Origin of the sequence: Glycomyces algeriensis (assembly GCF_027622855.1) — a bacterium.
Classification (GTDB): domain Bacteria; phylum Actinomycetota; class Actinomycetes; order Mycobacteriales; family Micromonosporaceae; genus Glycomyces; species Glycomyces algeriensis.
The window spans coordinates 132,439-181,610 of record NZ_JAPZVR010000010.1 but is presented as its reverse complement, the minus strand read 5'-3'; the positions used below and the strand labels follow the sequence as shown (position 1 = coordinate 181,610).

At 69.4% G+C, this 49,172-nt stretch carries 40 protein-coding genes, 1 tRNA gene and 1 pseudogene; 11 read left to right on the top strand and 31 right to left on the bottom strand.

Translation table 11 applies throughout. The features are described 5' to 3' along the window. Positions 1–31 precede the first annotated feature (31 nt). The 16 genes and pseudogenes from O2L52_RS18405 to O2L52_RS18330 all read right to left on the bottom strand — a co-directional run bounded on the left by O2L52_RS18405 (position 32) and on the right by O2L52_RS18330 (position 18,880). Complete coding sequence (locus tag O2L52_RS18405) at positions 32–1,912, bottom strand: serine hydrolase domain-containing protein (RefSeq protein WP_270117296.1); 1,881 nt, start codon at positions 1,910–1,912, stop codon at positions 32–34. 185 nt (positions 1,913–2,097) lie between these two features. After that, entirely contained in the window at positions 2,098–3,651 is a 1,554-nt protein-coding gene (gene nuoN / locus O2L52_RS18400) for an NADH-quinone oxidoreductase subunit NuoN (protein ID WP_270117294.1), read from the bottom strand. Continuing rightward, positions 3,644–5,188: an NADH-quinone oxidoreductase subunit M gene (locus tag O2L52_RS18395; protein ID WP_270117293.1), complete on the bottom strand. Its 1,545-nt coding sequence runs from the start codon at positions 5,186–5,188 to the stop codon at positions 3,644–3,646. Before O2L52_RS18395 ends, nuoN begins: the two co-directional genes overlap by 8 nt. Continuing rightward, entirely contained in the window at positions 5,185–7,086 is a 1,902-nt protein-coding gene (nuoL, locus tag O2L52_RS18390; protein WP_270117292.1) for an NADH-quinone oxidoreductase subunit L, read from the bottom strand. Before nuoL ends, O2L52_RS18395 begins: the two co-directional genes overlap by 4 nt. A gap of 10 nt (positions 7,087–7,096) precedes the next feature. Next, on the bottom strand, positions 7,097–7,396 hold the full coding sequence (nuoK, locus tag O2L52_RS18385) for an NADH-quinone oxidoreductase subunit NuoK (protein WP_208496840.1): 300 nt from the start codon (positions 7,394–7,396) through the stop codon (positions 7,097–7,099). Continuing rightward, positions 7,393–8,172, bottom strand: a complete 780-nt coding sequence (locus O2L52_RS18380) for an NADH-quinone oxidoreductase subunit J (RefSeq protein WP_270117291.1) — start codon at positions 8,170–8,172, stop codon at positions 7,393–7,395. Before O2L52_RS18380 ends, nuoK begins: the two co-directional genes overlap by 4 nt. Then, positions 8,169–8,735 carry an NADH-quinone oxidoreductase subunit NuoI gene (nuoI, locus tag O2L52_RS18375; protein ID WP_270117290.1) on the bottom strand — a complete coding sequence of 189 codons (567 nt, stop codon included), beginning with the start codon at positions 8,733–8,735 and terminating at the stop codon, positions 8,169–8,171. The genes O2L52_RS18380 and nuoI overlap by 4 nt, the downstream gene beginning before the upstream one ends. Continuing rightward, a complete protein-coding gene (gene nuoH / locus O2L52_RS18370; RefSeq protein ID WP_270117289.1) occupies positions 8,735–10,048 on the bottom strand; it encodes an NADH-quinone oxidoreductase subunit NuoH in 1,314 nt (437 codons plus the stop codon). Before nuoH ends, nuoI begins: the two co-directional genes overlap by 1 nt. Next, a complete protein-coding gene (locus O2L52_RS18365; RefSeq protein WP_270117287.1) occupies positions 10,048–12,534 on the bottom strand; it encodes an NADH-quinone oxidoreductase subunit G in 2,487 nt (828 codons plus the stop codon). The genes nuoH and O2L52_RS18365 overlap by 1 nt, the downstream gene beginning before the upstream one ends. A 1-nt stretch (position 12,535) precedes the next feature. Further along, complete coding sequence (gene nuoF / locus O2L52_RS18360; RefSeq protein ID WP_344473600.1) at positions 12,536–13,786, bottom strand: NADH-quinone oxidoreductase subunit NuoF; 1,251 nt, start codon at positions 13,784–13,786, stop codon at positions 12,536–12,538. Positions 13,787–13,884: 98 nt separating this feature from the next. Next, positions 13,885–14,562: pseudogene (gene nuoE / locus O2L52_RS18355) on the bottom strand (NADH-quinone oxidoreductase subunit NuoE); the annotation flags it as partial. Next, positions 14,559–15,893: an NADH-quinone oxidoreductase subunit D gene (locus tag O2L52_RS18350; RefSeq protein ID WP_270117283.1), complete on the bottom strand. Its 1,335-nt coding sequence runs from the start codon at positions 15,891–15,893 to the stop codon at positions 14,559–14,561. The pseudogene nuoE and the gene O2L52_RS18350, both read right to left, overlap by 4 nt. Next, positions 15,890–16,588 carry an NADH-quinone oxidoreductase subunit C gene (locus O2L52_RS18345; RefSeq protein WP_270117282.1) on the bottom strand — a complete coding sequence of 233 codons (699 nt, stop codon included), beginning with the start codon at positions 16,586–16,588 and terminating at the stop codon, positions 15,890–15,892. Before O2L52_RS18345 ends, O2L52_RS18350 begins: the two co-directional genes overlap by 4 nt. After that, positions 16,585–17,220: a NuoB/complex I 20 kDa subunit family protein gene (locus O2L52_RS18340; RefSeq protein WP_309299852.1), complete on the bottom strand. Its 636-nt coding sequence runs from the start codon at positions 17,218–17,220 to the stop codon at positions 16,585–16,587. Before O2L52_RS18340 ends, O2L52_RS18345 begins: the two co-directional genes overlap by 4 nt. Positions 17,221–17,229: 9 nt before the next feature. Then, complete coding sequence (locus O2L52_RS18335; RefSeq protein WP_270117280.1) at positions 17,230–17,589, bottom strand: NADH-quinone oxidoreductase subunit A; 360 nt, start codon at positions 17,587–17,589, stop codon at positions 17,230–17,232. A gap of 4 nt (positions 17,590–17,593) precedes the next feature. Then, the gene (locus O2L52_RS18330; RefSeq protein WP_270117279.1) at positions 17,594–18,880 is read right to left on the bottom strand and encodes a geranylgeranyl reductase family protein; all 1,287 of its coding nucleotides are present in this window, start codon (positions 18,878–18,880) and stop codon (positions 17,594–17,596) included. Between the two features lie 450 nt (positions 18,881–19,330). Between O2L52_RS18330 and wrbA the strand changes: the two genes are divergently transcribed. Next, the gene (gene wrbA, locus O2L52_RS18325) at positions 19,331–19,948 is read left to right on the top strand and encodes an NAD(P)H:quinone oxidoreductase (protein WP_270117278.1); all 618 of its coding nucleotides are present in this window, start codon (positions 19,331–19,333) and stop codon (positions 19,946–19,948) included. 751 nt (positions 19,949–20,699) lie between these two features. Here wrbA and O2L52_RS18320 read toward each other — a convergent pair. From O2L52_RS18320 to O2L52_RS18300, 5 genes are all read right to left on the bottom strand, one after another. After that, the gene (locus tag O2L52_RS18320; RefSeq protein ID WP_270117277.1) at positions 20,700–21,233 is read right to left on the bottom strand and encodes a hypothetical protein; all 534 of its coding nucleotides are present in this window, start codon (positions 21,231–21,233) and stop codon (positions 20,700–20,702) included. Between the two features lie 101 nt (positions 21,234–21,334). Continuing rightward, positions 21,335–21,907 (bottom strand): hypothetical protein, encoded by a 573-nt coding sequence (locus tag O2L52_RS18315; protein ID WP_270117276.1) that lies wholly within the window; start codon positions 21,905–21,907, stop codon positions 21,335–21,337. A gap of 81 nt (positions 21,908–21,988) precedes the next feature. Then, positions 21,989–23,776: an alpha/beta hydrolase gene (locus O2L52_RS18310; protein WP_270117275.1), complete on the bottom strand. Its 1,788-nt coding sequence runs from the start codon at positions 23,774–23,776 to the stop codon at positions 21,989–21,991. Positions 23,777–23,779: 3 nt separating this feature from the next. Further along, on the bottom strand, positions 23,780–24,151 hold the full coding sequence (locus tag O2L52_RS18305; RefSeq protein WP_270117274.1) for a hypothetical protein: 372 nt from the start codon (positions 24,149–24,151) through the stop codon (positions 23,780–23,782). A 131-nt stretch (positions 24,152–24,282) separates the two neighbouring features. Next, a complete protein-coding gene (locus O2L52_RS18300) occupies positions 24,283–24,741 on the bottom strand; it encodes a MarR family winged helix-turn-helix transcriptional regulator (RefSeq protein ID WP_270117273.1) in 459 nt (152 codons plus the stop codon). Between the two features lie 83 nt (positions 24,742–24,824). Here O2L52_RS18300 and O2L52_RS18295 point away from each other — a divergent pair, with 83 nt between their 5' ends. After that, complete coding sequence (locus O2L52_RS18295) at positions 24,825–25,685, top strand: dioxygenase family protein (protein ID WP_270117272.1); 861 nt, start codon at positions 24,825–24,827, stop codon at positions 25,683–25,685. Between the two features lie 162 nt (positions 25,686–25,847). Here the strand turns inward: O2L52_RS18295 and O2L52_RS18290 are convergent, their stop codons facing one another. From O2L52_RS18290 to O2L52_RS18275, 4 genes are all read right to left on the bottom strand, one after another. Continuing rightward, positions 25,848–26,486, bottom strand: a complete 639-nt coding sequence (locus tag O2L52_RS18290) for a class I SAM-dependent methyltransferase (RefSeq protein WP_344473594.1) — start codon at positions 26,484–26,486, stop codon at positions 25,848–25,850. 741 nt (positions 26,487–27,227) lie between these two features. Continuing rightward, complete coding sequence (locus O2L52_RS18285) at positions 27,228–28,466, bottom strand: amidohydrolase family protein (protein ID WP_270117269.1); 1,239 nt, start codon at positions 28,464–28,466, stop codon at positions 27,228–27,230. Positions 28,467–28,476: 10 nt separating this feature from the next. Continuing rightward, positions 28,477–29,589 carry an adenosine deaminase gene (locus tag O2L52_RS18280; RefSeq protein ID WP_270117268.1) on the bottom strand — a complete coding sequence of 371 codons (1,113 nt, stop codon included), beginning with the start codon at positions 29,587–29,589 and terminating at the stop codon, positions 28,477–28,479. A gap of 36 nt (positions 29,590–29,625) precedes the next feature. Then, positions 29,626–30,246 (bottom strand): DUF4272 domain-containing protein, encoded by a 621-nt coding sequence (locus O2L52_RS18275; protein WP_270117267.1) that lies wholly within the window; start codon positions 30,244–30,246, stop codon positions 29,626–29,628. Positions 30,247–30,774: 528 nt separating this feature from the next. Between O2L52_RS18275 and O2L52_RS18270 the strand changes: the two genes are divergently transcribed. Together O2L52_RS18270 and O2L52_RS18265 are read left to right on the top strand one after the other, a co-directional pair. Further along, the gene (locus O2L52_RS18270) at positions 30,775–32,214 is read left to right on the top strand and encodes a serine/threonine-protein kinase (RefSeq protein ID WP_270117266.1); all 1,440 of its coding nucleotides are present in this window, start codon (positions 30,775–30,777) and stop codon (positions 32,212–32,214) included. After that, positions 32,211–32,921, top strand: coding sequence for a ComEA family DNA-binding protein (locus tag O2L52_RS18265; RefSeq protein ID WP_270117265.1), 711 nt, complete (start codon positions 32,211–32,213; stop codon positions 32,919–32,921). The genes O2L52_RS18270 and O2L52_RS18265 overlap by 4 nt, the downstream gene beginning before the upstream one ends. Before the next feature lie 109 nt (positions 32,922–33,030). Here O2L52_RS18265 and O2L52_RS18260 read toward each other — a convergent pair whose 3' ends face one another. Beyond that, positions 33,031–33,747 (bottom strand): hypothetical protein, encoded by a 717-nt coding sequence (locus tag O2L52_RS18260; RefSeq protein ID WP_270117264.1) that lies wholly within the window; start codon positions 33,745–33,747, stop codon positions 33,031–33,033. A gap of 301 nt (positions 33,748–34,048) precedes the next feature. Next, entirely contained in the window at positions 34,049–34,657 is a 609-nt protein-coding gene (locus O2L52_RS18255) for a hypothetical protein (RefSeq protein ID WP_270117263.1), read from the bottom strand. 130 nt (positions 34,658–34,787) lie between these two features. Here O2L52_RS18255 and O2L52_RS18250 point away from each other — a divergent pair, with 130 nt between their 5' ends. Both O2L52_RS18250 and O2L52_RS18245 read left to right on the top strand, forming a co-directional pair. Beyond that, positions 34,788–36,515: an N-6 DNA methylase gene (locus O2L52_RS18250; protein ID WP_270117262.1), complete on the top strand. Its 1,728-nt coding sequence runs from the start codon at positions 34,788–34,790 to the stop codon at positions 36,513–36,515. A gap of 635 nt (positions 36,516–37,150) precedes the next feature. Further along, complete coding sequence (locus O2L52_RS18245) at positions 37,151–37,876, top strand: hypothetical protein (protein WP_270117261.1); 726 nt, start codon at positions 37,151–37,153, stop codon at positions 37,874–37,876. A 38-nt stretch (positions 37,877–37,914) separates the two neighbouring features. Here the strand turns inward: O2L52_RS18245 and O2L52_RS18240 are convergent. Next, positions 37,915–37,991, bottom strand: a tRNA-Thr gene (locus O2L52_RS18240). 137 nt (positions 37,992–38,128) lie between these two features. On the opposite strand from O2L52_RS18240, the gene O2L52_RS18235 reads away from it, so the two are divergent. The 3 genes from O2L52_RS18235 (at position 38,129) to O2L52_RS18225 (ending at position 41,236) form a co-directional block, all read left to right on the top strand. Continuing rightward, on the top strand, positions 38,129–39,412 hold the full coding sequence (locus tag O2L52_RS18235; protein WP_270117260.1) for an RNA-guided endonuclease InsQ/TnpB family protein: 1,284 nt from the start codon (positions 38,129–38,131) through the stop codon (positions 39,410–39,412). 267 nt (positions 39,413–39,679) lie between these two features. After that, positions 39,680–40,270, top strand: coding sequence for a hypothetical protein (locus tag O2L52_RS18230; RefSeq protein ID WP_270117259.1), 591 nt, complete (start codon positions 39,680–39,682; stop codon positions 40,268–40,270). 153 nt (positions 40,271–40,423) lie between these two features. Continuing rightward, positions 40,424–41,236 (top strand): hypothetical protein, encoded by an 813-nt coding sequence (locus tag O2L52_RS18225; protein ID WP_270117258.1) that lies wholly within the window; start codon positions 40,424–40,426, stop codon positions 41,234–41,236. Positions 41,237–41,412: 176 nt separating this feature from the next. Here the strand turns inward: O2L52_RS18225 and O2L52_RS18220 are convergent, their stop codons facing one another. The 3 genes from O2L52_RS18220 to cysS form a co-directional block, all read right to left on the bottom strand. Then, positions 41,413–44,016, bottom strand: coding sequence for an Hsp70 family protein (locus O2L52_RS18220; protein ID WP_270117256.1), 2,604 nt, complete (start codon positions 44,014–44,016; stop codon positions 41,413–41,415). Between the two features lie 440 nt (positions 44,017–44,456). After that, positions 44,457–45,467, bottom strand: coding sequence for a 23S rRNA (guanosine(2251)-2'-O)-methyltransferase RlmB (rlmB, locus tag O2L52_RS18215; RefSeq protein WP_270117255.1), 1,011 nt, complete (start codon positions 45,465–45,467; stop codon positions 44,457–44,459). Between the two features lie 195 nt (positions 45,468–45,662). After that, positions 45,663–47,060: a cysteine--tRNA ligase gene (cysS, locus tag O2L52_RS18210; protein WP_270117254.1), complete on the bottom strand. Its 1,398-nt coding sequence runs from the start codon at positions 47,058–47,060 to the stop codon at positions 45,663–45,665. Between the two features lie 255 nt (positions 47,061–47,315). On the opposite strand from cysS, the gene O2L52_RS18205 reads away from it, so the two are divergent. Beyond that, entirely contained in the window at positions 47,316–48,299 is a 984-nt protein-coding gene (locus O2L52_RS18205; protein WP_270117253.1) for an ATP-binding cassette domain-containing protein, read from the top strand. Next, entirely contained in the window at positions 48,280–49,080 is an 801-nt protein-coding gene (locus O2L52_RS18200) for a hypothetical protein (RefSeq protein WP_270117252.1), read from the top strand. Before O2L52_RS18205 ends, O2L52_RS18200 begins: the two co-directional genes overlap by 20 nt. The last annotated feature ends 92 nt before the right edge of the window (positions 49,081–49,172 follow it).

Sequence of the window (49,172 nt, the reverse complement as noted above, 5' to 3'; positions counted from 1 at the left end):
GCTTCGCTCCCCGCGGCTTTTCCCTTGTGCGCTAGGTGAAGAGCAGCAGCGGTGCCGTTGCGAAGTGGTAGAACTCCATGGCCGCAAGGAAGACCACCGCGCCCAGAACCGCAAGCGTGTAGTGGAGGCGGCGGCCGGCCGTCCACCAGCGGCGGGCCCAGGCCATGACGACCGCGACAAGCGCAGCAGCCGTGGCGATCCCGGCGACCAGCAGCGGGATCGCGGCCAGCGGCACAACTGGGGCGCCTTCGAGGACCTTGACGATGAACGCGTCGGTGTCGGCGAGGAACGCGGCCATCGTCGCGATGAACGCTGTGCTCAGGATCCCGGCCGCAGCGGCGAGGACGATCGCGGTGCGGCTGCCGGGGCGCATCGCCGGGCGGCCCCTTCGGCGGCGGATGAGGTTGCCGATCGGCCAGGCGAGGAGGCTCGCGAGGAGCAGCAGGCCCGCAGCAGTAGCGGCGAGGAAGACGTCCGTCCGCTCGTACCAGGCAGTCTGCTCGTAGGCGCCGTCACCGGTGTAGAGCATGGTGTCGGATCCGTTGGCGCCGAAGGCGATAAGTCGTGTGCCGTCGACTTCGCGGTAGAGCCCCTCGCCCTGGGGCTCCCAGTGCTGCTCGTCCACTTCCGGGTCGAACGAGAGGCCGGTGGTGGTGACCGTGCCGTCGTCCTCGACGGCCACGGTGATGTCGGAGCCGATCGCGAGGAACAGGTTCGAGTAGTCGCTCTCGTTCATGCGGGTGGAGCGGTAGGTGCCGGCGGCGGCCTCGGCGGCCGTCTCCGGGGCGGTGGCTCCGGCGGGTCCGTCCGCTTCACTGCTCTCGCCGAGCACGCTGTCGAGGATCGCCCGGGTGGCCTCCTCGGCGTGGAACGCCGCCGCGCCGTCGTCGCCGTCGCCGTTGAAGGCGATGTAGATCCCGAGGTCGTGGTCGGGCACGAGCGTCATGAGGCCGTGCGAGCCGGGGCCGTCGCCGCCGTGGGCGACCATGCGGGTCGAGCCGTGGAACATCTCGTAGAACCCGAGCGCGGAGCCGGGCAGGCGCGGGTCGGCGTGGAACTGCGGGCCGTGGAGTTCGGCGAGGGCGTCGGCGGAGAGGAGCGGCGCACCGTCGCCGAGCTGGTACTCCATGTACGCCCCCATGTCGGCGGCGGTCGCGATGATGCCGCCTGCGGGGTAGTCGCTCTCGGCCTTGCGCTTGTACGCGACCTGCTCGCCGTCCTGGAGCGCGTAGGCGGTCGCGAGGGGCCGGTCGGGGGTGGCGGTGCCGGTGTTGACCTCGGTGTGGTCCAGGCCGAGCGGTTCGAAGACGCGGTCGGCCAGGACCTCGTCGAAGTCGGCGCCGATCGCGTCTGCGGCGGCCAGGCCCGCCAGGGCGAGGCCGGAGTTGGAGTACGCGTACACCTCGCCGGGCGGCCTGACGCGCTCGGGGAGTTCGAGCATGGATTCCTCGAGGCGGTCGCCCGCGCCGGTCTCGGCGAAGAGCCCGATGATCGCCTCTTCGAAGCCGGCGGTGTGGGTCAGCAGGTGCCGCAGGGTGATCGGCTGCCCGGGGTAGGTGTCCTCGACCTCGACGTTGTCGAGGTACTCGTTCACATCGGTGTCGAGGTCGAGCGTGCCGTCGTCCACAAGGGTCATGATCGCGGTGGCGGTGAAGGTCTTCGAGACGGAGTCGATCGGGAAGCGGGTGGTCTCGGGGTCGACCGGGGTCCCGGCGTCGATGTCGGCGAGCCCGAACCCGTACGTGTCGGTGGCGCCTCCCGAGGTGATCGCGACCATCGCACCGGGGATGCCGTGCTCGTCCATGGCCTCGGTGACGATCGCTTCGATGTCGGCGGGTTCCTGGGCGTGCGCCGGGGACGCCAGGGCGCCCGCGGCGACCGCGACCGCCGCCGCGGCAAGGACGGTCCGCATTGGACGAAAGTTGCGCCGTTCGACGTTGCCGCTTGGCTTCTGGTTGATGAGCATGGTTCAACCGTAGGCAAACGAGGGGTGCGGCACTATGCAGGCAGCGGGCGGGTTCCCGGTAAGGCAGGCCCCACCCGGAACGGCGAAAGCCGCGGGGAGCCGTTGGCTCCCCGCGGCTTTTTGTTGGCGCGCTAGGTGTTCAGGAAGGTGCTGGCCTGGTCGACGATGTCGAGAAGGAAGCCGGGCATCACACCCAGGAGGATCGTGGCGACCACGCCGGCCGCGACCACGGTGCCGGCCATGGGGCTCGGCAGGTTGACGGTGGGGGCGTCCGGTGCGGGCTCGTTGAGCCAGAGCAGGACGACCACCTTCAGGTACGGGAACGCGAGGATCGCCGAGGAGACGACGCCGACGATCACCAAGCCCAGTTCGTCGGCCTGGAGGGCCGCCGTGAAGAGGCTGAACTTCGCGGTGAAGCCGCTCGTGAACGGCAGGCCCGCAAGGGCGAGCATCAGGATCGTGACCACCACGGCGGTGCCCGGGGACTGCTTCCCGAGCCCGGCCCAGCGGGCCAGGTGCGTGGCCTCCTCGTCGCCGTCGCGCACGAGCGAGACGACCGCGAAGGCCGCGATCACCGTGAAGCCGTAGGCGGCCAGGTAGAACATGGTCTGGCCGACCGCCTCGCCCAGGGCGATCACGCCGATGAGCAGGTAGCCCGCGTTCGCGATCGAGCTGTAGGCCAGGAGCCGCTTGATGTTCCGCTGGGTCACCGCGAAGATCGCGCCGCCCAGCATCGTCGCCACCGCGATCACCGTCAGGATCAGGTGCCAGTCCCACGCCGAGGACGCCAGGCCCACGTTGAAGACCCGCAGCAGGCCGCCGAAGGCCGCCACTTTCACGCAGGCCGCCATCAGCGCGGTCACCGGCGTCGGCGCTCCCGTGTAGACGTCGGGCGTCCACATGTGGAACGGCACCGCCGCCGCCTTGAACAGCATCGCGACCGCGAGCATCGCGACCCCGATGTACAGGAACATCCGCGGCTGGCCCGAGTCGACGCCCGCCTGGTTGATCCCCGCGAGGTCCACCGTGCCGGCGAAGCCGAAGAGCATCGCCATGCCGTACACGTAGAACGCGGACGCGAAGGCGCCCAAGAGGAAGTACTTGAGCGCGGCCTCCTGGCTGATGAGGCGGCGCCGCTTGGCGAGCCCGCACAGCAGGTACAGCGGCAGGCTCAGCATCTCCAGGGCCACGAACATGGTGAGCAGGTCGCCCGCGACCACGAACATCATCATGCCGCCGACCGCGAAGAGCGTCAGCGGGAAGATCTCCGTCGCGCCGTCCTCGCGCCGCTGGGCCTTGTCCGCGGCCGAGTCGGCGACCACGGCGGCCTCGGCGACGAAGTCGCCGCCGCGCGTGGTGCGGCGCTCGGCGAGGAGCAGGACCGCGATGATCGAGAGCACCGCGAGCGTCCCCTGCAGGAACAGGCCCGGGCCGTCGAGGACGACCGAGCCGATGGCCGCCCCTTCGATCTCGAACGCGGTGCCGTTCTTGCCCTGGTTCAGGATCACGGCCGCGAACGCCGCCGCCAAGGCGATGACGGCGAGGCTCACCTGCACGACCAGCCTGCGGCCCTTGGGGACCGTGGCCTCGACGAGGAGCCCGCCGAAGGCCGCGACGAACACGATGATCATGGGGGCCAGGCCGGCCCAGTCGATCTGGAGCCCCGCTTGCTGGGCCTCATTCATTGGTGACTCCTTCGGCGGCGGGCAGGTCTTCAGGGGAGCCTGAGATGAAGAGCAGCGTGTTGTCGACCGCCGGCTCGACCGCGTCGATCAAGGGCTGCGGGAAGAACCCGAAGCCGAGGATCGCGATCACCAGCGGCGCGACGAGCGCCTTCTCGCGCAGCGTGAGGTCGCGCTTCATCGCGGGCACCTCGTCGAGCGCCGGGTTCCGCTCGCCCTGCATGGTGCGCTGGTACATCCAGATCACGTACGCGGCGGCGAGGATGATGCCCAGGGTCGCGACCACCGCGACCGGCTCGTTGCCGGTGAAGGCGCCGAACAGGACCAGGAACTCGGAGATGAACGGCGCGGTCCCGGGCAGGGACAGCGACGCGAGGCCGGCGAACAGGAAGATCCCGGCGAGCACCGGCAGGGTCTTGGCGGCCCCGCCGTAGTCGGCGATCTGCGCCGAGCCGCGCCGGATCGCGAGGAACCCGACGACGATGAACAAGAGGCCCGTGGCGAGCCCGTGGTTGAACATGTAGAGCACCGCGCCCGTGGCGGACGCCTGCGTGAACGCGAAGATCCCGAGGCCGATGAAGCCGAAGTGGGCGATCGACGTGTAGGCGACCAGCCGCTTCAGGTCCGTCTGCCCGATCGCGACGAACGCCGCGTAGACCACGCCGATGACGCTCATCCCGATGATCCACGGCGCGAACGTCTGCGTCGCCTCCGGGAACAGCGGGATGCAGTAGCGCAGGATCGCGAACGTCCCGATCTTGTCCATCACGCCGACCAGCAGCGCCGCGACCGCGGCCGGGGCCGCACCGCCCGCGTCCGGCAGCCAGGTGTGGAACGGGAAGAACGGGGCCTTGATCGCGAACGCGATGAAGAAGCCCAGGAACAGCCAGTTCTGCAGCGTCCCGTCCGCCATCGGCTCAGAGTCCACAAGGGTCTGCCAGTCGAAGACGCCGCCGTTGTGCACCCATAGGGCGATCACGGCCACGAGCATGAACAGGCCGCCCAGCAGCGAGTACAGGAAGAACTTCACCGCCGCGTACTGCTTCTTCGGGCCGGTGCCGTAGGAGCCGATGAGGAAGTACATCGGCACGAGCATCGCTTCGAAGAAGAAGTAGAACAAGAGAATGTTCGAGGCCAGGAAGGTCGCGATCATCGCCGCTTCCAGCGCGAGGATCAGCGCGAAGAACGCCGGCACCGAGCGCTTCACCGCGTCCAGGTCGCGCCAGGCCGCGAGCATCGCGATCGGCGTCAGCCCCGCGGTGAGCAGGAGCATGAGCAGCGCGATGCCGTCGACCCCCCACGACAGGTTCAGGTCCCAGGCCTCGACCCACGTGTACGACTCCGTGAACTGGAGCCACGGCGCGTCCGCGGAGTAGTCGAAGCCGAGCGCCACGAGCGCGGCGAGCACGGCGACCAGCCCGGCGGCCCCGAGCGCGGTCCAGCGGGCCGCGTCCGCGTTCTCGCGGCGGATCGACGCGACGACCACGGCCCCGATCAGAGGCACGGCGACCAGCGCCGACAGCAACGGGAGTGCGTTCATTGGACGACCACCACCATGAGCGCGGCCACCACGATGACCGCACCGGAAAGAATCGACAGGGCATAGGAGCGCACGAAACCGGTCTGCAGCACGAGCAGGCGGCGCGACGTGCCGCCTACGCCTGCGGCCAGGCCGTTCACGGCGCCGTCGACGACCCGGCCGTCCATGGCGACCGAAGCGCTGGCGGCCAGGCGGCTCGGGCGTTCGAAGAGGCCGCGGTTGACGGCCTCGCCTCCGAGGTCGGCGCGGGCGGCGCGCACCGGCCAGGCGGCCGCGCGCGGCACCTCGTCGGTGCCGTTGCGGAAGAGGAACCAGCCCAGGCCCGCGCCGAGGACCACCACGACGGTGGTGGCGACGGTGACCTGCATGTGGCTCAGGTGGCCGTGGACCTCGTGGGGCTCACCGAAGACGGGGGTGAGCCACTCGGGGACCGAGGTGGCCATGAGGGCGCCGGCGCCGAGCGAGCCGAGGCCGAGCAGCACCAGCGGCACGGTCATGATCGCCGGGGACTCGTGCGGGTGCACGTCGTCCGTCCAGCGCTTGGGGCCGTGGAAGGTGAGCACGAACAGGCGGGTCATGTAGAACGCGGTGAGCGCGGCGCCGAGGAGCGCGGCGCCGCCGACGGCCCAGCCCTGCCAGCCTTCGCGGGCGAAGGCGTCGTGGATGATCGGGTCCTTGGTGAAGAAGCCCGAGAACGGGAACAGGCCGATGATCGCGAGCCACCCGGCCGCGAAGGTCGCGTAGGTGAGCGGCATCTTCCGCCAGAGCCCGCCGAAGCGGCGGATGTCGGTCTGGTCGTTCATGGCGTGCATGACCGAGCCGGAGCCGAGGAACAGGCCGGCCTTGAAGAACCCGTGGGCCAGCAGGTGGATGATGCCGAGCGCGAACGCCCCGCCGCCGAGGCCGACCGCGAGGAACATGTAGCCGATCTGCGAGACCGTGGACCAGGCGAGGACGCGCTTGATGTCGTCCTTCGCGCAGCCCACGACCGCTCCGAAGAGGAGGGTGAGGGCGCCGACGATGACGACGGCGGTCTGCACGTCCGCGTTGAGGCTGAAGATGACGTGCGAGCGGGCGATGAGGTACACGCCCGCGGTCACCATCGTGGCCGCGTGGATGAGCGCCGACACCGGGGTCGGGCCCTCCATCGCGTCCGGGAGCCAGGTCTGGAACGGGAACTGGCCGGACTTGCCGCACGCGGCCGCCAGGAGCAGCAGCCCGATGGCGAGGCTCGTGCCGGTGGAAAGCGACGCGGCGCCGTTGAAGACGCCCGCGAAGTCCACAGTGCCCAGTGCGCCGATCATGGTGAACATCGCCAGGAGGAACCCGACGTCGGCCACGCGGTTGGTGAGGAACGCCTTCTTGCCGGCGGTCGCCGCGGCGGGCTTCATCTGCCAGAACGAGATGAGGAGGTACGAGGCGAGGCCCACGCCCTCCCAGCCGATGAAGGTCATGAAGTAGTTGCCGCCGAGCACCAGGATGAGCATCGCGGCGACGAACAGGTTGAAGTAGGCGAAGAACTTCCGGCGCCCCGCGTCGGGAGCCATGTAGCCGACCGCGTAGACGTGGATGAGGAAGCCGACCCCGGTGATGAGCAGGCAGAAGACCGCGCTCAGCGGGTCGAAGAGCAGGTTCGCCTCGATGTCCAGGTCCCCTACGGAGAGGATCGTGAACAGGTCGAGGTCCGCGCTCTTGTTTTCCAGGCCCGCGAGCGAGGAGAACATCGCGAGGGCGAGCGCGAAGGCGCCGCCGATCGTGGCGACGCCGAGCCAGTGGCCCCACTTGTCCGATCTGCGGCCCGTGAGCAGCAGGACCGCGGCGCCGATCGCGGGCAGGGCGATGAGCAGCCACGCCAGCGAGAGGACCCCTTCGGCCGGTGCGTACGAGATTTCGTCCACTGTGTCCCCTCTAGGCCTTCAGCAGGTTGGCGTCGTCGACGGAGGCGGAGCGCCGGGACCGGTAGATCGCCATGATGATCGCCAGGCCGACGACGACCTCGGCGGCGGCCACGGCCATCACGAAGAACGCCATCACCTGCCCGTCGATGTTGCCGCTCGTACGGGCGAAGGTGACCAGGGTCAGGTTCCCGGCGTTGAGCATCAGCTCCACGCACATGAACACGACGATCGAGTTGCGGCGCACCAAGACGCCGACGGCGCCGATCGTGAACAGCGCGGCGGCCAGGATCAGGTAGTACTCGGGGCTCATGCGTCCCGTCCTTCCGTGTGCTTCGGCGCGGACTCGGCGGCCGTGAGCTGGCGCGGCGGGACGTACGGCGAGAGCGACGCCGGCTCGACCGAGCCGTCCGGCCGCAGCGCGGGCGTCGCGGTCGAGTCCGAGGTCGCGAACACGCCCGGGCCGGGCTTCGGGCCCGGGTAGACGCCGGGGGCGAACCGCTCGCGGCTGTGCTCCTTCTGCCCGCGGTGGCCGCCCTTCTTGGCGACGTGCGCGAACATCAGGGCGCCGACGGCGGCCACGGTGAGCACGCCCGAGACGACCTCGAACGGGAACAGGTAGGTCGAGAACAGCGCCTCGGCGATGGCCTCGACGTTCGACTGCGCGCCGGTGGCCCAGCGCGGGTCGGCGGCGACCGTCATGCCGGAGACCGCGCGGGCGAGCCCGGAGGACAGGAGCGCCGCCAGGCCGATGCCGAGGCAGATCGCGAAGAGGCGCTGCCCGCGCAGCGTCTCGAACATGGAGTCCTTCGAGTCGCGCCCGAACAGCATGAGCACGAACAGGAACAGCATCATGATCGCGCCGGTGTACACCATGATCTGCACGAACCCGAGGAACGGGGCGGCCTGCATGATGTAGAAGACCGCCAGGCACATCATGGTGATCGCGAGCCACAGCGCCGCGTGGATCGCCGAGCGCGCCAGCACGAGGCCCATGGCCCCTCCCAGCGCGATCGGCGCGAGGATCCAGAAGAAGACCGATTCGCCGAAGGAGGCGTTCTGGGCGACGGTCTGCGCGAGGTCGATCACTGCTCACCCCTCTTGGTCTGCGCCAGCATCTCCGTGAGCGAGAACTCCGCGCCCTCGCTCGCGCCCGGGTTGCGGGGGCCCGACTCGTAGTAGGCCTTCTCGCTGTCGCCCAGGCGCATCGGGTGCGGCGGCTGCTCCATGCCCTCCAGGAGCGGAGCGAGCAGCTCCTCCTTGGTGAAGATGAGGTCGCGGCGGTCGTCGCGGGCCAGCTCGTACTCGTTGCTCATGGTGAGCGAGCGGGTCGGGCAGGCCTCGATGCACAGACCGCAGAAGATGCAGCGCGCGTAGTTGATCTGGTAGGTCTTGGCGTACCGCTCACCGGGCGAGAACCGCTCGGCCTCGGTGTTCTCCGCGCCTTCGACGTAGATCGCGTCGGCCGGGCAGGCCCACGCGCACAGCTCGCAGCCGATGCACTTCTCGAGACCGTCCGGGTGACGGTTGAGCACGTGCCGGCCGTGGTAGCGCGGCTGGAGCTTCGAAGGCTCCTCGGGGTAGTCGACCGTGACCTTCGGCTTGAACATGTGCGAGAAGGTGACGCCGAAGCCTTTTGCGAAACCGGACATTACTCCTCCTCTCCCTTTTCAGTCGGGCTCGAGCCGTTGGCGGGCGCGGCGTTCGTAGCGGGTTCGAGTTCCTTGAGGGCCCTCGGGTTCGGGGGCACGGCCAGGTCCATCGGCGGGACGGGGAAGCCGCCCATGCCGGTGTCCGGCTCGGCCGGCGGCTCGTAGGGCTTCCGGTTGGGCCAGAAGAAGATCAGGGCCATCACGACGATCGCCGCACCGCCCGCGAAGGCGATCCGGGTCGCCAGCTCGTTGTCGGTGTCGAGGCCGATGTTCATGGCCGCCAGGACCATGAGCCACACCAGCGAGATCGGCACGAGGACCTTCCAGCCCAGGCGCATGAACTGGTCGTAGCGCAGGCGCGGCAGCGTGCCGCGCAGCCACACGTAGAAGAACAGGAACGCCAGGACCTTCCCGAAGAACCAGACGAGCGGCATGAAGCCCTCGTTCGCGCCCGGCCACCACGAGCTCGGGAACGGCGCGGCCCAGCCGCCCAGGAAGAGCGTCACGCACAGGGCCGACATCGTGACCATGTTGACGTACTCGGCCAGGAAGAACGACGCGTACTTCAGGCTCGAGTACTCGGTCGCGAACCCCGCCACCAGCTCCGACTCCGCTTCCGGAAGGTCGAACGGGGCGCGGTTCGTCTCGCCGACCATCGAGATCACGAAGATCACGAAGCTCGGCGCGAGGATGATGAAGTACCAGCCCGGCAGCGTGATCTCGAAGCCGCCGAAGCGCAGCGGCAGGCCCTGCGCCTGCGCCTCCACGATCGCCCCGGTCGACATCAGCTGCGACTGGAAGAACACCGTGAGGACCGCCAGGCCCAGCGCGATCTCGTACGAGATCACCTGCGCCGCGGCGCGGAGCGCGCCCAGCAGCGAGTACGTGGAACCGGAGGACCAGCCCGCGAGCACGATGCCGTAGACGCCCACCGCCGAGCACGCGAGAATCAGGAGCACGCTCACCTCGAAGTCGGTGAGCTGCAGCTCCGTCTCGATCCCGAAGACGTTCACCTCGGGCCCGAACGGGATCACCGCGAACGCGCAGAACGCGCACGCGACCGCGATGACCGGGGCCGCGATGAACACGACCTTGTCGGCCGTCCGCGGCATCACGTCCTCTTTGAACGCCAGCTTCAGGCCGTCCGCGAGCGACTGCAGCAGGCCGAAGGGCCCGTTGCGGTTCGGCCCCGGCCGCACCTGCATGATCGCCACCACGCGCCGCTCGTACCAGATGGTGAAGAGCACCAGCAGCACGAGCACCACGAAGACGAGCACGCCCTTGACGAGCATGAGCCAGATCGGATCGTTCATCACTTGACCGCCTCCACGGCTTCACCGGAGTCGCCGCTTGGCGAGGCTTGCGAGCCGGCAACGGGCTCGGCAGCGGCTGGGCGAGGGACGTTCGGGTAGGCGCGGATCGTGACGACATCGCCCGAACCGGCACCGAGGTGGCGGAAGATCCCGCGACCCGGCGCGTTCTGCGGCAGCCAGACCACGCCCTCGGGCATGTCGGTGACCCTGAGCGGCAAGGTGACCCCGCCGATCGAGGTCGCCACGGTGACACCGCTGCCCTCGCTCGCGCCGATCGACTTCGCCGTGGCGGCGCTCAACCGCACCACCGGGTCGGGGGCGCAGCCCGCGAGGTGCGGGTTGTTCTCCTGGAGCGAGCCGCCGTCGAGCAGCTGCCGCCATGTCGCCAGCACGGCCTTGCCGTCCTCGATAGCGTGCGCGGGATTGTCCACGGCCCAGTCCGGCGCGGGCTGGCGCGTGATCGGGTCCGGCAGACCGGCCAGCTCGCCGCGCACCGTGCGGGTCTCGGCGAGCCCCAGCTTGAAGCCCATGGCCTCAGCGAGCGTGTCGAGCACCGCGTGGTCCGACATCAGATCCGAGGGGATCACCGTGTCGAACGTCCGCAGGCGCCCCTCCCAGTCGAAGTACGCGCCGGGCTTGCCGGTCACCGGCGCCACCGGCAGGATCACGTCCGCCACGCGGGTCACGGCCGAGTGCCGGATCTCCAGCGAGACTACGAACCGGGCCGCGTACAGCGCCGCCTCGACGGCCGGCCCGTCCGCGAAGTCGTATGGGTCCACGCCGCCGATGAGCAGCGCGTCGATCTCGCCGTCGGCGGCCGCCTGCAGGATGTCCCAGGCGCCGCGGCCGTCGTTGCCGGGCAGGTCCTCGACACCCCAGTACTCCGCCAGCTGCTCGCGGTCCGCCGCATAGGAGGCGAGCCCGCCGCCCGGCAGCAGACCCGGAAGGCAGCCCGCCTCGACCGCGCCGCGGTCGCCCGCGCGCCGCGGGATCCAGGCCAGGCGCGCCCCGGTGGCCTTGGCCAGCCGGACCGCCGCCGAGAACGCGCCCTCCACAGTGGCGAGACGCTCGCCGAGCAGGATGACCGCACCGTCCTCGCCGAGCGCGTCGCGCACGAAGCCGCCGCGGCTCCAGCCGTCGAGCAGCTCGGCCTCCTCACCGGGCAGGGCCTCGATGAGGTTCGCGTCGAGCTTGGCGGTGCCGCGCGTCGCGAACGGCGCGACCACGTGCACGCGCTGGCCGTTCGCGCGGACCGCCTTGCGCAGGCGCAGGAACGCGATCGGGCATTCCTCTTCGACCTCGAGGCCCACGGTGAGGACCACGGGGGCCTTCTCCAGGTCCTCGTAGGTGACCGCGCCGCTGGACGGGTAGACCCCGGCCACGGCGTGCGCCAGGAACTCGGACTCCTCAGTGGAGTGCGGGCGGGAGCGGAAGTCGATGTCGTTGGTGCCGAGGGCGACCCGCGCGAACTTCGCGTACGCGTAGGAGTCCTCGACGGTGAGGCGGCCTCCGGGGAGCACGCCCACCCGGTTCGCGGCCTCGGCGAGTCCGGCGGCCGCGCGGCGCAGGGCCTCGGGCCAGGACGCTTCGCGAAGCGACCCGTCCTCATCGCGGACCAGCGGCTTCGTGATGCGGTCGGCGGCCTCGATGTAGGAGGAGCCCCAGCGGCCCTTGTCGCAGTTCCACTCCTCGTTCACCGCCGGGTCCTCGCCCGCGAGGCGGCGCAGGACCTTGCCGCGGCGGTGGTCCGAGCGCTGCGCGCACCCGGCCGAGCAGTGCTCGCACACGCTGGGCGTCGACACGAGGTCGAACGGCCTTGAGCGGAACCGGTACTGCGTGCCGGTGAGCGCGCCGACCGGGCAGATCTGGACGGTGTTGCCCGAGAAGTAGGACTCGAACGGCTCGTCCTCGTAGACGCCCACCTGCTCCAGGGCGGAGCGCTCCATCAGCTCGATGAACGGGTCGCCCGCGACCTGGTCGGAGAAGCGGGTGCAGCGCGCGCAGAGCACGCAGCGCTCGCGGTCGAGCAGCACCTGCGAGGAGATCGGCAGCGCCTTCTTGTAGCGGCGCTTGTCCTCGGGCTCCATGCGGGTCTCGGTGCGCCCGGTGCTCATGGCCTGGTTCTGGAGGGGGCACTCGCCGCCCTTGTCGCAGACCGGGCAGTCCAGGGGGTGGTTGATCAGGAGGAACTCCATGATCCCCTCCTGGGCCTCCTTGGCGACCTCGCTGGTGTGCTGGGTCTTGACGACCATGCCCTCCATGGCGGTGGTCGTGCAGGAGGCGGCGGGCTTGGGCATGCCGCGGCCGTTGCCCATGTCCGGTACGTCCACGAGGCACTGGCGGCAGGCGCCGGCCGGTTCGAGCAGCGGGTGGTCGCAGAAGCGGGGGATCTCGATGCCGAGCTGCTCGGCGGCCCGGATGATCAAGGTGCCCTTGGGGACCGTGACTTCGACGCCGTCAATGGTGAACGTGACTTGATCGGTCATGTCAGTGTGCTCCGATCGTTGCGGCATCGAGGACGGCGGGTTTGTGCCCCTCGATGTAGTCGAGGTAGTCCTGCCGGAAGAACTTCAGCGACGAGGTGACGCACGAGGTCGCGCCGTCGCCGAGGCCGCAGAAGGACCGCCCGAGGAGGTTCTTGCAGGCGCTCTCGAGGAGCTTGAGGTCGCCCATCTGCCCGCGGCCGGAGAGGAGGCGCTCGTAGACGCGCACCATCCAGTAGTTGCCCTCGCGGCAGGGCGTGCACTTGCCGCAGGACTCGTGGGCGTAGAACTTGATCCAGCGCCAGCAGGAGACCACCGGGCAGTCCTGGTCGGAGAAGATCATGACCGCGGTGGTGCCGAGGATCGAGCCGGCCTTGGCGACGTTGTCGAAGTCGAGCGGGACGTCGATCGAGTCGGCCGCGAGCATCGGGGTCGAGGACCCGCCGGGGGTGAAGAACTTCAGCTCGTGGCCCTCTTCCATGCCGCCGGCGAGCTCGATGAGCTCGCGGAGCGTGGTGCCCAGCGAGCACTCGTACTGGCCGGGGCGCTTGACGCGGCCCGACAGCGAGTAGATCATCGTGCCCGCGGCGTTCTCGGAGCCGAGGTCCTTCCACCACTGCGCGCCGCCGAGCACGATGTGCGGGACGGCGGCGATGGAACCGACGTTGTTGATGCAGGTCGGCTTGTTGTAGAGCCCGTGCGTGGCGGGGAACGGCGGGCGCAGGCGCGGCTGGCCGCGCTTGCCCTCCAGGGAGTCCAGGAGGGCGGTCTCCTCGCCGCAGATGTACGCGCCCGCACCGGAGTGGATCACGACCTCGAGGTCGAACCCGCTGCCGAGGATGTCCTTGCCGAGGTACCCGGCCTCCTTGGCCTCGCGGACCGCGTTGCGCAGGCGGCGGGCCGCGTGGATGGCCTCCCCGCGCACGTACACGAACGCCCGCGAGGCCTTGATCGCGTAGGAGGCGATGATGATGCCCTCGATGAGCGAGTGCGGGTCGTTCATCATGAGCGGCAGGTCCTTGCAGGTGCCCGGCTCGCCTTCGTCGGCGTTGACGACCAGGTAGTGCTCCTGGCCGTCGTCGGGCACGAACTGCCACTTCATGCCGACGGGGAACCCGGCGCCGCCGCGTCCCCGGTGGCCGGACTCCTTCATGAAGCTGATGAGGTCGCCCTCGGAGTACTTGAGGGCCTTGCGGAGCGCCTTGTAGCCGTCGAGCTGCTCGTAGACGTCGAGCTTCCAGGCGCCGGGGGACATCCAGCGCTTGGTGATGACGGGCTTGAGCTTGTTGAGGGCGTCCTCGCGGGGCCGCCGGGGACCGGGCACGGTAACGCTCACTTCGCTTCCTCAGGTTGCTTGGCCAGCAAAGGCGCGGTGGGATCGAACGCGGGTGCGGTGATCCCGGCTTCCGCCGCGAGGCGGGCCCCGGCGAGCGTGGCGTCGCCCTGGGCGTTGCCTTCGAGCCCGGCGGTGCGCTCCTCGTCGAACCCGGCCAGCTGCACCGAGATCTCCCGCAGTGTGCACAGTGGAGCACCGCGGCTGGGGACGGGGCGGCGGCCCTCCTTGAGCTCGCGCACGAGCCCGAGGGACTTCTCCTCGTCCATGTCGTCGTAGAACTCGTAGTTGACGGTGACGACCGGCGCGTAGTCGCACGCGGCGAGGCACTCGGCGTGCTCGAGCGTGATCTTGCCGTCCGCGGTGGTCTCGTCGTGGCCGACGTCGAGTTCGTCGCTGAGCGCGTCGAAGACCTTCTGGCCGCCCTTGGAGCGGCAGAGGGTGTTGGTGCACACCGAGACCAGCCAGTCGCCGGCCGGCTCGCGCTTGTACATGGTGTAGAAGGTCGAGACCGCCTGCACCTGGGCTTTAGTAATGCTCAGGACCTCGGCGCAGAAGGCGATGCCGTCGTCCGAGACGTAGCCGTCGTGCGACTGCACCAGGTGCAGCAGCGGCAGGAGCGCCGAGCGCTCGCGGCCCTCGGGGTAGCGGACGAGGATGGCCTCGGCCTGCTCGCGGATCTTCTCCGGGTAGTTCACCTGTCGCAACCTCCCATGACCGGGTCGAGCGAGGCCCCGCCCGCGATGACGTCCGCGAGCAGGCCGCCTTCGGCGAGCGCGGGGATCGACTGCAGGTTGATGAAGGAGGGCTCTCGCATGTGGACGCGGAACGGCCTCGTGCCGCCGTCGGAGACGGCGTGGATGCCGAGCTCCCCGCGTGGGGCCTCGATGGCGGTGTACACCTGCCCGGCCGGGACCCGGAAGCCCTCGGTGACGAGCTTGAAGTGGTGGATCAGCGCCTCCATCGACTGGCTCATGATGTGCCGGATGTGGTTGAGGCTGTTGCCGGAGCCGTCCGCGCCGAGGGCGAGCTGGGCGGGCCAGGCGATCTTCTTGTCCTCGACCATGACCGGGCCGGGCTCGAGCTTGTCGAGGCCCTGGCTGATGATCTTGAGGCTCTCGCGGATCTCGTCGAGGCGGATGACGTAGCGGGCCCAGGCGTCGGCGCCGTTGTGGACCGGCACCTCGAAGTCGTACTCCTCGTACCCGCAGTACGGCATGGTCTTGCGCAGGTCCCAGGCGAGCCCGGCGGAGCGGAGCACGGGTCCGGTGACGCCGAGGGCGAGGCAGCCGGAGACGTCGAGGTAGCCGACGCCCTGGGTGCGCTCCTGCCAGATGGCGTTCCCGGTGAGCAGGCCCTCGTAGTCGTCGAGGCCCTGCGGCATGTACTCCACGAAGTCGCGGATCATCTTGACGCCGTCGCGCGGGAGGTCCTGGGCGACGCCGCCGGGGCGCACGTACGCCATGTTCATGCGCAGGCCGCAGACGGCCTCGAAGATGTCGAGGATCTTCTCGCGGTCGCGGAAGCCGTAGATCATCATCGAGAGCGCGCCGAGCTCCATGCCGGTGGTCGCGAGGGCCACGAGGTGGGAGCTGATGCGGTTGAGCTCCATCATGATCACACGGATCACGTCGGCGCGCCGGGGCACGGTGACGCCGAGCAGCTTCTCGACCGCGAGGCAGTACGCGGTCTCGTTGAAGATCGGCGCGAGGTAGTCGGCGCGGGTCACGAAGGTCGTGCCCTGGGTCCAGTTGCGGTACTCGAGGTTCTTCTCGATCCCGGTGTGGAGGTAGCCGACGATGGGGCGGACCGAGCGCACGGTCTCGCCTTCGAGCTCGCAGACCAGGCGGAGCACGCCGTGCGTGGACGGGTGCTGCGGGCCGAGGTTGACGATGAGGCGCTCTTCGCTGACCGGGTCGACCGAGGCGACGAGCTCGTCCCAGTCCCCGCCGGTGACGGTGTAGACGCGGCCTTCGGTGGTGTCGCGCTCTGCGGCGTAAGCGTCTTGGGCGTTCTCAGTGGCGGTCACTTGTAAGCCCTCCTCTCGTCGGGCGGCGGGATGTGCGCGCCCTTGTACTCGACTGCGATGCCGCCGAGCGGGTAGTCCTTCCGCTGCGGGAAGCCCTCCCAGTCGTCGGGCATGAGGATGCGGGTGAGGTGCGGGTGGCCCTCGAAGACGACGCCGAACATGTCGTACGCCTCCCGCTCCTGCCAGTCGGCGGTCGGGTACACGGCGGTCACCGACTGCACGGTGGGATTGTCAAGGCCCACAGCGGTTTCGAGGCGCACGCGGCGCCGGTACGTCATCGACGTCAGGTGGTAGGCGACGTGGAGCCGGTTGCGCTGGTCCGGGTAGTCCACACCGGACACCGAGTTGCAGAGCTCGAAGCGCAGGCTCTCGTCGTCGCGCATCGTCTGGCAGACCTCGGCGAGGCGGTCGGGCGCGATGTGGATGGTGAGCTCGCCGCGGTCGACGATCACCGCGCGGGTGATCTCGTCGCCGTGCGCTTCGCGCAGGGCTCCGACGATCTCGTCGAAGTAGCCGCCGAGCGGCGCCGGCGTGGAGACGATCTCCCCCGCGCTCGGCGTGGCCTGCACGAGGCCGCCGAAGCCGGAGGTGTCGCCGGTGTCGGCGACGCCGAAGAGGCCCTTGGACCGCTGCATGCCGACGGGCTGGACGTCGTCCGGGCCCGCGCTGCCCGTTCCCGTGGGATCGGATGTCATCGCTTCGCCACCGCCTTTCGGATGCGGAGCTGCTCTTCCGTACCCGCCTCCACGGCCTCGGTCCACTCCTTCTTGCGCTCCTTGTTGAAGCGGTAGGAGGAGGGCATCGCGCCGGGCTTGACGATCGGCTCGGGGAGGTCGGCGAGGGCCTGGCGGCGCTTCTCGCCGAGGGGCTCGTGCTGGACCTTCTCGTGGAGCTTGAGGATCGCGTCGAGCAGCATCTCCGGGCGCGGGGGGCAGCCGGGGAGGTACATGTCGACCGGTACGACGTGGTCGACGCCCTGCACGATCGCGTAGTTGTTGAACATGCCGCCGGAGGTGGCGCACACGCCCATCGACAGGACCCACTTCGGTTCGGGCATCTGGTCGTAGATCTGGCGCAGGACGGGGGCCATCTTCTGGCTCACGCGCCCGGCCACGATCATCAGGTCGGCCTGGCGCGGGGAGGCGCGGAAGACCTCCATGCCGAAGCGGCCGGTGTCGTAGCGGGCGGCGCCGGTGGCCATCATCTCGATGGCGCAGCAGGCGAGGCCGAACGTGGCGGGCCACATCGAGGCCTTGCGGGTCCAGTTCACCAGGGCCTCAACGGAAGTGAGGATGATGCCCTGCGGGAGTTTCTCTTCTACACCCATGTCGGTTCCTCAGTCCCAGTCCAGTCCGCCGCGGCGCCATTCATAGGCGTAGGCGACGAACAGCGCGGCGATGAACATGAAGACGGCCCAGAACCCGAAGATCCCGAGGACGTCGTGGTGGACCGCCCACGGCACGAGGAAGATGATCTCGATGTCGAAGACGATGAACAGCATCGCGGTGAGGTAGAACTTCACCGGGAACTTCGTGGGCCCCGAGGTCGTGGGGGCCGGTTCGATGCCGCATTCGTAAGGGTCGTACTTGGCGCGGTTCTTGCGGTGCGGGCCGGTGATGCGCGAGGCGACCACCGAGACGATGCCGAACCCGGCGCCGATCGCGAACATGATCACTACGGGCACATAGACTTCCACGTTCTCAGACCCTCCTTCCCAGAGTCGGCGTGACGATGCGCATCCCGTTGACGATCCGGTCGGCGGTGTCGCGCCCGGGTCGGTCGGTGAGGTTCGCCAGCAGTTTCAACACGACGCGCATGAGCGCGGGACGCTTCAGGCCGTGCTCGGTGCACAGCTTCATGACGGCGGGCTTGCCGATGAGGTGCGAGAAGATGCCGCCCATGCGGTAGTACGAGCCCCAGAGGTCGTCCATCTTGTCGGCGTAGGTGCGCAGTACCGCTTCGCGGCGCGGGACCGAGCGGGCCTTGAACGCTTCGGCGACGACGGACGCGGCGACCTCGCCGGCCTCGACGGCGTAGGCGATGCCCTCCCCGTTGAAGGGGTTGACCATGCCGCCGGAGTCGCCGACGAGCATGAGGCCGCGGCTGTAGTGCGGGGTCCGGTTGAAGCCCATGGGGAGCGCGGCGCCGCGGACGGGGCCGTCGGCGTTCGCCTCGTCGGCCAAGCCCCACTCCTCGGGGGTGTTGGCGAGCCAGTCGCGAAGCAGCGCGCGGTAGTCGGTCTTGCCGTAGCCCTCGGAGGAGTTGAGCACCCCGAGGCCGACGTTGACGCGGCCGTCGCCGAGGCCGAAGATCCAGCCGTAGCCGGGCTGCAGCACGTCGGGCTCGGCGGCGGTGCGCAGCGCGAGCCAGGACTCGAGGTAGTCGTCGTCGTGCTTGGCCTCGGACTTGTAGTACTGGCGGACCGCGACGCCCATGGGGCGCTTCTCGTCCCGCTTGAGGCCCAGGGCGAGTGCGAGGCGGCCGGAGACGCCGTCGGCGGCGATGACCAGCGGCGCGCGGTAGGCGACCTGCTCGCCGTCCTTGACCGCGGTGACCCCGCAGACGCGCCCGGCGAGGTCGAAGACCGGCGCGGTGACCTTGACGCCGCACTGGAGATCGGCCCCGGCGGCGACGGCGCGGTCGGCGAGAATCTGGTCGAAGTCGAGGCGGGTGCGGGTGAGGCCGTAGTCCGGGAAGTCCTCGAGGGCGGGCCAGTCGAGCTCGATGGCGATGTCGTCGGCGACGACGCGGAGGCCGCGGTTGCGGATCCAGCCGGCGGACTCGGAGGTGTCGACGCCCATCTTGAGCAGTTGCGCGACGGCGCGGGGGGTGAGGCCGTCGCCGCAGACCTTCTCGCGGGGGAAGACGGTCTTCTCCAGCAGCAGGACGTCGAGTCCCCGGGAGGCCAGGTGGTAGGCCGCGGCCGAACCACCAGGTCCCGCGCCGACGACGACGACGTCGGCCTCCGGGGTTGCGTGAGTGGTCACGGGCGTCCTCTCAGGCGAACGGGGCGGTGATCCTTGTAACGACCATGGGGCTTGTGAAGATCTTCACAAGCGTTTGCCGCAAGTCTAGAACTCCGCTATCTACGCCCTGTCACTTAGGTCCGCCTAAGTTGTCATTATTCGAGGTCACGATGCATACAGGCGTGCGTTGACCAGAGTTGCGGGAGCGAGGCGAGCGCCTGGCGTGACGCGCGACGGACGAGTGATAAAGCCGACAGTCGATCACCCTTGCCACACGCAACACCTTGAAACACTCTCGTAACAAGTGCCGCGCACGCATTCGCCGCCCCGCCAAGGGGATCCGCGCGGCCGAGGCAACGTGGCCAGCGACACATCGTTCAAATTTGAAACTTCCCCGAGGGACCCGTATGGTCGATGGGTACTTCAAATCTGAACTATCTAAAGTTCGTTCTCCCTGGAAGAGGTAGGAACATGTCCGAGCCTGTCAAGGTCACCGTGGCCTTCTACTCCGCCACCGGCAACGTCACCGGTCTGGCCCGCGCCATCGCCGCTGCCGCCGAGAAGGCCGGCGCCGAAGTGCGCCTGCGCCGCGTGGCCGAGCTGGCCCCGCAGGCCGCGATCGACTCGAACCCGGCATGGGCCGAGAACGTCAAGAACACCGCCGACATCGCCGAGGTCACCCCGGACGACGTCGACTGGGCCGACGCGGTCTTCCTCGGCTCCCCCACCCGCTTCGGCAACGTGGCGTCGCAGCTTAAGCAGTTCATCGACACCCTCGGCGGCCTCTGGTTCCAGGGCAAGCTCGCCGGCAAGGTCTACTCCGGCTTCGCCGCGGCCTCCGGCAAGCACGGCGGCAACGAGTCCACGCTGCTCGCGCTGTACAACTCGTTCCACCACTTCGGCGGCATCGTCGTGGCCCCCGGCTACTCGAACGAGACCCTGTTCGCCAACGCCTCGCCTTACGGTGTCTCGCACTGGAACGGCACGGAGATCGACGACACCACGCTGGCCGCTGCCGCAGCCCAGGCCGAGCGCGTCGTCGAGACCGCCGCGGCCCTCAAGGCCGGCCGCGCCGCCCTCGCCAACTAAGCGACACGACAAGAACGCTGAAGCGCCCGCTCGGGTCCTCCTAGGCATCAGGAGGATCCGGCGGGCGTTTTGCTGTGCCCGGTTGGTTATTGGGCGGGGTTCAGGCGGTCGGCGACGAAGCGGTGGGTTGGGGGTGCGGGCCGGTGGCGGGGCTGCGGGTCGTTTCGGGGCGGCGGGCGGCGACGAAGGGGTGTCGCGGGGCAGGGTGAAGTCGCGGGGCTCGGATCGTGTTCGGTTGGGCCGCAACCAGGTCGGTCGAAACATGAATACCTTGTACACCTGTGGGTGATGACGGCCTGGTCTACTTCGGGGATAATTGAGATACGTACAGGGACAGGAAATTCGTACAGGTGTCACCTTCGGTGAAAGCAGACTAAGACAGCCTCTGGCCGCCGACAAACCGACTTATTTCGAGGCACTCAGCCCCCATCGGGGGTTCCAGATCTCATCCCTTGCCATCGCCCGCAGCTGTCCGCGCCCCCGATGGGCCGTGATTGGGTGGACGATGTTCTGTAGGGGCCACCACCCCGATCAGAAGGTAGTGCCTTGCAGTGAGGCACTTGCGATTCGAGCAAGACCCGCCAGCGTGTCACCGGCACCGATCCCGAGCAGGGACCTCCCGACCTCGGCCATGCCGCCGAAGTTCGGTGTTCCCCCTTGAGATCAGCAGCCCGGCGAAGCGACAGGGCGGCGGAACGATCCCCGACACGATCGGAGTCCATGGCGGCTTCGACCGTCGCTCCGGCGTCGTTCATCCGCCGTCGACTTGCGTGCCTTCCGGGATGCTGTCGTGTTCGGGCTGGACGCCGCCGAGTGGCGCGGGGACCGTGAAGTCCTCGTCCGCTTCGACGCATTCGGGTCCGCCGCCGAGGGAGGCGTCGATGACGACCTGACCCAGGACCCGGTAGTAGAGGCCGATGCCGTCGTCGCGCACGGCGCTCACTCTCGAGAGGGCGCCCGTGTCGTCGCGGTCGACCTCGACCTCATGGCCCTCGGCCTTCCAGAACTCGGCCAGCGCCTCCGGGTAGGTCTCCCGCACCAGCGGGTCCTCCCAGCTCGATTCAGGGAACACGTAGGAGAGGTGGACGGTGTCATGTCCGTTGAGCGACTCGTTGCGGTCCACGCCGTGCAGGCACTCTTCGAGGTCGACGAGTCGCGACTGGAAGCCCGGGAAGTTCTCGAGCTCCGCGATCGACTCGGCGATGAAGCTCTCCATGGCGGCCAGTGCTTCGGTGTCGTTGAACTCCTCGTTCACTTGCGGCCCGGTGCATGCGGTGGCTGCCATTCCGAGCGCGAGTGCCGTGGCGGCGAGCCCGGCGCTCCTGGTGCGGGTCGCAGCAGGGGTTTCGGAGTCGTGCCCCGCTCTCCCGATTCCCCTGGTGCGGGTCACAGGGAGTCTTCGTATGAGTCGGGCGAGTCGAAGGGGTCGACCACGTCGGGGTCGGCCGGTATGCCTTCGGGGAAGTACTTGCCGACCTTGTCGTAGCGGCCGCCGGGCCTCACTCCCCCGGTGGGCGGGAGGTATTCGATTGCGTCGTGATCGCTGGCCGTCACCGGGCCGGACTGGACCCGGAGCACGGTGTAGCCCGCGGCCCAGTACCAGAGGGCGATGCCGTCGGGCCGGATCGCGACCAGGCTGCGGTCGACGCGGTCGGGTTTCTCCTTCACGGCGTCGCGGGTGATCCTGTAGCCCAGTGCGGTCCAGTGCTCGCGGAGCACGTCGAGGTAGGTCTCGCGGACCAGCGGCGTTCCGGAGTCGGGGAGGGAGAAGACGTAGGTGATCTCGACAATCGTGAACCCCTGCACGTCGATCCCGTTGTGGGTCGCGGGCAGCTCTCCCCAGATGCGCTCTTTGAAGCCGGGGAAGTCCGGGAGCACTGCGACGGCGTCCGCCGCCGCGGCCTCCATGGGCGCGTAAGCCTCGGCCTGGGTGTACTGCGGTTCAGGCGGGTTGTCCATGGCGTCCTCCAGGATGCTGTGGACCGGCGGCAGTGCGGCGAGGACGCGTTGCCATCGCGATCCGGGTCGGCGCGGGGTGCGTCATCGCTGTCCCGTGGCGATGTCGGCGAGGGTCTCGCGTCCGGCCATGTTGGTGTCGTCCCAGTAGGTGCTGTGGTTGTTGGCGTTCCAGGCGCCGGTGTCGCTGTGGTACGCGTTGCCGCCGAAGTCGTCGCCGGTGGGGTCGGCCCCGTGGAGGAAGTCCGGTGTGAGGTGGATCGGGTCGAGGGAGTTCCTGGTGGCCCAGACGTTGTCCTCGTCGACGCCGAGGGCGCTGGCGGTGTCGGTGCCGACGCCCGGGGAGGCGACGAAGACGAGGTTGTCGGCGTCGACGCCCTCCTTGGTGGCGGCGTGGCCGATCACGGTGGTGCCGTATGAGTGCCCGGTGAGGGTGTGGTTGGTGTCCTCCCGCCCGGTGGCGCTGAGGCCCTCGGTGAAGTTCTCGAGGTCTTCGCTCGCGCCGTCGGCCCATCGCTCCTGCATGGCCTCGGGCACGATCGTGTCGGGGGCGTCGTAGCCGAGCCAGGCGATGGTCGCGTTCGAGGTGTGGGGCGAGGAGAGTTGCGCGTCGCTCTGCATGGTCTCGGCGCGGTGGAGGAGGCCGCCGGCTCCGGAGAGGTTCGCGGTGGTGCCGGGGACGAGGGTGTTGACGTTGTCCGCGGTGTCGGGGTTGCCGATCGAGACGATCGCGCGGCCGTTGTCCTGGGTGCCGAATCCGAGCAGGTAGTACGGCTGCTGCGGTTCGGGGCCTTCGGCGAGGCGGGGAGTGCCGTCGTCGTTGGTGATGCGGTCTTGGAGTCCGGCGAGGTCGTTGCGGTCGCCTTTGAGGCCGTCGAGTGCTTCCTTGGCGTTCTGGTACTCGTCGGATTCGGGGTCGAGTCCTTGGAGTGCCTGCTCTTCGGCGGCGATCCGGGTGTCGAGTGCGTCGATGTCGCGGTCGAGGACGGTGCGATTGGCGGTGTCGCGGGCTTCGGTGGGGATGCCGTCGACGGGGCCGACCCATTCGGGGTGCTCGTCGATGAGGGCTCGGCGCTCGGTCTCGCTGAGCCCTTCCCACCACTGGTTGACCTGTTCGGGCGACAGGCCGGAGGTGCCGTCGGCGATGGCCTCGGCCTCGTCGGCGACCTCTTCGGTGACGCCTTCCTTGTAGTCGTCGACGAGGTCGTCGTAGGTCGCGCCGAGGTGGGGCGGGAGTTCGGCGGGGTTCTCGTGCATCTCGGCGAGGGCGGCTGCGGCTTCGTCGTCGGCGTCGTGGGCGCGAGACATGACGGCGCGGAGCCAGTCCTGGTACTGGCCGGCGAGGCCGATGGCGGTGCCGTAGAGGTCGACGCTGTCGAAGAGGACCTTGAGGGTGTCGATGTCCCAGAAGCCGTCGGGCTTCTTCACGCCGCACATGTCGCAGAGCCACTGCGGCGGGTTGAGGGTGAGGATCGCGCGGTGGAGGCCGCCGGAGAGGTTGACGTCGTATTCGCTGTGGGGGCCTTCGATGTCGAAGTCGTGCTGCTCGATGAGCGGGACGAGTTCTTTGAGCTCGTTCTGCTCCTTCTCGAACGCGTCGGCGGCTTCGAGGAGGGTGGTGGCGATGCGGGTGCTGGCGTAGTCGGAGAGGTCGTCCTCGTAGCGGTCGGCGGTCATGCCGATCTGGTCGCGCACCTGTGTGGCGGTGTCGGACTCGTAGTGCTCGGTGCCGAGGTGGCCTTCGATGACGTCGGTGCGCAGGCGCTCGGTGTGGGCGAGCTGCTGGTCGATGTAGGTCTTCCAGGTGTCGCCGAGGGTGCGGACGGCGCCGCAGTCGAGGTCGCGGAGGTGCTCCCAGGTCATTTCGCTCATGGGTCACCCGCCCCGCCGGGAGGAGGCGTTGGCGTTGGGGCGCTCGGGGTAGAGGTCGCCGGCGACGGATGCGAAGGTGCCGGCGTTGTAGTCGTCGACTTCGACCGCTTCTTCGGCGCAGACGGCGAGGTATTCGCCGGTGTTGCCGAGGAGGCCGCAGAATCCGCCGGCGCGGTGGACCCGCCACCATTCGCCGGCGGCTTCGAGGGCGGGGCCGAGCGCGGTGGCGGCGTCTTTGAGGGGGCCGGCGGCTTCGGTGTTGGCGGTGGCCATCGAGGCGGCCTGGCTGTCGGCTTCGGCTTCGATCTCGAAGAGGATCTCGACGGATTTGCGGACCTCGTCCGGGTCCATGGCGAAGACGTCAGCGCCGGCCATGGGCGGCCTTCGGGTACGGCGGAGTTACCTGGGACGCAAGGGGCATGGTTCGAGTCCTCGGGGGTCAGGAACGAATCTTTCGCTCACTATAACGACCCAAAGCAACACGGACCAGACTTGAATTCGGAGTGTCAGGCCTGTATGCGGGCGAGGACGCGTTTGGCGAACTCGCCCATCTGGCGCATCTCGGTGTCGTCGAGCTCGTCGAAGACGAGGCTGCGGACGAGCAAGACATGTCCGGGCGCGGCCTGGGCGAGGCGTTCGCGGCCGTCGTCGGTGAGGCGGGCGAGGGTGGAGCGGCCGTCGTCGGGGCAGGCGAAGCGCTCGATGAGGCCTTCGCTCTCGAGGCGGCGGGCGACGTGGGAGAGGCGGGAGAGCGAGCCGTTGCAGAGGAAGGCGAGGTCGCTCATGCGCATCGTGCCGCCTTCGGCGTGCTCGAGGCCGACGAGGACGCAGTACTCGAAATGGTTGAGGTCGGCGTCGCGGCGCAGCTGCACTTCGAGGGCTCCGGGGAGCCGCATGACGACGCCGATGAGCGCCAGCCAGGTCGTCATCTCCGCTTCGTCGAGCCAGGGCGCTTCATCACTCATGCAACAAGCTTAACTGGACTACTTGATACATCAAGAATCCCGCGCTAGGTTCGTTGAAGGTTCAACGATTCAGGAGTGAGCAGATGAGTGCCAGGCCCGGCGCCGCGTTCGACGCCTTCCTCGAGGCCACCGCGCCCGCCGCCGCCGAGCGCCGCGACTGGGCGCCCGAGGACGGCGCCCTCCCCGCGCTGTACCTGAGCCACGGCGCGCCGCCGCTGTTCGACGAGGCCGCGTGGATGGGCGAGCTCTTCGCCTGGGCGCAGGGCCTGCCGCGGCCCAAGGGCATCCTCATCGTCTCGGCCCATTGGGAGGCCGCGCCGCTCATGATCTCCAGCCCCGCGGCCGGGACCCCGCTCGTGTACGACTTCGGGGGCTTCCCCGAGCGGTACTTCCAGATGCGGTACGAGACGCCGGACGCGACCGCGATGGCGCGCCGGGTCGCCGCGGCGATGCCCGACTCCGAACCGCTGCACCAGCACGCGAGCCGCGGGCTCGACCACGGCGCGTGGGTGCCGCTCAAGGTCATGTACCCGGACGCGGACGTGCCGGTGCTGCAGATGTCGATCCCGACCCACGACCCGGACCGCCTCATGGCGATCGGGGCGCGGCTGCGGCCGCTGCGCGAGGAGGGCTACCTGGTGGTCGGGTCGGGGTTCATGACCCACGGCCTGCCGTTCCTGGACTTCCGCCGCCCCGAGAACGTGCCCGGCTGGTCCGCGGAGTTCGACGACTGGGCCGCGGACGCCTTGGCGCGCGGCGACATCGAGGAGCTGGCGCGCTATCGCTCGGAGGCACCGGGGATGCCGTACGCGCACCCGACTGTGGACCACTACGTGCCGCTGTTCGTGACCTATGGGGCCGCGAGCGAGCAGGAGCAGGCCGCGGCCACGGTGATCGACGGGTACTGGATGGGGCTCTCGAAGCGCTCGTTCCAACTGAACTGAGGCAGCCGGTCCCGAGCACCGGGCGGCCGCTGGGCCCGACCACGGGGCGGGCCCCACAGCCGCGGGCAGGTGATCGTCAAATCCCGGCCCGCACGCGCCGTCCGCGCCGCACCCACCATGCGGCCGGGCGGCGCACCTCTGCCCGCCTGCTTGCTGCGCCTTCTACTTGAAGCCGCGGTGCATGGCCACCGCGCCGCCGGCGAGGTTGCGCCAGGCGACCTTCCGGAAGCCGGCCTTGACGATGCGGTCGGCGAACTCGGCCTGGTCGGGCCAGGCCATCGTCGTGTCGGAGAGGTACTGGTACGCCTCCGGGTCGGAGGCCACGCGCGAGGCGACCTTCGGCAGCACGTGCTTGACGAACACGCCGTGGGCCTTGCGGTAGGGCTTCCAGACCGGCTGGGAGACCTCGCACAGGACCATCCGGCCGCCGGGCGCGAGGACGCGGCGGATCTCGGTGAGGCAGGCGTCGAGGTCGACGACGTTGCGGATGAAGAAGGAGCCGGTGACGGCGTTGAACGCGTCGTCGGCGAACGGCAGGCGCAGCGCGTCGGCGTTCACCAGCGGCACCTGGCGGTCCCTGTGGTGCTTGAGCATCTCGAGGGAGAAGTCGACGCCCACGACGTCGGCGCCCGACTTCGCGAGCTCGGCCGTGGAGACGCCGGTGCCCGCGCCGAGGTCGAGGCAGCGCTCGCCCGGCTGGAGGCTCAGGGCCTCGCGGGTCGCCTTGCGCCACCGCTTGTCCTGCCCGGCGACCATCACGGTGTTGGTGCGGTCGTAGCCCGGCGCGACCCGGTCGAACATCGCCGCGATGCGGCCGGGTTCTTTACGCGGGGTATTCGCTTCGTTCGCCTCGATCACTCGCACAGCCTTGCACACGGGAAACAGAAAATCCGCCGGAGCCCTGTCGGTGTGGGCCCCGGCGGATCAAGGGGTTATATCGGACGCGCGCGGGGTAACGCGGCGCGGGCGGCCCTGAGGGAGCAGGGAGCCGCTCGCTCGCCCTGGAGCAGAGCTGCGGAGTGAATTCCGGGATGGGGTGACTGGAACGCCTGGGGCGCACCGGAAGGCGATGCGTTGCGCTCGGGCGAGCGGTGCATGGCGCCTCCTTGTCGGGTCCGGTTCACCAGTGGCGCGGACCGGTGTCCATCCCGGCTGGGATGACCCTGAGAGATCCCTCAAGTGCGGTCTGCGCTACACGACCACATTGACGCATGGAAGCTGTGATGTCGATCTATGAAACCGAACCGTTATCCCGTGTAACCCTACCGATAGCAACGGCGTGCCGGTTGTCACAGAGAGCGACGCACTCGTAGGCCTTCGTCGGATAACCGCTGGTTCCACCGGTTTGCGGGCCGGTGTCCCGCTTGACGGAGGCAATAAAAAACGGCGGGGCGCGCATGCGCGCCCCGCCTTCTCCAGGGGATACACAGAGAGGCGAGCCTCTCCGGTGAAGGAAGTCGTTCAGCCTGCGTTCAGGCCCTATTCAGCATCGCGGATGCGGGGCCGATCGACAAGCGACGAGATCGAAGCGTTATTCACGGTCTACCGCTGGATGAGACTGCCTTTAAGCACCGTGGCGGTGCAGTTTCCGGCCGCGCCGTTCACGAGCGCCGTGTACGGGTCGCCTTCGGTGTCGACGTCGAAGACCGCGAGGTCGGCGCGGTTGCCGACCTTGATGGCCCCGATGTCGTCCCGGCCGAGGGCCTTCGCGCCGCCCTCGGTGGCCGCGCGGACCAGCCACTCGTTCAGGCCCTCGCCGCCGTCACCCTGGGCCAGCGCGAGCTTGCGCAGCAGCGGCCATTCGGCGGCGACGTCAAGGTCGGGGCTGGAAGCTCGCGAGTCGGTGCCGATCGCCACAACGTTGCCTTCGGCACGGTAGGCCGCGACGGGCGGCTCCCCGGCTTCGAGGCGGGCGTTCGAGCGGGCGCAGAGCGCGACCGGGGTGCCGAGGTTGCGGAGGATCTCGCGGTCGGCCTTGTCGAGGTGGACCCCGTGCGCGACATGCGAATCGGCGCCGAGCCAGCCGACCTTCTCCATGTGGGCGGCCGGGGAGAGCCCGGTGCCGCCGTCCGCGATCTCGAGCGCGAGACCGGCGCGGCGGTTCATGAACGCGAACGGGCCGGAGCCGCGGCGCACGAACATGTCCTCGTGCATGGTCTCGGCGAGGTGCGGGTGGAGGCGGATGTCGAGGGTGCGCGCGAGCTCGGCGAGGCTCTTGCCGACCTCGGTGCCCAGCGTGTACAGGGTGTGCGGGCTGATGCCCACGGCCACGTCCGAGTTGTTGACGGCCCGGCTGTCGGTGACGATCTCGCGCCACGCGCTCCGGTTGCCCTCCCAGCGGGCGCCGTCGATGAAGCACGCCTCCCAGTACGCGACCCCGGCCAGGTCCGAGGCGAAGAGCGGCTCGAAACCGGCTGCGGGCGTGACGATGTCGGCGACGGCGGTGACCCCGTGCGCGATCGACTCGTCGATGCCGAGCTGGACGGAGGCCTTCCAGGCCTCATCGGCGGTCGTGGGGTTGCGGCGCGCGAAGTCCTGGATCCACTCGAAGAACTCCTTCTCGTTGCCGTACATGTCGGCGAACGCGGAGTAGCACAAGTGGGTGTGGGCGTTGACGAGCCCGGGGGTGAGCACGCCGTCGAAAGCGGTGGTCGATTCGGCTTCGGGGGCGTCGGCGGCGGGGCCGACGTAGGCGATCCGCCCGTCGTCGACCCCGACCGCGCCCTCGCGAATCGGCTCGTCCGCAACAGGGACGACGACAGGGGCGGTGTATACGTGCATGGAACCGAGCTTACTCAGCCCCAGTGGACTCCAGCGCGGCGTACGCGGGGCGGATGACCTCGGCGAGGATCCGGCGGCGCTCCGGGTGGTGCAGGAACGAGGCCTTCATCGCGTTCTCCGTGCAGCGCTTGACCTCGGCCCAGCCCCAGCCGAACGTCTCGGAGAGGATCTGGAACTCGCGGGAGACGCTGGTGCGGCTCTGGAGGCGGTTGTCGTTGTTCACCGTGACGCGGAACCCGAGGTCGTAGAGGGCCTTGATCGGGTGCGTCTCGATCGACTCGGCGCCCTCCGTCTGGAGGTTCGAGGACGGCGCGACCTCGAGGGCGATCCGGCGGTCGCGGATGTAGTGCGCGAGATTCGAGAGCTTCGCCTCGTCGCCGGTGAGGTCGATGTCCTTGATGAGCTGCACGCCGTGGCCGATGCGGTTCGCGCCGCACACGGCGACCGCGCCCCAGATCGACTCGGGGCCGCAGGACTCCCCGGCGTGGATGGTGAACGGCATGTTCTCGCGGCGCAGGTAGTCGAACGCCTCGACGTGCCGCTCGGCCGGGTTGCCGATCTCGCCGCCGGCGATGTCGAATCCGACGACGCCCTTGTCGCGGTAGGCGACCGCGAGCTCGGCGATCTCCTTGGTGCGGTCGGCGTGGCGCATGCCGCACAGGAGGGTGCGCACGGTGATGGGGCTGCCCGCGGCGGCGGCGAGGCGCTGGCCCTCTTCGAATCCGGCGAGGGTGGCCTCGACGACCTCTTCGAGGCTGAGGCCGGCGAGGAGCTGCTGCTCGGGGGCGTACCGGAGTTCGGCGTAGACGACGCCGTCGGCGGCGAGGTCCTGGGCGGCTTCGGAGGCGACGCGGAAGCAGTCGTCGGCGCGCTGCATGACGGCGACGGTGTGCGCGAAGGTCTCGAGGTAGCGCTCGAGGGTGCCGGAGTCGGCGGCCTCGAAGAACCAGTTCTTCAGGGCCTCAGGCTCGTGGGCGGGCAGGGGGTGCCCGATCTCGTCGGCGATCTCGATGATCGTCTGGGGGCGCAGGCCGCCGTCGAGGTGCTCGTGGAGGACGACTTTGGGGGCCTTGCGGATGGCGTCTTGGGTCAGCGCGGTCTTCGGCAGTTCAGGCGAATTCATCCCATGAATATAGTCAGCCGCTTTCGCGGGCCTGCCTCACAGCCGCACTTCATCCCAGTGGACGGGCCGCTCGTCGGCGAAGACCACGGCCCATTCGAGGGCCCAGCGGCGGTGCCAGACCAGGTTGTCGTCGACGCCGCGGGGCGGGGCCTGCCCGGCGCGGCGGGCCTGGTCGCAGATCCAGTCGAGGCAGTAGTAGAGGTCGAGCATCTCGGCGATCACCGCGGGGTCGCGCGTGGGCGTGAGCTGGCGGTCGCGCCAGGCGCCGAAGGTCTCGGGGCGGCGCAGGTCCGGGAGCAGCTCGGGGAGTTCTTCGCTGCAGGGCACGGCCGGGTCGAGGTGGTCGACGAGGCCGAGCAGCCACGAGACGGTGTAGAGGCTCTCGAGCTGGTCGGCGTAGCGGGCGCGTTCGCCGCGGCCGCAGGCGATGAAGCCCCATTCGTCCGGGGAGAGGTGGTCGAGGACGTGCGCGTCGAGGAGCCAGCGCATCGCCAGTTCCTCGGGCATGTCGAAGACGCGGGCCTGGACGATGTTGAGGATCGCGGCGCGGGCCTCGACGTGGCCGCGGGGGCGCAGTCGCGGGAGCTGGCCGGCGGGGAAGGGGAGGGGGAACTGCGAGGGGGGCGCAGGTATGCCGAGCGCAGTGAGTCCGTCCACTGTGCGCAGTCGAACGCTTCGCTGGTCTGAGATCGCCGTCGGCATAGGGCTCCCTACCACTTTGGGGGTTCACCGGTGGGGGTGAATGCGCGTTCACTAGGAAGGGTGATTGTGAAGAACTGTAGCGTCCACCACATGTCCGAGTCAACGCGGGCACAGGAAATCTTTAAGGTTCTATCTACGTATTACGCAGGTGTTTCACTCCTACCGCGCGTGAGTCGCAAGTGTCCCCAGGGGCGAAGTGAACTCATCGGTAACCGCGTCCGTTCGACACCGCTTCGACGATGAAGGGACGGGTTCGGCACGATCCGCCGCAATCACGGGCAACCCCGTCCACAACGGTCCGCGCACCGGAACCCGCCGCTCCAGGACGCCGGCCGCGCCGCCCCCGCGCAAGGAGTCGCGCGACGCAGCGGCCGCAGCCTGAACACCGTTGCACCGCAATACGAAACCGCTCCCCAGGCGACACCGCCCGCTCCCCGAGGGTCCGGCCTGCGCAATCCGGGACGCGCCGGGCATGCTTGTACCGTGAGCACTCCCCAGGTCTTCGGCGACCGGTACCGGCTCGTCCGGCCCGTGGGCGCCGGCGGCATGGGCCGGGTCTGGCAGGGCCTCGACCTCCACCTCGAACGCGAAGTCGCCGTCAAGGTCGTCAAACCCGACCTCCTCGACGGCCCCCAGCGGCACGAGGCCGCCGCCCGCTTCCGCCGCGAAGCCCGCGTCACCGCCCAGATCCAGCACCCCGGCGTCCCCGCCATCTTCGACGCCGGACTCGACGAGGCCTCCGGCGAGCTCTACCTCGTCATGGCCTACCTCCCCGGCCTCAACCTCCGCGACCTCCTCGACGAGACCGGCGCGCTCCCCGGCGACTGGACCCTCGCCGTCGGCGCGCAGCTCGCCTCCGTCCTCGCCGCCGCCCACGCGAAGCAGGTCGTCCACCGCGACCTCAAGCCCGCCAACATCATCGTCGGCCCCGAAGGCCTCGTGCACGTCGTCGACTTCGGCATCGCCGCCGTCCTCGAACCCGACGTCTCCCGCCTCACCATGACCGGCGACAAGCCCGGCACCCTCAACTACATGGCCCCCGAGCAGATCCGCGCCCAGCCCGCCGGGCCCGCCGCCGACCTCTACGCCCTCGGCGCGCTCCTCTACGAGATGGCCACGGGCGAACGGCTCTTCGCCGACCGCGGCTCCGCCTACGAGGTCCAGACCGCGCACCTCAAGGAACTGCCCGACCCCGTGCGCCGCCACCGCCCCGACCTGCCCGCCGAACTCGACGGCCTCGTCTCCCGCCTCCTCTCGAAGGAACCCGCCGAACGCGGCTCCGACGCCGCCGCGATCCACTTGCGACTCGCCGCCCTCCTCGCCGCCGCTCCGGCCTCCAACGCTCCCGCACACGACTGCGGCGACCCGACCTGGCCGTTCCGGGCGCCCCTCGCCCCCGCCCGGGTCGCGGCGCTCGCCGCCTCGCAGACCGCGGTCGCCACCGCACCGCACGGGCGCGACCGCATCGCCGAGGCCGACCGGGCCTTCGGCATGGGCGACTACAACGGCGCACTGAGCGCGTTCCGGGCCCTCGCCAAGGACTTCGAGAGCCCCGACCCGGCGCTGGCCCTGCACTGCCAGATGCGGGCCGCGCAATGCCTTGCGGCCCTTGGGAATGCCGCGAGCGCGCTGACCGGGCTCACGCGGGTCATCGAGCGGCAGCGGCGCCTGGAGGGCGACCGGGCCCGGTCCACGCTGCGGTCGCGCCGCATCGCGGCCGACCTGCTCGCCGTTCTGGGCCGAGGCCCGGAGGCGCACCGCGAGCTGTCCACTGTGGTTCACGAGATGGCCGCGGCGCTCGGCCCGGCCGATGCCGATACCATCGAAGCCGAACGGCTGCTGCGGACCTGGTCCGCTCCGTCCCCGATGGGTCCCGCGTGGCCGGTGCCGCCCCCCGCCTCGCCTGGGAGTCCTCCTCGATGACCGCCCTCGGTCCCTATGCCCCGCCCACCGACGACGTGAAACTCCGCAACCGCAGGCGCTGGGCCGCGGTCGGCACGTTCGCCTGGGCCCTCATGCCGCTGCTCACCTGCGGCTTCGGGGCGCCGATCGCGTTCGCGATCGCGCTGAGCCGCCGCCGCGACGCCCTGACGATCGTCTCGCTGGTCGTGTACTCGGCCCTGATCCTCCTCGGCTGCGGCGTCATCGCGGCCCATGATCTGACGCCGCCGCAATGGGTCACGCTCGTGTTCAACACCGTGATCACCATCAGCGCGTTCGGTGCGACGGTGCATCTGCTGCTGATCCGGTCGATGGTGTGGGCGCCGCCCGAGCGGTCGCAGGTGCCGGTGGCGCGGTTGTCCAGCATGGAGGTCGTGGACCGGGCGCGGAAGCTGCGCGAGCAGGCCCGCCGCACGGCCGAGGCGGATCCGATGCTGGCGAAGCGGCTCGGGATCGGGCGGCCGGACCTGCCGCGCCAGTTCGACGACGGCGGCCTGGTCGACTTGAACCACGCCCCGCTGCCGGTGCTCATGACCCTGCCGGGGGTGACCGAGCGCAGCGCGCGGCAGATCCAGGACTGGGTGGAGCAGTCCGGGCCGTTCGGCAGTCTCGGCGAGGTCATGCTCGTGATCGAGATCAGCCCGACCTTCGAGCACCACCTGCGCGAGTACTGCGTCTTCATTCCCTAAGCGCGCCAGGCACATAGGCAAGCGAAAGGCCCCGAGACCGGAGTCTCGGGGCCGAACGTCTGTGCGCGCTAGAGCAACGCGCGAGGCCGGGCCGGAGCCCGACAGGGGTTTACTCGACGCAGAACACCGAAGCGGTGCGGCCGAACTGGTCCTCCATGGGGACGTAGCTGGCGGTGCACTCGGCGGCGAGGGCCTCGGCGTCGACGGTCGCCCACTCGGCCTGCGGCACCTCGATGACGGAGGTGATCACGGTGTCGCCCGCGGCGCAGTCGATGGTGCCGTAGTTCCACTGGGTGGTGGCGAGCAGCGTGCACTCGCCGGCGGCCGAGGGCACGGTCGGAGTGACGCCTTCGCTGCTCGGGATGCCGTTGGCCTCGACGCAGAAGGCGTAGTCGACGGCCAGGGTGGTCTCGTTGTAGATCATGCTCCAGTCGGTCCAGGTCGCACCCGGGACCTGCGCGCCGACGGTCTCGCCGCACATGTCGTAGATCGGCTGCGGGTCCTCGACGCCGGTGCCGTCCGCGGTGGCGGTGACGGCCGGGTCGGCCTCGATCGCGGTGATGGTCCAGAACGCGGCCGGGTCGGAGCAGTCGATGGCGAAGACCGACCGGTCGGCGCCGAGCATCTCTTCGGGGAGACAGTCGCCGGCTTTGGCTTCTGCCACGGCGTCGACCTGGTCGGCGCTGACCTCGGTGTCGCTCGTGCTGTCGGACGCGGCGTCCTCGAGGAGGCCGCAGCCGGAGAGGGCGACGCTGCCCGCGAGGGCGACGCCGCCGATGGCGAGGATTCGGCGGATGGGACCGAAGGTCTCGGAGTTGAGGTTCATGAGCTGCTTTCTGTGGGTCACCGCCGATCGGGTGGGGCGGTGCTAGGGAATTCAGCGCGACGATATGGGAGGGACTCAACTACCGAGGCGGCAGGGATCGTCACGACGCCGGCCGTCACGCTTCTGACCTGGGATTTTGCGGCGATCACGGATTGGCGCGGCGTCCGTCATGGCGAGGATCACTATGGTTGCAATTCGGTCAAGCTGCCAGGAAACTCGACTGCTTCCCGGGATTGCTTGGGGCGCAAAGGAGGACGCGGGTTCCGCCCAATGGTCACCGCGTCCTCCGGCCTGCGGGCGCTCAGCCGATCTCGACGAAGTACTGGGTGCCGTCGAAGCTCAGGATGTCCTCGAAGTAGAGGAGGTACTGGTCGGCGCCGGACGGGACCTCGACGCAGGCCGAGCCCGAGGAGGTGCCGCCGCTGGAGACGTCGGGGACGAGGGTGATCTCGTTCTCGACGGTGTTCATGCAGTCGATGCTGTCGTAGAAGGTGCCGTCGGCCCAGACGCCGAAGGTCACGTCGAGCCACAGCGAGCCGGTCTCGGTGCCGTTGTACGTGCCGTCGAGGGTGATCAGGCTCTGCTGGAAGCCCTCGGCCGGAGGCGCGTTGAACTCGTCGCCCGAGACGATCGCGTCCGTCGCGTCGAGGGTGGCCTCGGAGGCGGTGACGCTCCAGTCGCCGACCTCCAGGGTGGAGCCGGCCGCGAGCGGGGCCTCGGGGCTGGTGCCGTCGCCCGCCGGGGCCTCGGCTTCCGCCTCGGTTTGGGCGCCGGCTTCTTCGGCGGCGTTCGTGGTGTCACCCGAGCCGGTGTCCTCAGCGCCGCAAGCGGAGAGGGCGGCGAGGGCGATGAGGCCGGCGCCGGAGGCGGCGAGGAGGCGCTTCGAGATCTCGGGGAATTCGAGGTTCATGATCTACCTTCTGTGGAGTGGTGTTCGTAGTTCAAATCTTGTGAACTCACTTCACGAGTTTAAATGACTGTGTCGAGTCTCCGCAACGGGGGGTGGGTTACGATTCGATAAATCCAGACAGGGGAGCCGCATGACCACCCGTGACGCCAGTTCCGGCGAGACCATCACGCTGACCGACCTCGCCCGACTCGCGGGCGTCGGCCGCAACGCCGTCAGCAACTGGCGCCGCCGCGAAACCGACTTCCCTGAGCCCGTGGACGAATCGTCCCGCCGCCCCCGGTTCGACCTTCACGAACTCGAGCAGTGGGCCGAACGGCACGGCCGCAGACTCGACATCACCGGCGCCGACCGGCTCTGGTTCACCCTCGCCGGAGCCCACCCCACCGCCGAAGCCGCACTCGGCGCGGTCGCCGCGGCCTTCAGCGGCAGCGAACCCGCGATCGCCGACCAGCTCAAGGACTTGCAACGCGAGACCCCCGCCTCCGACCTGTTCGAGTTCTTCATCGAACGCGCCCGCGAAGCCGCCGGCACCGGCGTCCCGCCCGGCATCGCCCCCCTCGCCGACATCGCCGCCGCCGTCACCCAAGGCCTCACGCGCCCCGCGGTCCACGACCCCGCCTGCGACGAAGGCGACCTCCTCGCCGAAACCGCCCGCCGCACCGGCCCCTGCCGCATCCTCAGTGGACAAGACCTCTCCGCGCCCCGCACCGCCATCGCCGAACAGCGCCTCAGACTCCTCGACGACAACGCCGAAGTCGTTGCACGCGTAGGCGACTCACTCCTCCAATCCCTGCCGGGCGAACGATACGACCTCGTGGTCTGCGACCCTCCGTTCAACGTCAAGGACAGCGGCACCAACCAGTACGCCGTCGGCGACGACCCGCGCCTCGCCTACGGCACCCCGCCCCGCACCGAACCCGAACTCGCCTGGGCCCTCCACTGCATCGCACTCCTCGCCCCCGGCGGCCACGCCGTCGTACGCATGCCCGCCCAAGTCGCCCACCGCCGCACCGGACGACGCATCCGCTCCGAACTCCTCCGCTGGGGCGCCCTCCGCGCCGTCGTCGACTCCCCGGAAGCCAAGGCGCACATCTGGATCCTCGCCCCCCGCGGCGAGACCACCCAACTCCTCGTCTCCGGCGGCGCCGACTTCGCCGACGCCTGGCGGCAGTTCACCACCGCACCGGACGCGCCCATCACCACCACCGACTCGACCACGGTCCCGCTCATGCGGCTATGGGACGAAGACGTCGACATCTCCCCCGCCGTCTACCTCGCCAGCACCACCGGCAACGCCGCGAGCCTCGCAGAATCCGTGGCAGGCCTCGGCGAACGCCTGGAGGGTCTTGCGCGGCACCCGCTGCCGCGCTTCGGCATCGGGGCCGAAGAAAGCGCACCCGAGACGAGCCTCGCCGACCTGGAACGCGGCGGACACCTGGCCATCGTCCCCGGAAGCAACACCGAACCCGTTGAGCCGCAAGGACCCACCGAAGACACCAGATGCGTGATCGTCGACCCGGTGGGCGAACCCCAAGTCCGCCTCGGCCGCCGCTCAGAAACCACCGAAACACAGTGGACCGTCGTCTGCGAGCCCACAGTCGACCTCGGCTGGATCGCCGCCGCGCTGGCCGCGCGCCTCCCGACCGCGACGAAGCGCACCGCCACTGGCGCGAAGCGGCGCCTGCTCTCAGTGAAGATCCCCAGGATCACCCTCGCCGAACAGCAGCGGCGCGGCGCGGCGTACACGGCCCTGGAAGACCTCCGGGCCGCCCTCGCCCAAGCGGAGGCGGAGGCAGAAGCCCTCGCAGCCGAGGCCGCGGCGGGCCTGGTCTCGGGCACGGTGACCATAGAGGACTGAAGACGGTTTCGGGTCGCCCGGTGTGGTGCGGGAGCGCCGGTCCGCGGCGACGCCGCGCCCGGCCTATAGGGCATGCCCCTTCCCACCCGCATCCACCTCCGACCAACCGAAGAAATGAGACGACTGTCCCACACGGGTACGACATGGCCCCCAACGCGAAAGACCCTCAAAATGGACCTGTCCGTGGAGGTGGTGGAGGAGGGCCCGATGGCTTAACGTCAGCGGTGTTCCCGTCGCCGATCGAAAGGCGTGGCATGGACCGAGCCGAGCCCCCGGAAACGCCCGAGCCCGAACCGCTGCCGAACGAGGCGTCCGACCCGCCGGAGCCAGGGCTGCCGGCAGGAGCGTCCGGCCCGCCGGAGCCAACCGAGCCATCCCAACCACCAACGACGGCGCCGCCGACAGCGGCGTCCGGCCCGCCGGAGCCAGCCGAGCCGTCTCACACACCGAAGACGGCCCCGCATTCCAAGCCGTCCGAGCCGCCGACAACGGCGCCGCCATCCGAACCACCCACCGCGACTCCGGCGAAGCCGCGCACCCCGGCCACAGTCCTCATCTCCATCACGCTGCTCTGGCTGCTCACCGCCCTCGCCACATGGGTCGCGCTGATCTCCACCGTCGCTACGGCGTTCGAGGTGAGCGCCCGCTACGCCGGTGCCTGGAGCCCGCTGGAGTTCGTCGAACCGGCCCTCATCACTGCCGTCGCCGTCCTCTGCGGACTCCTCGCGGTCAAACTCCGCAGCGGCCGCGACTGGGCCCGCCGCATCGTCGTCATCACGACCGCGATCGTCCTCGCCGTCGCGATCCTCACCGGAGCCGGAACGAACCCCGGCACCGGCATTGTCGGCACCCTCCTGTTCGCCCTGCTCCTCGTCATGCTGCTCCTGCGCCCCACCCGCGACTGGTGCGACTGCGACGCGCCCCGCCACAGCCCCAAGATCGACAGCGCCGCACAACCGCCCTACCAGGTCGTGGCCTCGCTCCTCATCCTCTGGACGGCCACCGCCATCGCGCTCTACGCCGGCTCGGCGGCACTCCTCGCATTGGCAGGCGACGAGGCGAACATGGCCGAGGAAGGGCTGGCCCGGATCGCGGGTGCGGCGATGCTCCTCGCACTCGTCCAGGGCGCCTTGAACATCGGCTTCTCATTCCACCGCAACTGGGCCCGCTGGTCGACGATCATCCTCGCCGCGGCCTACGCCGCCTGGCTGCTCATCGCCGCAATCCTGAACCTCACCGAAGACGGCCCCGGCCCCGACCTGCTACTGGCCCTGCTCAGCCTGGTCCCACTCGCCCTGATCGCCTCGATGGCAAGCAGGGAATCCCGGAAATGGTGCCGCCGAGCCGCGCCCGAGAGCTGAACTGAGACAAGAAAAAAGCCCGGCCAAAGGCCGGGCGATGGAGCCGCTGAGGGGACTCGAACCCCTAACCTTCGCTTTACAAGAGCGGCGCTCTGCCAATTGATGCTACAGCGGCTGGTCAGCGCCGCTTTCGCGGTGCGACGGGACGATTCTACTCGACCGGTATGGCCACCCCGAAATGACTGAGCTCGGGCCAACAATCACTCGATCGTGTGACTGTTTTTAGCACGGTTGTCGCATATCGTTAATAGCATGCAGTTGCGATACCAGTTCCGCGCTTACCCAGGAGGCCCTGAGCGCGCTCGCGCAGCCCGGACCTTCGGGTGCGTGCGGACGGTCTACAACGATGCCGTGGCCGCCCGGAAGGCGGCCCTCGCTGCAGGAATGCCGTTCCCCCGGTCCGCAGACCTGCAGAAGCTGCTCATAACAAAGGCCAAGCGGACTCCTGAACGAGCATGGCTCGCGGAAGTCAGTGCTGTTCCACTGCAGCAATCAATACGAGACTGCGATCAGGCCTACAGCCGGTTCTTCAAGTGGCTGAGGCGCGGCCGAAGTGGTCCGAAGTCCGGGCGTCCTCTCTTCAAGAAGCGGTCGCGCCGCCAATCGGCACGTTTTACCCGGAATGCGTTCAAACTGCGAGACAACGGCAGGCTCTTCTTGAGCGGAATCGGGGAGCTCCCGATCGCCTGGTCGCGCGAACTCCCTGTGGAGCCGTCCAGTGTCACCCTGATCAAGACCCCGACTGGGAAGTACTTCGTCTCGTTCGTAATGGATGTGCCAGGGGAGTCCCTGCCTCCACTCGATCCGGATGACGACACCGGAATCGACGTTGGTTTGTCCTGCTTCGCGGTGCTGCGGGACGGCAAGCGAATCGAGTCACCGAGATTCCTCCAGAAGCAGGCAAAACAAATCGCGAAGGCTCAGCGGGTGCTGAGTCGGAGGAAGAAGGGCTCGAAGAACTGGGACAAACAGCGGTTGCGGGTTTCGAAACTCTACGAGCGCACAGCGAACCAGCGTAAGGACTTCCTTCATAAGCAGTCCACGGCAATCATCCGCGAGAACCAAGCGGTATATGTCGAGGATTTGGATGTGGCGGCGATACACCAGCGGTTCGGACGCCTCGCGACCGACCAGGCCTTGGGTGAGTTTCTGAGAATGATCGAGTCCAAGTCGGCCCGGTACGGGCGTGACTTCGTGAAGGTCGACCGGCACTTTCCTTCGACCCAGCTGTGCTCCTCCTGCGGCGCGATGACCGGGCCGAAAGGGGTGGCCGGCTTGAATATCCGCAACTGGACATGCGCGAGTCCGAACTGCGGCGTCACCCATGATCGAGATGAGAATGCTGAAAGCAATCTTCGCGCCTATGGGCGCGAAGTGCTCGCCGCAGGACGGAAAGGCCAGGCTCCGGTCAGGCCAGGCGGAGAGTCGAAACGACTGCAGAGCGCTGGTCAGACTGGGAGCTCCCAGCTCGGCACGAAACCCCGATCGCCGGGAGGCGAACGGACAGAAGCAGTAACCACCGCTGCCGTGAGGTAAGTGGCCGTGCGAGTCATGCTCGCGTGGAGTCTCCGGCTCGATCGGAGAGGACGTCAAAAATCAGTTGCTCTTCCTTGTCCTCTCCATCGATTCGAGGAGGACGTCAAAAGTGCGTTGTTCTGCTGCGGGCCCGGTGGCGCGTTTGGTGGAAACCTAGAAAAAAGGTGGGCGGAAGCGGGCATCGGGTGGAGTGGGGTTGTGGGAACCCTACAACGATGGCACGAAATTGGTAGCGGAGCGGTTGCTGTGGGTTGCGAGACTGGGCGCATGAACACTGCAACGAAAACCGTCGGGCGCAGCGCCCCGAAGTCGATCGCGATGTGGGCCGCCGCGCCCGTCGTGTGGTTCGCCGTCTTCCTCGGCTGGATCTTCCTGAGCAACGAGCCGCCGGGGTTCGCGGTCGTGGTCGCCGTGCTGCTGTCGCTGCCCGCGCCGTGGCTGCTGTGGGCCTCGTGGCGGATGCCGCGGCCGCGGCCGGACACGTACGTCGCCGAGGCCGGCGCGCTGCTGTCCGGGGCCGTCGCCCTGTACATCGCGACCCTCGTGAACATGATCGCGAACGAGGGGCCGGCGCCTGTCGTGCTCATGGTCGCCTACCTCGCTGCGGCGGCCGTGTTCGTCGCGGCGGCCTGGCCGCTGCCGGGGCGCCGGATCGCGTACGGGGCCGCCGCGCTGGCATGCGTGATCCTCGGAATCGGGCTGCGGGTGCTCTACTCCGGCACCTCGTACTACCCCGGGATCGACTTCATCACGAAGGACGAGCTGTTCGTCTGGGCGTTCCTCGGACTGCCCGCGCTCGGCGCGCTGCTGCAGATCCTGTGGTGGCTGCGCAGCAGGTCCCGCGACCGGTCGGCCTGACCGGTTCGCCTGTCCCGCTAGGCGATTCGGTCCTGCAGGTCGACTCCACGACCCGTTCGACCATCCGGTCCGCCTGACCCGTTCGACTGTCGCATTGCATCTCCCGGGGGCCGCACCCGCGGCCCCCGCACCCCTCCGAACCTAGGAGTTCCGATGACCGCCCCTCCCGCTTTCCGGCTGCGCCGCCACCCCGAGATCGTCGGCGGCCCGCTCGTGGTCCTGCTGTTCCTGCTGTCCTACCTGGTCAGCAATCCGCCTGTCCAGACGTGGCTGCTCGGCATCGGTCCGGACGAGTACGGCGATCCCGACGCCGGCCCGGCGGTCCTCGCGTGCGCGCTGGCGATGGCGGTCGCGGTCACCGTGGCCTTCACGTCGGCCAGCACCACCGCAAGGGTGGTCTCCTGGCTGATGGTGCCGGTGTCGCTGGCCGCCGCGACCTGGTACTGGTTCCTGATCGCCTACTACGGCACCGATCTCGGCGGGATCACGGCACTCTCCGAGGTGCTGTTCTGGGGCATGGCCGCGGCCGTGCCGGTCCTGTTCCTCGTGGTCTCTTGGCGCTCGCCCCGACCGAATGTCGCGACGTACGTCGCCGAGGCGATCCTGCTGCTGTTCATCGGGTGGGCACTGTTGATCACCATCGAGGAGTTCGGCTCGATTGAGGCCGAGGCCGGAGAGCGGCGGGTCGGGGCCGTCCTGATCTTCCTGGGCGCGGCCGCGTACTTCGGCCTCACGACCTGGCTGGTGCGCTCGCGGCGTCTCTTCTACGGCGCGTGCGCCCTCGCGTGCGCGGTCGTCGCCGCCTGGGGGACCCTCGGCGGCACGACGGCCACGGGCTATTACGAGGGCGACCCGATCCCGGTGGTGCACCCGGTTCTCCTCGCGGCGGCCTGGTCACTGCCGGCGATCGGCGCGCTGGCGCAGGTCGCCTGGTGGGCGCGCGGCAGGGCCCGCACGACCGACTGAAAGCGTCGGAATCCGGGGCCGGGGGGGGGGCGCGCCGGGGGGGGGGGGGGGGGGGGGGGGGGAGCGTGAGTTTGGGGGTGTGTGGGGGGGCGGGCGGCTGGCCCCCCCCCCCCGACGCAACGCGGCGCAACCGGGGCCCGCCCCCCCCCCCCCGGGCGGCGCCGCGGCCCCGTTTCCTATGCGTCTCTGAAGGAGTAGACCTGCATGCCCTCGACGGTGAGGCAGGACAGCCGGGTCTCGCTCGCGTCGCAGGCGTAGACCTCGAGGTCGATGTGCAGCGAGGTGCGGGCGCCGTCGCGGCCGAGGCCGATCACGTTGCCGGTGCTGGTGCTGAAGCCCGAGGCCGCGGGCCAGTTGAGGGCGCTGCCACCGTCGATGGCCTCGAAGTCGCTCTCGCCGACATCGTTGCCGACCTCGTCGAAGCCCTTGTCGTAGATCCGGGTGCGCACGTCGTCGCCCTCGTAGAACTCGACCATCATGCGGTTGCCCAGCGGGGTGATGTAGCGGTACTCGCCTTCGTCGAAGACGTGCACGATCTCTTCCTTGTCGGGGTTGTAGATCCGCCAGGTGTAGACGTCGATGGCGCCCTCGACCGGTTCGCGCACGCAGATCAACTTCTCGCCGCAGGCCTTCACCTGATCCGGTGCGGGCGTGTCGGACTCGACGGTCTCCTCGTCCACACGGGACAGGCCGTCGTCGATGTCGTAGACGTTGAGGTCGTAGCCGGTCTCCTTGTCGACCGCCACGTACAGCAGGTTGTCCCACCCGAAGTACATGTCGTCGACGGTCTCGACCTCCTTGGAGGCCACCTTCTCCCCGGACTCGAGGTCGTGGACGTGCGCCACGTTGTCGCTCGTGACCGCCCACACGCGGCCGTTGCCGTTGGCGCGCAGCGACGGCTCCTTGAGGTCGTCCGGCGTGCCCACGAGGTCCCAATTGGACACTGTGACGCCTTCTTCGACGTTCCCGAGCTCCCAGCTGGAGACGGTCTCGCCGTCGCCGTCGTACACGGTGAAGGTGTTGCCGCCCAAGGGGCCCAGCACGAGGTGGTCGCCCGAGCGCGCGGCCGTGCGGTCGGCGCTGTCGACCGTGTTGCGCGTGTCGCCGGTCTCCCAATCGAGGAAGTAGAAGCGGTACGGGGTCTCACTGGCGGTGTCGACCTCCTGCGAGAAGGCCACGAGGTCCTCGGAGACGTAGAAGTTGCCGTCCCAGCCGGTGCCGGTGAAGACCGCGTCGCTCTCCCACAGGGGTTCGCCGGTGGCGGTGGCGACCGCGCGCAGGTGGAGCTCCTCGCCGCTGGCGTCCGTCGAGGAGGTCGTGTAGGCGAACAGGGTCTTGTCGTCCCAGACGCGCACCTGGTAAAGGCCGTCGTTGAGCTCGCCGCTGTACGCGGTGGCCGCTCCGACCGGCGCCAGCTCTTCGTCGAACGGCTTCTGCTTGTACGGGTTGGTGAGCCAGAACCAGCCGATGGGCAGCACGATCGCGAGCACGACCACGGCCGCCGCGATGGCGATCCACTTCGGACGGATACGGCGCTTGGGCTTCTCGGGCTCGCCCCGGCGCAGCATGACCGTCTCGTCGGTGCCCGGCGTGACCGGCGGCAGGCTGCCCGACCGCATCGGCGGCGAGGAATGCGGGGCCGAGTGCGGGGCCGTCGGCGACTGCACCGGCGGCGAGGGCATCTGCGCCGGCGGCGTCACCGGCGCGGGCCCGGCCAGGGCGAGGGCCGCGCCCTCGCTCACGGGCAGTTCGGGCTGCTCGAGGACAGTGGGCGCGATGCCCAGGCCCTCGTGGAGCACCTTGGACACCATGGGCATCCGGCTCGAGCCGCCCACCAGGAACAGCCCGGCGAGCTGCTCGGGGCGGCGCCCCGTGAGGCCGAGGACGCGCTGGGTCTCGCCCACGGCCCGCGACAGGAGGGGCCGCGACAGCTGGTCCAGCTCGCCGCGCGTCAGGTGGAGGGACTGCGCCATGTCGGGCACGGTCACGGGCGCGACAGAGGAGCGCGAGAGCATCTCCTTGGCCGCGCGCACCTCTTCCCACAGCTCGCGGCGGTTGCGCATCTCCGAAGCGCCGGTGGGGTTCTCGAGGCGCTTCCAGATCTCGGGGTCGCGCTGCTTCACCGTCGCGCCGATGTGCTCGACGAGCACGGCGTCGAAGTCGAGGCCGCCGAGGTCGGGCAGGCCGCCGTCCGCGAGGACGCCGAACGAGCCGTCCTGGCGGCGCTCGAGGACCGCGATGTCGAGGGTGCCGCCGCCGAAGTCGAACACCGCGAGCGCCTGCCCCGGGCGCATCGGGTGGGACAGGCGGGAGGTGTAGTAGTGCGCCGCCGCAACCGGTTCGGTGAGGATCTTGACCGGCCGGTACCCGGCCTTGGCGGCCGCGTCGTGCAAGGTGCCGCGGCGCTGCTCGCTCCAGGCGGCCGGGCAGGTGAGGACTGTGTTCGGCAGGTGCCCGACGGACTCGATGGCGGTGCGGGCGACCCGGCCGAGGATCGCGGCGAGCGCGGCGGCGACGGGGACCTCGCGGTCGCCGAGGAGGATCGTGCCGTCCGCGATGCGCTGCTTCGGGTTCGGCTCGAACCGCTCGGGGGCGGTGAGCGCGAGCCGCTCGGCGTCGCGACCGGTGTGGATCGTGCCGCCCGGGTCGAGGAACACGGCGGAAGGCATCACCGGGGAGCCGTCGAAGAGCAGCGGCCGGGTGCGGCCGTCGGGCCACACCAGCACCGCCACAGTGTGGGAGGTGCCGAGGTCGACGCTCAGGAGGTAATCAGCCGGCATGTGGTCGCAGCTCCGGGGGCGCTAGGGGGTGTTTCCGGACTCCCGGCGAGTCGGTATCCGAGTCCACTGGTTCGATCGCAAGGCGGAAGGGCCTTTGCATACCGGTGTTGCACGCAAAGACCCTGACAACGCTGCGATCGGGCGAATGGGCCGGCTACCGGCCGTCGGGGGTGCGGAGACACCCCCTAGGGCATGCAGGGTCGTTCCAGGTTAGTCCGGCGCGGCGAATCGCGCGGTCACGGGATGACCGTTTGTGGTCGAGTGCGGTGCCCGCGCCACCGGGCGGTCCCGGGGTGTATCGGGCGGTGCGCATGCCGTTCGGGACAGCCGTCTGCGCGCAGGAGGCGGCCCTGAATCGTGCACGATATATCCTATAGGATCCGGCTTAATCACCCGGATCATGCAGGATATATCCTATAGGATTTACGGTCGAGTGGTGGTCAGCGGCGCTGGCGCTGCACCTCGGCGAGGGCGATCGAGGCCGCGACGGAGGCGTTGAGCGACTCCACCTCGCCGGCGATCGGGATGCTCGCGACGTGGTCGCAGGTCTCGGCGACGAGCCGGGAGACGCCCTTGCCCTCGTCGCCGACGACGATGAGGAGCGGGTCGGTCGCGACGGGCATGTCGAACACGTCGATGTCGCCGCCGCCGTCGAGCGCGACGGTCATGAACCCGGCCTGCTGGCAGGCCTGGATGGTGCGGGTGAGGTTGACGACCTTGGCGACGGGCAGGCGGGCGGCGGCGCCGGCGCTGGTGCGCCAGGCGACGGCCGTCACGGAAGCGGCGCGCTTGGACGGGATGATCAGGCCGTGGCCGCCGAAGGCGGCGGCGGAGCGGATGATCGCGCCGAGGTTGCGCGGGTCGGTGACGCCGTCGAGGGCGACCAGGAGCGGCGCGGTCCCGGAGGTCTTGCTGATGCGCAGGAGGTCCTCGAACTCGCTGTACTCGTACGGCTCGATCTGGAGGCCGATGCCCTGGTGGAGGGCGTTGTTCGTGCGGCGGTCGAGGTCGCGGCGGGCGAGCTCCTTGATGGGGAGGTCGCGGTTGCCGGCGAGGCGCACGGACTCGGCGATGCGGTCGTCGAGCTCGGTGCCGAAGGCCACGTACAGCGCGGTCGCGGGAACCTTGGCGCGGAGGGCCTCGAGGACCGGGTTGCGGCCGAGGATCAGCTCGGGCTCGTCGTCGCGGCGGCGGCGCGCGGGGCCGGAGGGACGGGCCTTGCCGATGTTGGTGGTGCGGCCTTCGGAGGCGGCCTTGGCGCGCTCCTTGGACTGCTTCCACTGGGTCTTGCGGGGCTTGTCGTCGCCCTGGTACTCCTTGTGCCAGGGGCGGTCCTCGGCTTTGAGGGTGCGCCCCTTGCCGGCCAGGCCCTTCTTGCCGCCGCCGGAGCCGATCTTCGGTCCGGCTTTGGAGGTCTTGCGGCGGTTCGGGTGTCCACCCTTGGTGCTCATCGGTCTCGGTTCCCCAGGTCTCGGTCGTTGCTGGCGGCCGCACCGCCTGAATGCTCAGACGTGCTGGCGTCGCCGCCGGTCACATTTACACAGGCTCGCAAGCTTCGCCCGGACTCAACATCACACGTGCGGTCAAGGCTCGCAAGCTTCGCCAAGACTCAATCACACACGTGCGCAGTCAAGGCCAGGCTCCACCTAGTTGACTGTCCATACGGGACCGCGAGGGGTGTCCTTGACGGTGATGCCGGCTCCGCTGAGTTCATCGCGGATGCGGTCGGCAGCCGCGTAGTCCTTGCGGGCCCTGGCCTCGGCGCGCTGTTCGAGCGCGAGCTTCACCAGCGCGTCTACAGCGCCGTGGAGCTTCGCGTCCCCCGGGTCGTCCCAGTGCGGGTCGAGCGGGTCGAGGCCGAGCTGGTCGAGCATAGCTCGGACGGCGGCGGCGTGGCGGGCCGCGGCGGCGTCGTCACCCGCGTCAAGTGCGGCGTTGCCCTCGCGAGCGGAGTCGTGGATCACGGCGACGGCGGCGGGCGTGTTGAGGTCGTCGTCCATCGCGGCGGTGAACTCGGGGACGAGCGGGCCGCCGATGGTGGCCTCGGTGCCGAGCGCGTCGGCGGCGCGGTGCACGAAGTTCGAGAGCCGCTCCCAGGCCGAGCGGGCCTCGCCGAGGGCGTCCTCCGAGAAGTCGACGGCGGACCGGTAGTGGACGCCGGTGAGGTAGTAGCGGATGGCCGCGGTGCCGAAGCCCTTCTCGCCGAGGGCGCCGATGGAGAGGGTGTTGCCGAGGGACTTGGACATCTTGGTGCCGGCGAGGTTGAGCATGCCGTTGTGCACCCAGTACTTGGCGAAGGGCAGCCCGGCGGCGCTCGACTGGGCGAGCTCGTTCTCGTGGTGGGGGAACATGATGTCGGTGCCGCCGCCGTGGATGTCGAAGCCGTCGCCGAGGTAGCGGCGGGCCATCGCGGAGCACTCGATGTGCCAGCCGGGGCGGCCGGGGCCCCACGGGGAGGTCCAGGCGGCGTCGGCGGGCTCGCCGGGCTTGTGGGCCTTCCAGAGGCCGAAGTCGCGGGAGTCGCGCTTGGCGCCGGTCTCGGCGCTGGAGAGCATGTCCTCGGGGCGGCGGTGGGAGAGCTCGCCGTAGGCCGGCCAGGAGGAGACGTCGAACCAGACGTCGCCCGCGCCCGTGACGTAGGCGTGGCCCCGTTCGATGAGCTCCGAGATGAGGTCGATCATCTGGGTGATGTGGCCGGTCGCGCGGGGCTCGTACGTGGGCTGCTCGGCGCCGAGGGCCGCATAGGCGTCGGCGAGCACGCATTCGTTGGCGTAGGCGATGGACCACCAGGGGCGGCCCTGCTCCTCGCCGCGCACGAGGATCTTGTCGTCGATGTCGGTGATGTTGCGCACGTACGTGACGTTGTAGCCGCTGCGGCGCAGCCAGCGGATGAGCACGTCGTAGGAGACGCCCGAGCGGAGGTGGCCGATGTGGGGCGGTCCTTGCACGGTGAGACCACACAGGTAGACGCCGACTTCGCCGGGCTTCCGGGGCTGGAAGTCGATGACGGATCGGGTGCCGGTGTCGTACAGTCGCAGGCTCACCCGTCAAGTCTAAACAACCAGGCCACGCCTGAGCCCCGCCCGGCCCGCGTGTCCGCGCGCCCGGTCGGATCGGCGGTCTGGACGCGGTCGCGAGTAGTACCCCGGTACTGCGCGGGGCCTCCCGCTCCTCCTCCGGCATGAGGCGAAGATCGGTCCGCGAGCCGGTGCGGCGGCGGCCGGCGTCCTCATAGACTGACGGCGTCGCCGGGCCCGTCCCGCCGACGATGCCCTGCCCCTCAGTCCGATTGGAGCCTGATGATCACTGCGAAGGGCTTGTACAAGCGATACCGGAAGACCGTCGCGGTCAACCAGCTGTCGTTCGACGTCCGGCCCGGCGTCGTCACCGGTTTCCTGGGGCCCAACGGCTCCGGGAAGTCCACCACCATGCGGCTGATGCTCGGCCTCGACCACGGCGAGGGCGAAACGCTCTTCGACGGCGAGTCCTTCACCGACATCCGCCGCCCCATGAACAAGGTCGGCACCCTCCTCGAGGCGAAGCCGTTCCACCCGACCCGTTCGGCCCGCAACCACCTGCGGATGCTCGCCAGCGCCAACGGCGTGGGCGACAAGCGGGTCGACGAGGTCATGGACCTGGTCGGCCTCGGCAGTGTGAAGCGCAAGAAGCCGAAGGGCTACTCGCTGGGCATGGCGCAGCGGCTCGGCCTGGCGCAGGCGCTCTTGGGCGATCCCGGCATCCTGCTGCTGGACGAGCCGACGAACGGCCTGGACCCGCACGGCATCCACTGGATGCGCGACATGCTGAAGCACCTCGCGGCCGAGGGCCGCACGATCTTCGTCTCGAGCCACCTGCTGTCGGAGATGCAGCTGATGGCGGACGAGCTCGTGGTGATCGGGCGCGGCACGATGATCTTCAACGGCGACGTGGACCAGTTCGTGCGTGACTTCACGCAGTCGACGGTGATCGTGCGCAGTCCTTCGGCGGACGGTTTCGTGTCGGCGCTTGAGGGCGCGGGCGCGGAGGTCGCGAAGGGGAAGGACGGCGAGCTGGTGGTCTCCGGGATGGAGATGGGCGCGGTCGGGCACTTGGCGTTCACGGAGAACGTGGAGCTTTCCGAGCTGTCCACCCGCAGTGCCTCGCTCGAGGAGGCGTTCATGTCCGCGACGGGGTCCTCTGAGGAGTTCGTGGCGGCCGAGCCGCTGGCCGGTGGCGCGAACCCGGCTGCCGCGACGTCCCCCGCCGCCCCTGCTACCAAGACCGGTGGTGCCGACAATGCTTGATGCCCTTCGTTTCGAGTGGACGCGGTTGACGACGCTGCGTTCGACCTACTGGCTCATCGGGATCGGGCTGCTGTGCTCGCTGGCGATTCCGGTGATCGCGGGGATCGCGGTGAGCGACGACCCGCTGATTCCGGAGACCGTGGCGGCGGGTCTGAACGGCGGTGCCGCGTTCGGTATCCCGTTCCTGGCCGTGTTCATGGCGATCATCGGGATCTTCGCGACCGGTCACGAGTACCGGCACGGGACGATCCAGCCGACGTTGACGGCGCTGCCGCAGCGGTCGCGGCTGATCGCGTCGAAGATCCTGGTGGTCTCGGCGGTGACGGTCGCGGTGACGGTGTTCTCGATGGCGTTGAACGCGCTGGCGATGCTCGTCTTCTGGGGTGAGGTGCCGGGGCTGTTCGAGGACCCGCTGCGGTCGGCGCTGCTCGGGTACGTGGTGTACACGCTGATCTACACGCTGGCGGGTCTGGGCCTGGGGCTGCTGTTCCGGGGTGTGCCGTCGGCGCTTGTGGTGATCTTCTTGGCGCCGCTGATCATCGAGAACCTGATCTTCGGCTTGTCGTTCCTGCCGATGGCGGACTGGCTGGTGCCGGTGGTGAAGTTCCTGCCGTTCTCGTCGGGTGCGCGGTTGATGTCGCTGAACCTGATGGAGATGTCGGGTGAGGGGATGCCGGACTTCGACTACTTCGGCCGCTGGGGTTCGGGTGGTGTGTTCGCGGTCTTCGCGGCCCTGATCATCGCGGCTGCTTGGATCCTGTTCAAGAAGCGCGACGCCTAGGCGAGGCGCGAGACGTGAACGGGGGGCCCGGGGGGGAACCCGGGCCCCCGGGCCCGGTGAAGCAGGGGGCGTGGGGCGGGGGGGGGGGGGGG

Coding starts and splice junctions, on each gene's coding strand:
- O2L52_RS18405 (WP_270117296.1), bottom strand. CDS start 1,912: ATGCGGACCGTCCTTGCCGCGGCGGCGGTCGCGGTCGCCGCGGGCGCC.
- nuoN (WP_270117294.1), bottom strand. CDS start 3,651: ATGAATGAGGCCCAGCAAGCGGGGCTCCAGATCGACTGGGCCGGCCTG.
- O2L52_RS18395 (WP_270117293.1), bottom strand. CDS start 5,188: ATGAACGCACTCCCGTTGCTGTCGGCGCTGGTCGCCGTGCCTCTGATC.
- nuoK (WP_208496840.1), bottom strand. CDS start 7,396: ATGAGCCCCGAGTACTACCTGATCCTGGCCGCCGCGCTGTTCACGATC.
- nuoI (WP_270117290.1), bottom strand. CDS start 8,735: ATGTCCGGTTTCGCAAAAGGCTTCGGCGTCACCTTCTCGCACATGTTC.
- nuoH (WP_270117289.1), bottom strand. CDS start 10,048: ATGAACGATCCGATCTGGCTCATGCTCGTCAAGGGCGTGCTCGTCTTC.
- O2L52_RS18365 (WP_270117287.1), bottom strand. CDS start 12,534: ATGACCGATCAAGTCACGTTCACCATTGACGGCGTCGAAGTCACGGTC.
- nuoF (WP_344473600.1), bottom strand. CDS start 13,786: ATGTCCCCCGGCGCCTGGAAGCTCGACGTCTACGAGCAGCTCGACGGC.
- O2L52_RS18345 (WP_270117282.1), bottom strand. CDS start 16,588: ATGACATCCGATCCCACGGGAACGGGCAGCGCGGGCCCGGACGACGTC.
- O2L52_RS18340 (WP_309299852.1), bottom strand. CDS start 17,220: ATGGGTGTAGAAGAGAAACTCCCGCAGGGCATCATCCTCACTTCCGTT.
- wrbA (WP_270117278.1), top strand. CDS start 19,331: ATGTCCGAGCCTGTCAAGGTCACCGTGGCCTTCTACTCCGCCACCGGC.
- O2L52_RS18320 (WP_270117277.1), bottom strand. CDS start 21,233: ATGGCAGCCACCGCATGCACCGGGCCGCAAGTGAACGAGGAGTTCAAC.
- O2L52_RS18315 (WP_270117276.1), bottom strand. CDS start 21,907: ATGGACAACCCGCCTGAACCGCAGTACACCCAGGCCGAGGCTTACGCG.
- O2L52_RS18310 (WP_270117275.1), bottom strand. CDS start 23,776: ATGAGCGAAATGACCTGGGAGCACCTCCGCGACCTCGACTGCGGCGCC.
- O2L52_RS18305 (WP_270117274.1), bottom strand. CDS start 24,151: ATGGCCGGCGCTGACGTCTTCGCCATGGACCCGGACGAGGTCCGCAAA.
- O2L52_RS18300 (WP_270117273.1), bottom strand. CDS start 24,741: ATGAGTGATGAAGCGCCCTGGCTCGACGAAGCGGAGATGACGACCTGG.
- O2L52_RS18295 (WP_270117272.1), top strand. CDS start 24,825: ATGAGTGCCAGGCCCGGCGCCGCGTTCGACGCCTTCCTCGAGGCCACC.
- O2L52_RS18290 (WP_344473594.1), bottom strand. CDS start 26,486: ATGTTCGACCGGGTCGCGCCGGGCTACGACCGCACCAACACCGTGATG.
- O2L52_RS18285 (WP_270117269.1), bottom strand. CDS start 28,466: ATGCACGTATACACCGCCCCTGTCGTCGTCCCTGTTGCGGACGAGCCG.
- O2L52_RS18280 (WP_270117268.1), bottom strand. CDS start 29,589: ATGAATTCGCCTGAACTGCCGAAGACCGCGCTGACCCAAGACGCCATC.
- O2L52_RS18265 (WP_270117265.1), top strand. CDS start 32,211: ATGACCGCCCTCGGTCCCTATGCCCCGCCCACCGACGACGTGAAACTC.
- O2L52_RS18260 (WP_270117264.1), bottom strand. CDS start 33,747: ATGAACCTCAACTCCGAGACCTTCGGTCCCATCCGCCGAATCCTCGCC.
- O2L52_RS18255 (WP_270117263.1), bottom strand. CDS start 34,657: ATGAACCTCGAATTCCCCGAGATCTCGAAGCGCCTCCTCGCCGCCTCC.
- O2L52_RS18250 (WP_270117262.1), top strand. CDS start 34,788: ATGACCACCCGTGACGCCAGTTCCGGCGAGACCATCACGCTGACCGAC.
- O2L52_RS18235 (WP_270117260.1), top strand. CDS start 38,129: ATGCAGTTGCGATACCAGTTCCGCGCTTACCCAGGAGGCCCTGAGCGC.
- O2L52_RS18230 (WP_270117259.1), top strand. CDS start 39,680: ATGAACACTGCAACGAAAACCGTCGGGCGCAGCGCCCCGAAGTCGATC.
- O2L52_RS18225 (WP_270117258.1), top strand. CDS start 40,424: ATGACCGCCCCTCCCGCTTTCCGGCTGCGCCGCCACCCCGAGATCGTC.
- O2L52_RS18220 (WP_270117256.1), bottom strand. CDS start 44,016: ATGCCGGCTGATTACCTCCTGAGCGTCGACCTCGGCACCTCCCACACT.
- rlmB (WP_270117255.1), bottom strand. CDS start 45,467: ATGAGCACCAAGGGTGGACACCCGAACCGCCGCAAGACCTCCAAAGCC.
- O2L52_RS18205 (WP_270117253.1), top strand. CDS start 47,316: ATGATCACTGCGAAGGGCTTGTACAAGCGATACCGGAAGACCGTCGCG.